This is a genomic window from Morganella psychrotolerans (assembly GCF_001676155.1).
In the GTDB taxonomy this organism is placed as follows: domain Bacteria; phylum Pseudomonadota; class Gammaproteobacteria; order Enterobacterales; family Enterobacteriaceae; genus Morganella; species Morganella psychrotolerans.
In genome coordinates, this window is record NZ_LZEW01000035.1 from 1 (window position 1) to 57,671 (window position 57,671).

A 57,671-nucleotide genomic window follows, 5' to 3' on the forward strand; every position below is an offset into this window, starting at 1 on the left:
AAAAAATGTAATACCACAAAAATCAGAACAATATTCATGCTTAAAATTTGATAATGGTGGCGTCTTATTTTTCGGGAATAACTATGATAAAGGTGCTCCTATATATCAAGAACATAGCTCTCGTTTTTTAAATGAAAAACCTAACGCAATTTTAAGTGTAGAGTTTAGAGATGAAGGGCAGGTAGTAAAGTTTAATAAAGAATGCAAATAATTAATATTGGATGGGGAAACCCCATCCAATATTAACCAGTCTTGAAAATTTTCACTTGCTGTTTTCAAGTCAATTTAACTATGCAATAATCCGTAGGTAGATACCTACTATCTATAATATGGAGATTGCAGTGGATAAACAACGGAAGTTAATTGCAGGTGCGGGCGGCGGAGGTGGCGGCGGAAGTCCTCGGACTCCTGTTGAAGCGCCGGATAACGTCGAATCGAAAACACTTGCCTCAATCCTTGATTTGTTGGGCGAGGGGGTAATAGGCGGGCTTAAAAACGGCGGTCAGTCAGTTTTTCTCGATGATGTGCCGCTGCTTAACCCTGACGGAAGTTCAAACTTCAACGGCGTAAAGATTTGGGAGCGCCGGGGCGAACAGAACCAAGATCCGATTGAGGGCTTTGATGACATTGAAACGCCCTACAACGTGGCTGTTGAGCTGAAAACAACCACGCCTAAAACTATCCAGATTGATAACGATGATACTGACCGTGTGCGGATCATCATGGAGTTCCCGCGCTTGTCTTCTACGGATAAGGAAAGCGGGGATATTAACGGGGCGAAAGTTGAGTTTCAGTTTCAGCTTGCAATTGGTGATGACAGTTTTAAACCCGTTATTCCGGTAAATCATAAATCTGACCGCGTGTTCGTTGAGAAAAAATCCAGCGGTAAATTCCTGCGTGAATACTTCATCGATCTGCCGAAGCCCGGCAAAAACTACCGTATTAAAATCATCCGTTTTACAGCAGACAGCACCAGCGATTTTCTGGCGAACAAAACAAACGTGTCTTCTTACGGTGAGATTGTGTTTGCCCGTCTGTCTTACCCGAATAGTGCTCTGGTCGGTGTCACCATTGATTCACGAGAGTTCGGCGGTAACATGCCGCGTCGGTCTTATCTGGTCGCCGGTCTTAAAATTCAGGTTCCGTCAAATTATCGTCCGTCTGATAACACCTATCAAGGGGATTGGGAGGGTGATTTTGATTATCAGGTATCTTCTAACCCGGCGTGGATTTTGTACGATATTCTGACCAATAGTCGTTACGGGCTGGGGGATTTTATCGATGAAAGCATGATCGACACCGGGATGCTTTATCAGATAGGTCGTTACTGTGACGAAGAAGTCTCTGACGGCTTCGGCGGTAAAGAGAAGCGGTTTGCTATTAACACCGTGATTGCTAACCGTCAGGAGGCGTACAAGGTCATTAATGACATTGCCTCTGTATTTCGTGGCATGGTGTTTTGGGCTGGTGGCATGGTAAATATGCAGCAGGACAGCCCGGCTGATCCGGTTATGATGTTTTCGTCCGCAAATATCATCGACAGAGTAACCCGCAAGGGGTCGGCACGTAAAGACCGCCCGACCGTGGCTGTGATCACCTACAACGATAAAGACGACCTGTACAAGCAGAACATCGAATACGTTGAGGACGAGGAAGGCAAGGCTATTTATGGCATCCGTAAAGCTGAATCACTGGCGTTCGGTTGTACCAGCAGAGGACAGGCTTACCGGACGGGTCTGTGGATGCTGTACACAAGCAAGATGGAACTGACGTTATCCTGTTTAAGAGCGGGATAGACAGCGCAATGCTCATGCCTGGCGATATCGTTAAACTGAATGATAAATATCGTTCAGGAAAGCGAAATTCAGGGCGCATCATTTCATACACCAAAAACAGTATCAAACTGGATCAGCCGATTACTCTCGATAAAGAGGGCGCATTTGTGTCGTTTATGACGGCAGACGGCAGGATGATTGACCGGAATGTGCTTGAGCCGGCCGGCACGTATTCTCTGGTGACATTCAAAGACGCAATCAGAACGGGTGACGAACCTGTTGAAATGGGCGTGTGGATGGTGACGGAACCGGATCTGGAACCTGAGTTAATCCGCGTCCTCAGTATTAAAGCCTCAGACGAACAGGGTGTGTTTGAAATCACCGGCGTTTCTCACAACCCGACGAAATTCGAGGCGATTGATAACGGGGCTACGCTTGTGCCGGCGAAAACCACCGTCAAAGACCCGACATTCTCGAAGCCATCCGGATTGTCGGTTCTGGAAACAACCTATCTTTCCTCCCCGGGCAACCTGTCTGTAAAACTGGTCGTGAGTTGGGACGGGCGGTCAACCCGTTACGTACTGCGTTACCGCCGCAGTGATGTTGTTGATAACTGGACGGTCGCAGAGCTGTCGGATAACCAGTACGAGATCCTGAATGTGGCAGATAACGCACGGTACGATATCGAGGTGTTTGCGATCTCCATCACCGGCAGGAAAACGGCTGCGGACTCTCTGGTATACAACACGCTCGGGACAATGACACCACCAGGCGCACCAACCGCACTGACTGCTGTCGGCGATTACCGGCAGATTATCTTGTCGTGGGTAAACCCTGACTCAATCGATCTGGAGACGATTTACGTTTATGGCTCAAAGACGAACAGCTTCGAGGCGGCGGCTGTACTGGCAAAAATCCCGTCAACGACCTTTACGCATTCCGGTCTGGACGACGACGAAACATGGTACTACTGGATCAGAGCAGTTAATAAACGAGGGATGCTGAGTCCGGTTAACTCCAATCTCGGTACAGTAGCCAGCACGAAAGATGTTCTGTCGTTCCTGAAAAATAAAATCACGCAGTCGGAGTTAGGGAAAGAGCTGCTTGAGGAAATTCAAAGCAAAGTATCAGCGGAGGATTTGGATGCACTGGAAGACCTGCTGAAAGAAACAGACGATAAAATCGGCGGCGCAGTTACTGATTTAGCCTCAGTGAAAGAGTCACAGGAAAACCTTGAATCAGCGGTAAAAAGCACGAAAGAAAATGCAGACAATGCTCTGAAACAGGCAGGAGAAGCAGCGAATAAGGTTGTTGAATTGTCAGAGTCCGTTGAGGAATCCGGCAAAGCAGTAACATCATCACTGAAAGCTATTCAGACGGTGGTTGATGATGCGACAACGACAATTACGGAAGAACAAAAAGCCCGCATTGAGGGAGACAAAAAGACGGCGGAAAAGGTCGATCTGATTGAAACTAAAGTGAGCGGGTACGATGCGGCTATCAAACGTGCGGAGACAGCCGCTGTGACTGCTGAGAAAGCAACTGCCGGCGTGTCTCAGTCTATTGAAGCGGTGGCTAAAGCTGCCATCGACGTTGCCATGAAAGGCGAGGAAGATGTCAGGACACAGGATGAAACCAACGCTAAGATTTTCACGGATCAGCGGGTGATTGCAGACGGACAACAGGCGTTGTCAGAAGAAATTAAAGTGCTATCCGCTGATTTTGACGGAAATATTAAGGCACGTCTGGCAGAGGAAAGCCGCGCCCGTGCGACCGCTGATGAGGCATTGGCAAATCAGGTTACGCAGTTACGAAGTGAGGTCGGTACAGATATCAAAGCGCAATTGGACGAGGAAAAGAAAACCCGTGCTACAGCAGACGAAGCGGTATCGACGAGCGTAGAACGTCTGAAAGTGCAAACTGGTAAGGATATTGAGGCGGCTGTTCTGACTGAGCGGACAGCCCGTACCAAAGCTGACGAATCAATGGCAACGCAGATTGAAGCGCTGAGTGCGAAAACCGGCGAAAACATCGCTGCGGCTGTGACTGCGGAAACAAAAGCACGGACGGAAGCAGATTCTGCGCTGGCGACTGATATCAGTAAGGTTCTCGCCAAGACTGAGAAAAATGAAGCGGCGGTGAAAACCGAGCAGTCTGCGCGAACGTCCGCAGACAATGCTCTTGGTAGCCGTATCGATAGTGTTCAGGCGAAAACTGGCGAGAACAGCGCTGCGGTGCAGCAGTCAGCTAAAGCGATTGCTGATTTGAACGGGAAGATCACCGCCTCCTGGAACGTGAAAATTGAAACAACCAGCGACGGTAAAAAGTATGCTGCCGGATTTGGGGTAGGTATCGAGGGCGGAACGTCTCAGTTTCTGGTTCAGGCAGACCGGTTTGGGCTTATTAACGTGGTTAACGGTCAGGTGACTACACCGTTTGTGGTTGAGAACGGTATTACCTATATGAACGGCGCTTTTATCAAGGATGGTACTATCAGCGGCGCGAAAGTCGGTACGCTAGAGTCTGTTAACTATAAACCGGGTCAGACAGGTTGGCGTTTTGACAAAAACGGTAAAATGGAAATGAATGGGCAAACTGCGGGTGCCGGTCGTCTGAGTCTTACAAACGAAAGGCTGGATGTGTACGATGAAAAGGGCGTTTTGAGGGTTCGCCTCGGTCTGCTGTAATATCTGTTTTAAATCAGTCATAAATGTATAAAATGCAATAGGTATACAAATACCTATTGCAATCCAAAGGAGACAGAGAATGTGGTACAGGGACGGTACATATTCTTTTGAAAAAGAGAGTACGAAAGTAACAGGCACAGGCACATCATGGGCTGATGCAAAATTCGGTGTATTGCCGGGTATGATCATGATTGACGCAGACGGTCGTATTCATGAAATTGACCGCGTTATCAGCAATAATGAGCTGTATATTTCAGAGCCGTATACCGGAGAGTCGGTCGCCGATATTCCGAGTCGTATCATCACCACGTATGAGGGTGATTTGTCACAGTTCAGCGCTCGGTTTTCTGCGCTGCTGAAATCAATATCAACCGACTCCCGCCAGATCAGTAAATTACTGACCTCACCGGTTCCGGTGACTATCACCCGTGACGACGGAACGACCTTTGTCTCAGACAGCCTTGAGACTATCGCTAAAAAATTCAGTGACAGCCAACAGTGGCTGGCCGAAAACAAAGACGCTGTTTCGGCTTCCGGCGATATGGCAAAACAGGCTGCTGAATCAGCCTCAGAAGCAAAGCAGTCTGAGAAAGCCACGGAACTACAGGTAGAAGCAGCTAGCGAGTCCGCTAAAAGCTCAGGTTACTCTGCCGAGGCAGCAAAAGCATCCGCAGAAGCGGCGGCACTTTCCTCTGAATCTGCCGGTAAACAGGCAGAGATTGCTGCATCTGTTGTCGGGGATGTTTCTCAGAGCGCATCACAGGCCGCTGCGTCGGCAACAAAAGCAGAGGACGCTGCGACCAACGCCGACGTTTCGCTGCAAGAGACAAAGAATTATGCCTACGCAGCCGGTGTGTCGTCAGACAACGCATTGCAAGCCTCGGTATCTGCCGGAGAATCTGCCGTAACCTCAGCAAAATCAGCCGGAGAATCAGCCACCAGCGCTACAGAGGCCGGTAATCACGCTGCCACTGCCGCGGCTGCCGTGAAAGACGCTGTATCAGAGGTCGTTCTTGCTGCATCAAAATCGGCCGAATCAGCCAAAGCGTCTGAAGCAGCGTCTAAAGCATCACAGGACGCTGCAAGCAGTCACGAGTCCTACGCCAAGGAGTCCGAGGGGAAAGCAGCTCAGTCAGCGGCTGACGCAGCGGAAACGTTGTCAAAAATGTCTAATGACGCAGCCACTGCGGAATCAGCGTCTGTTTCGGCAAAAGCATCCGAAGTATTTGCGGCAGAGTCGTTGAAAGCGGTTAAAGATATCGCAGAATTAGTCAGCGGATCTGCAAAGACAGTGGAGGACAATGTTGCCGAAGTCGGAATACTGGCTGAGTCGGTAAAAAAACAGTCAGAGAACGCGGCGCGGGCAGCGGCGGACATTAACGACAATATTGGCAATGCGGTGAAATCAGCAAAGGATGCGGCGGCGAGTGCTGAATTGGCTCAGAAAGTTGCGGCTGAGGCTGACGAAAAAGTTAATAACCCGGTATTTTCAAAGACGGTACAGGCGGCGTATACAGAATCCACAGTTCCTGCGGATCAGTTAAACACCAAAGCGGCGTTTTACAATGACATTGAAGCAGACGGAGAGTCTGAATATCACCCGATTGTTAAGCAGAGGGTAAAAATCAAAGGTGTTAGCCGGGCTGCGTCATTCGGCTGGATGATTTCTGATCTGCTGTTCAATCTGCAACTGATTAATGACAAAGGCGAGCGGAGAGATTTCGGGTTCGGTACGAACGGGGATCTGGTAATCGGCGGAAAGATTATTCCCGGTGATTACACAAACTTCAACGAACTGTATCTGCGTCGTTCATCTGACGTTGTTCAGACGGTAAACAGTGAAATTGAGTTTAAACAGCGTATGGATGTTTTCGGGAGCGATGGTTCCCGCGTCAGACTGTACTGCAACAAAGACGGTGATGCAGGGATCAGCTATCAGGACAAGGATGGCAACTGGCAAACAGGTCTGAAACTGCCTATCTCCGGCGGTGGTGATTTTGCCATGAAAGGCGATCACTACACAAAAATTGAATCAGATACAAAATATCAGCAGAAAGGTAATTACGCACAGGCAGGAATTTCATATACAAAATCTGAATCTGATTCAAAGTATCAGCAAAAGGGAAATTATGCGCCGTCAGACTCAGACGTGTCTTTTATTTCTGGTACGCATACGATCAAGACCACCAATGACTACGCTTCACTGATTTTACGCAGAGGTAACGGCACAGCAATATTTCTTGAGACTAATGTCGGGGCGGGGAATATCATTCACCGCGATGCCAAAGGCACGAACATTGCGGTTCTCGGCATCCCTGTTAAAAGTGGTGAGATTGCTGTTGCCGGCGAGCATTACACAAAACCTGAGTCTGACAGCAAATACAGGGCTAAAAATGATTTAAAATTTGACGGAAGTGGAGTTTTTGGCGGGATTGTCTCTGCCGTTAAAGACAATATTAAAATCGAGATTAAAGCCGAAAACGGTGTTCCTGAAATTACATCACTGCATGGTTCCGGTGACTGGAAAATTCATGCATTACAGCCGGTGTCAGGTACGCTAGCACATAAAGAGGATCACTACACCAAACTGGAATCCGACGGTAAATATCAGCAAAAACTTCTTAGGACAATTAAATTCGGAAGCAGCAATTCCGCATGGAGTACAGCACAGTTTATCGAGTGGCTGAAATCTCAGGGCGCATTTTCTTCCGGATATTGGGTGTCACGCGGAACCTGGGATTATGCCGGAAACCAGTTTATTAATGACACCGGTGTCGGGAATATTCACCTCGCAGGGTGCGTTGTTCAGGTGTTCGGGTATCACAAACAATGCACCATCACCATTATTACGCCGACAACCACTGCGAGCGGCACAACTCATCGTGAGTATATTTATGTCGATAATGATTCTAATTACAATCCGGGGTGGAGACGACTTTATAACACCAGTGCGCCGCCTACAGCGGCAGAAGTAGGTGCATATACCAAAGGTGAGTCTGATGGGAAGTACCAACCAAAAGGTGCATACGCAGGGGCGGCAGCGCATACTTTCACAGGTGAAGTCAGATCTCCTTCAATCATCACCGGCGGCGGAAATGATCTGAGCTTCTTTATGCAGCGGGACGGGGTATGGGCGTGGACTGTGCAACAGGCGGGAGCGTGGAAAGGTGAAGTCAAGCATCCCGGAAGAAGCGGCACCTTTGCACTTCAGGGTGACAGTTATACGAAAGGTGAATCAGACGGGAAATACCAGCCAAAAGGCAGCTATGCCGGTATCAACGGTAACGATGGTCAGGATTTCAGAGGCAAGAATGCCAACTTTCTTGACGTTTATATCCGCTCTGATATCCGGGTGAAATCGGAACTGCGCCGTATTGAACAGCCTCTGAGAAAAATTCAAATGATCAGTGGTTGTTCTTACAACCTGAAAGCCTCGGACGGAAATATTAAACCATCGGCCGGCCTTATCGCTCAGGAAGTCCGTGAGGTTATGCCAGAGGCGGTTACACAGGATGATAACGGGCTGCTACGTTTAAACTATAACAGTGTGATCGGTTTGTTAGTTGAAGCAGTCAAAGACCTTAAAAATCAGGTTGATTCACTTAAAAAAATAATAGGTACACACTTACCTAATATGTTTAAAAATGATATAAATCTCTCACACCAATTGCCTTAACATGGAGGTTTTAAATGGCTAATCGGGTGGGGGAAGTGACACCGGAGGTCATCGACCGCATCGCGAAGACGGCAGCACGAGAAATTGCTGCCGATCTTCGTGAGAGTTTGCAAGACAAGGTGGGTGAAGAAGTGGAACGCCACCTTAAAGCCTACTTTGGCGATATGACTGCGGCACAGCACAGCATTCAACACGCCAATTTGGAGAAACTGCTGGTTCGGCTGGATAACCTTTCCAGCGGATTTTATGGCGGCATTCTTTCAAAAATCGGGTCTATTGTCGTCGTCGCACTGATTTTCGGTCTGGCGGCGTGGGGTCTGAAAAACGGAATCGGAAACTAAGGAGAGTAACCCATGTCAGGTAAAGGATTACCGCGTGGTATTCGCAATAACAACCCGGGGAACCTGGAAATGGGATCGCCGTGGCAGGGGCTGACCAAAACCCCGCAAGACAGTCGGTTTTGCTCGTTTATCACACCTGCTTACGGCATCCGTGCATTGGCAGTAACGCTGATCACGTATCACGATAAACGTAAAGCGAAAAACGGCACCCGCATCGATACTGTTCGTGAAGTGATCGAGCGCTGGGCGCCGGCTGTAGAAAACCATACCGAAGCCTATATCGCGTTCGTTTGCAAAGTGGTCGGTGTAAAGCCGGATCAGAACATCAATCTGCATGACTACGAAACCATCCGGCCGATGGTTGAGGCGATTATCCGTCAGGAGAATGGTCAGGGTTCGCTTAAAAAATCGGTTAACACATGGTACAGCCGTGAGGTTATCGATGAGGGTCTGCGTCTCGCCGGTATCATTCAGAAGCGTAAAACAGTAGCGAATGTTCCGGTAAATAAAGAAACCGTCAGTGCAACAGTCACGGCTTCACTCGGTGTCGGTCAGATAGCGGAAGTTATGCCGCAAGTATCAGACGCACTGGTTAAGTCTGAGAGCCATTTATCCAGCGGATCAGTGGTTCGCGTCCTCTTTGGCGTTGCAACGATTGCCGTGGCGTGTGTGATTGCGTATTCGCAGATTAAACGTCACAAGCTGGGTATCTGATAACGGAGCAGCCCCCGGAAACAGGGGCTGTATTTTATGGCACTGAGCGGTATTCAAATTTTAAAGCCTGACGGCAAGCCTATTTTTCAGGCTTCCGACCGCGTTGCAAGAATCGCAGGCAAGCATGTCATCAAATATTCTGATGTAACCGACGGTGTTTATGAAAAATCGTTTAACCACGACGAACTAAGACCGTTCGGGGATATGTTCATTTTTATGAATACAGACTATTTCCTTGAGCTTATCGGAGCTGCTCATATAAGTCTGGATGGTTACACCATTAATCTGAAGTTTTGGGTTGACCGTCGTGACTGGCTGGAGAGTGACAGGGAAGATTATCTTGAAATTTATTATGGTGTCCGCTGAATGGCTATTGGTGCATTTATAAAAGGTGAATCGGGTGTTTTTCAGGTTGATGGTGAGAATCAGGCTATTAACTTGAAAAACGTTCAGAGAATCAAATTAAAAGGCGGAGATTTAAAAGCGGGGACATCGGGTAAACAGGGTTACTACACGGAGTTTCCGACAAAGGCTCATAAAGATACCAGCCTGATAGCGGTTGATTCGCCGACATGGGTTCGGGTAGGCGGGCTGTCCTCGTATAAAGAGAACCGAAACGGCCGATTATCACAGCCATTGTGGGTCGATGCCGGTGATTGTATTTGTTATGAGTTCGGCGGCGGTGGTTTTGACTGGCACAAATCCAAGTACGGTATGAGTATCCGCAATAAAGACGGGATTGAAGTCTTCAATACAAATTGGGAAATGATGAAAATTCTCGATCAGTTTTTTTTTATCTCCGGTTGAAAATTTTAACTATCAAATCCCTCCCGGGAAAAAGGTCGCCGCATTTATGGGCGGCGGGCTGCAAGGTCAGTGGGGAGACGGTGCTTTTTCCAGTTATAGCTGTTATTTCATGCGCAGAAACGGACAAACAATAGAGTTCAGATACAAAGACGCAACGATTCAATCCGGCCCGTGGGAGGGAAACGAGCTTCTGTACTATCCGCTGTTCATTATCATAATCGATGTTACTGATTACCCTGTCCCGTAAAAAATGAATTTACAGCCTAACTGTCTGTAGTGTAATAAGAACATCTTAAACACACAGGAATTAAAAAAAATGAAATTAGTTACTAAAATTGCTTTATCTGCTGCTGTTATTTTATTAGCCGGTTGTTCATCATCTGCGGTATACCCGGATGCGGAGAAGGTTAACTGTCGTGGTCAGTTGAACATTGGCGCAATCAGTAAACTTCAGGAGGTTCGTCTGGTGAAACGTGATCATGCCACAAACCGTTTTTACGCCATTGGCAACGCAAAGCTGGGTATTCATGGCTGGCAACCGGCTGACACGTTTGAGCGCATCGTTTGTGTGCCGTTGGATAAAGCTGACTGATGCTGTTAAAACTAAAATCAGCGATCTACACCATACTGGCTGTTGTCGCTGTCCTCTTTACCGCCTATCACATGGGCGGTAGAGCGGCGAAAAAATCGATGGAAATTAAGCGCCGCAGTGACGCGCTGGCGCGTATCAGAACAACGCTTGATACAAGGAATGATATTGAGCATGAAATACAGGCTAAGGACGGCACTGCTGTTGCTGATGAGCTTCGCAGCGACTGGTTGCGTAAATAGCTCACCGGCTACAGATCCGCTGTTTTGTGAAACGGCATCCCCTATCTATATCAGCGCTGATGATTCATTTACAGATCTGACAGCGCGACAAATCCTCACCCATAATCTCACCGGACACCGGCTTTGCGGCTGGATGAAAAGCGGCAAATAAGCCGCTTCATCATTATCTAAATAAGATAAATAAATAATCCAGATATTTTTTATATTGAAAATATTTACAGGTATTCTTTCAATTTAAAAATAATGCAGGTATCTTATATAAAATAATAAGGCGGTGTACAAAATAACTATACAAATAAGGCAAATCCATGAGTGCAAAAATCATACTGGTTGGTGGCAGTAAAGGTGGCCCGGGTAAAAGCACAATCGCACAGCAGATAGCCGGGCATCTGTTGATCAAAGAAAAGAAAAACGTCCACCTGCTCGATATCGACGTTCAGAGAACAACCTATCAGTGGTGTCAGGATCGGGAAGCAATGGCTTCCGGTGAAAATCTGGCAAAACTATCATATCACTACCGCGCCGACGGTGTTCTCGATTACCTGCGCGGCATTCAGGATCAGCATGACTATATCGTCGTTGATGCCGGAGGCTTTGACTCCGAGTCTCAGCGTGAGGCGATGCTGGTTGCCACACACCTGTTACTGCCTATCCGTCCTAAACGCCGCGATTTACGTTCGCTGGTGGCTCTGGATCAGGTTGTGGAAAAAGCACAAATTCTGAATGGAGCACTGAAAGTCAGAGTCGTTATGAATCAGTGCCCGTCACTGCCTAACCAGTTCTCGCGTATTCAGGGCGCAAAAGACGTATGCGAGACATTCGGCATGACTGCCTTAGATACCAATATTTATGCCCGTAACGTTTATGACGATGCGGAAGAAGCCGGCCGCACTATTTTTGAATTGCCAAAAGGCGAGCGTGACAAAAAGGCTGAGGCTGAAATTAAATTATTAGTGAAAGAATTTGTATTCGGGGAGAAAGTAGATGGCTAAGAATCCTATGGGCGGGCTGGGAAAACAGGCGCGTGAAGAAGCCGTTCAGGAATTTCTGAGCAATTCGAGTGTTAAAGACCGTGTGGTTAAACAGCGTGGTCGCCGCAAAAACAGTGATGAAGTTATCAAGAGCCGTACCGTCTCAATGGAAGATGAATATCACGAGCTGGTGGACTTACTGCGGATCGTCCCGAGACGTGCCAATTTAACGCGCTCAGACGTGTTTAGAGCAGCGTTAGCTACTTTGGCTGGGTTATCTATATCTGATATTAAAGCAGCGTTAGAATTGAGTCTGGAGACGAAGCCGGAGCAGATAAAAGATCTGATTCAGGAACTGGATAAAAAGATTCCATAATTATATTGGGGCAAATGCCCCATTTATTAATAGATTAAGTCATAACCTGACTGTGTTAAAAGAATACGATCATCATCGGTTAATTCAAAATAATTACTCTCAATAAGAGAGTTCATAGCATCATTGAGTTTATCACTAACATTAGGGTTTAAATTAGCCAGAGCAACATCAACGGCAAAAGCTCTTCCAAAAAAGGCATCACCAGTTCTTAAGTTTTTATTTCTAACAAAAGTGATAATAAATTCTTTAGCTTCATTTTCATATGACCCACCTACCGGTTTACCGTAAACTTCATGATCCCCTATTTCGGATAAAATATAGGAACCATTTTTGTAGGTAAAAAAACCGTCAGTAACTAACTTGTCTAAAACGATATCAATACAGTCATCAACCTTTGGACTTAATCTTGCTGCTGAACGCTTATAAACAAAAGGAGGGATAGGTAACGTGCTTCCTTGGCGAATACCAGTATTTTTTAAGAAATCCAAAATAAATTTTTTTGCTTCTTTTTCATAGACTGAGGAACTATTCATATATTCTCCAATAATCAACGCGGTTTTGTAGAGTTGTAAGGTGGTATTTTAAAATCACGGAAATTGTCCACTAACACATAAACTTTATTATCAACAATTGAAAATAATTTATTGTAGTTAACAAGGTTGTCACGCGCTCTTAATATGTCATAGGAAATGTATGACACAATGTAATCTTTTAACCTTGGGTCACAGTTTTTCTTTCTTTCAGCTAAATGTAAATGGTATATTTTTATCAAATGTCTCAGAGGTAAATAGTCACCTTGTTTTTTATTGAATTTCACAAACAAATCAATTATTTGCTTGCAATAATACTCAAGTGAATACTTTTTAGACAAATAGAACTGCCATGATGGGTCAAGGTTCATAAGACATCCTTTCACTAAAAATACCATTTACATAAGCATATTAATTGAAAACCATACCGATGAACAGGTAGTATTGAGATCCTTAATTTGTATTAGTTGGTTAGTTATTTAAGATCCTTTTATATCTTATGGGAGCACGGCTTAGACGTTGCTCCCATTTCTTTCAAAATCCTCAGCATTCAAAAGCCTACACAGCGGAATTGCTTTCCGTGTCTTTCGCTGTTATAAAACGTATCTGTTTGCATACATGTTAAAGGTAAAATGTATTCATGAACCTATCTATTGATAAATTCATCGCGGAAGAAGACGAACAGGGCTTCATGCTTTCGTGGTCTGGATTAGACAAAGATACGTGGGTTGCGGAAAACGTGGGTCTGTCGCGGGTCAAAGCCGAAGCGGAACTGTTTCATTCAAAATGGTTTGATTACCGGCATCTTCACCCTATGGACGCAACAATCCTGTTTGCTGAGGCATATAAGAAAGAATACGCGGCAATCATGGGTAGCCACGGGCGGGAAGATTACCGTAAAGCGCCGTTCAAAACCGGCCTTAAACGTGTGCCGTTTATCCGACTCTCAAAAACAAACATCACCTCTCTGTGGAAAGCCAGACAAAAGGCGGATGAGCTGGGCGTTGAGTATGGGTATTTCATTTCATCAATACTTTCAATCGCGGCTAAACGTGAATGGCGTGAATTACCGCGTCCTCAGCATCTGTGGCAGGACGATTTGCTGGAAATCTTCACGGACAAGCACAACAGACGCAAGGGAACCCGTCTGGATGGCTCTCTGATGGATTATTTCACAACGTCCATGTATTCGGGTGACGAAATCCAGAAAGCCCACCGCAAGTACATTCTGGCTCAAATTATGGATGCTTTGCCCAGGAAGCGTTATCTGATGATTTTCTCTGCGGCATTTCTGGCGAAGTACATCGATAAGCAGTTTTTTGAAATGCAGTTTCCGAACGACTACCGGAAAGCCTGCAAGCTGGTGTAGATCCCCTTTGTCTCAATGAGAAAATCAATCACCAATCATCGTTAAAGGAAAAAGAAAATGACCACGGAAACAGAGGAATACGGGATCATCAAGTCTCGATTATCGTTCCTCAAATTTAACAATCTGCCTTTGCAAATCATCACCGGAAGCGGTGACAAGGTGTCGGGGTTCGTTAAAAAATTCGACAGCCATTCTGTACTGATGGACGAGTCCGGCAACAACGACCGCAATACGTTTAAAGCGATCAACTATTCGTCTATTGAAAGCATTAAAAACATTCCGGCGTTATGTTGATAGGTTGCACACATGTCCACACATGAAATGGATTTAGAACACACAAGCGTTTCCCTTTCGTCGTCGTTTGACGAAACATTTCAAACGATGGTTGCTGCGTATTATTGCCGCGATTATCGCTTTGTCACACAGGCTCATGATCTGGTTGAGCCGAAACAGTTCGATAATATGGCCTTGTCTTTTCTTGTAGCGTCAGCCGGTCAGTTTTACCGTATGTACAAACAGCCGCCGTCAATGGCGACTCTGGTTACTATGATCAGCAGTGATGTGAAAAAAGGCACAATCCGCGCCGACTACGTGCCGGAAGTTAAAGAGGCGCTGACCAAAATTAACGCGGTCAAACTCACTGACTCGCAGTACATGGTGGATCAGGTGACTCTGTTTGCCCGGTCTGTGGCGTTTGATAATGCCATGATTAAAGCGGCCGAGTTTAAGGACAAGGGTGACTTTGAAAAAGCCATGCAGATTATGGATAAAGTCAGACACCTCGGAGGTAACGGAACAAGCGAGGTTTACGATTACTTCACGGAATCGGCCACACGTTATGAAGCCCGCTCATTGAAAGCAAGTGGCGAGGCTCCGCCACAGGGGATCACAACCGGCTACCGTGCTATTGATGCGCTGTTGTATCACAAAGGTTGGGGCCGTAAAGAAATGACCCTGTTTATGGGCTTTGCAAAATCAGGGAAGTCTACAGGGATGGGGGAGTTCGCTATCAATGCGGCTCTGGCTGGTTTTAATGTCCTGTACGTGTCTCTTGAAGTCCATAAAGAGATTATCGCAGACCGTTTTGATGCCCGACTGACTGAAACAGATATGGATGAGTTGGTAGACAGCCGCGACCGGATAGCCAAAACACTGAAAGAATTGGGTGCTGGAAAGACCGGTAAAATGTTTGTTATTCAGCGTCCGCCAGGCTCTGTATGCCCTAACGATATCGTTCGCATGGTTGAGGGGATTATCGCTACGGGTGTGACGCTGGATATGCTGGTTGTGGACTATGCCGACCTGATGAAGTCCAACTACCGTAGCGGCGATCCGCGTGAGGACACGAAAAACATCTACACCGATTTACGTGCTGTTTTTGACACCTACAATGTGGCCGGCATTACTGCTTCTCAGACCAACCGTGAGGGTGGTTCTTCTGAGGTTGCAACCATGAATCACGCAGCGGATAACATCGAAAAGGTGCGTATCGCTGACCTGATTATTACCATTAACAAAACCGAAGAAGAAAAAGCCAAAGGTGAAGCAAGATTATTTATCGCCGGTTCTCGTAACCAGAAAGGTGATGTGAGCATTCGCATTGAGCAGAACCTTGATCAGATGCGCTTTATCAAACGGATTATTGATATCGTCTGATAAAGATTGTGACTCCCGATCATAATTAACTAATCATTAAAACAATCTGCATTAACAACAGCGTTGTTATTAATCCGGTATGACTCTGCCTGTTAAAGCGATAAACGTGAGTACGCCATGAGCACCAACGCCGAAATCATTGAAAAATTAGCAGAGCTAGATATCGAGCAATATTTTGATATCGAGGGGATAACATACAAACGAACGACCGGTAAATCCGGGCTTGAGTTGAATGTTCGTGAATGCCCGATGTGTGGCAACTGTGACTGGAAAGTCTACGTCAATCCGAAAAATGGTTTAGGCAACTGTTTCGCCGGCAGTCACCCTGTTGAAAAGCAATTCAACAAGCTGAGATTCATCCAGCAGCATTCAGGTCTGTACGGTGCAACGCTGAACAAATACGTCGATAACCAGTTGCTTGAGCAGGGCTGGCGACCGAAAACAAAAGACGTAAAGCTGGAAAGTGCCGTAGATTTAAAGCAGGAAGTTGTATTACCTCCGCATTACATGCTGCCGCTGCCTGACGGACGGTTGCCGGATTATCTGGTTGAACGTAACGTATCGGCCGAACTGGTTAAATATTTTGATTTACGCTTTATCGTCAACGGAATACATGCCTACTTCGACTTTAACAAAAAAGTCGCTACGCAGGATTTTTCGATGCGGGTTCTGATTCCAATCTACAATCTCATCGGTGAGCTTTGTACTTTTCAGGGACGTGACGTAACCGGCACTGCCAGTAAAAAATACTTATTCCCGTCTTCCATGCCAGCTTCCGGACGTTATCTCTATAACGGCCACAACGCATTCGGGAAATCGACTGTGGTAGTTCTGGAGGGCGTTTTTGACGTGTTTGCTGTTAAGCGAGCCATGTTCTCAGATGAGGCATTAAGAGAGCATGTAGAGCCTATCGGCACGTTTGGGATGCACCTGTCTGGCGGTATGGGGGCGGAAACTCAGGATCAGATAGGTAGTTTTCTTGCGCTTAAATCGGCTGGTCTGCGAAACGTGATCCTGATGTGGGACTCTGAAAAAAAAGGCGATACACAACACGATAAAGTCGGCAAAAAAGCTACGCTCCATCGGACTGAACGTGAAGATCGCAGCATTTAAAAAAGAGGGTCAGGATGCCGGTGAGTCCAGTGATGAGGATATTTTGACAGCCTATTATCGGTCAAAACCATTCAACGATAAACTGGCGCTGGAAATGATGGTGCGAGGCCACAAAGCCATTTCTTTATGAAGATAGGTATTCACATACCTTTAAAATGTATAAGATAACCAAACAACGAGAGGTGAAAGGTAAAATGGATAAAGCGAAATTGATTAAAAAGGTTCATGAACTTTCAGGGTTCGGATCTTTGACACCGGAAGAAAAAGAGGACGTTGAGTCTTCGGCCATTTTGACGGCGGAGAACGAATTTAAGCGACTGACCAACGAAATGTTCCACTACACACCCGATGCCCCCTGTCTTGATGCAAGGATTTTCCGCATCGAGGATGATGGTATTCACGAGCTTATCTACTTTGCCGATCTGGTTAAGCCTGATTTCAGTGGAACGCTGTCAAAGCCTATCTGTTACATGATCGGCTATTCCGACATGATGTTTGTCGCAGCCGCCACCTCGGATGTTTTCAAAACACCGGCTGAAATGTTCGATATCTTCCTCAAATCCTACCAAAAGCAGAGCGACGACGAATTTATCGGCATTCCGGTTGTTGAGTTCATGGCCGTTATAAAAGCCGGTGAGGTGTCGGATCGGATTGACAGAAGCTGTTGCCGTGTAGTTATCGGAATGCCTGATTATCCGAGAATGGTCGGTAACTCCAGCGAAATTCAGAAGCAGATTAAAGACTCACAAGGCGCGGAAATGATGGTTTCTGGAATTGACACAGCCTGTCTGCAACGTGCTAATACATTCGCTGATAACGTTATCAATCGCTCCGCCTGGCTGATATCAAAATCCTATGCCGAAATGGGAATGATGGGTGAACAGGCTGTATCTCACGGCTACAACGCCGCATCCGCCAAAGTGACTCAAATTCAAATCAGCGGATCTGCTCTCGCGGGTATGGCGGGTATGTTCTGACCCTGATTCAAATCCTTTTTAGCCTATTCAGTTCAGATAATATGCGCTTATTCAATAAGTAAGCGCATAACTATCTAAAGGTAATAAATATGTACGTGTTAAATGTAAAAGAAAATGTAAAAGACCTGCCTTGTGACGTAACCAGCTCCCGCTGCGGTACGAACGGTTTTCGCATTAACTGCGACACAACCGGCATGAATCAGACTTACACCCTCTGCCAAAGTATCGTCAAAGCAAAGATGGGCGGTCGTCTCGATAAGTCAGTGGCGTACCAGCCCTGCTCCTGTGCGCTTGATAAGACGGAATGCCCTGCTATTCACATGATGCTTGCAGAAAAGAAAGCCGGTCGCATCCTGTTTTATGAGCATTACGATCCTAACGTGGAAAACTACCCGGCAAAGCCTATGGCTAAACAGAACGAAATCAAACGCTCATGGTTTAAGCCTGAAATGCTGATCGCAACTACCGAAGTCGCAGAGCATAAAGCAGATGCCAGTTCAGGTATTCAGACCATTAACCGGACAGAACAAAAGAAACAGGCCGCAGCAAAACCGCCTGTGAAAAGTAATGAACCTGTAATGTCGTCCAATATTTACGAGGCCGCAATGATGGACGCTTACAAAAACGAGGAATTAAACAACAACACACAGCAATAAAATCCAGTCTAAATAAAAAATAAGTAAACATTAAAAATAACCAACTGAACAGATTAAGATCATCATGAAAAATAATTTATCCCGTTTAAAATCGACGTTAGACCAGATGAAAGAAGTCGGGACAAACCAGAAAAAAGATATCATGTGCGGTTTCGATCCGGTGCTATGTGATTACATGGACTGCATTCTCAACCCGTTCAAGATGTTCGGCGTGAAGAAATACAACACCCCGGATCCGCTGGCAGAAACCGCTGTTACAGATGATGATGTGTTTTCGCTGCTGAACAACCTGTGCAACCGTAACGTGACCGGTTCTGCTGCCATCCTGGCGGTAGAATCACTTCTGTCAAAAATGACCGCTGACGAGCAGGAAGTGTTTCGCCGCATTCTTCTGAAAACCACGAAAGCGGGTATTGGTATTTCACTGTTTAACAAAGCGCAGCCTGACCGCCCTATCCCAAAATTTGAAGTTCAGCTTGCCACCAATTACCGCACGAAGGGCGATCTGAAACTGGACGTGGTAAACAAACATGCCAGATTCCCTATGATGGCTCAGAAGAAGCTGGACGGGATGCGAATTATCGCCAAAGTGGATGGTGACGATGTGGAGTTTTTATCCCGTACCGGCAATCCTGTTACCACGCTGGATCACCTCAAAGAGCAATTAATCTCTCTGCGTGAGGCATCCGGCTATCCCGCTATCTATTTCGACGGTGAGGGCGTTGTGGGTACGTTTAACGGCACAGTGTCGGCGCTGCGTAAGAAAGGTGTCAAAGCGGTTGGCGCGGAGCTGTGGCTGTTTGACTGGTTCTTACCTGATTGGCAGGAACAGAGTAAAAATAAGGACTATGCGAAGACCGGTGTTAAACTGCGTGATCGCGTGAAAAGTCTGATTAGCTGGTTTAAATACAGCAATAACCTGACTGACGTGAAGCTGCTGCCGTTCAATTTTGTTCACAGTCACGACGAGTACGTGACACAGTTCAAAGCGCGGCTGGATGCGAACGAAGAAGGTGAAATGGCAAAAGACCTCGATGCGCCCTACTATTTTAAGCGGACACGCGGTTGGTGGAAGCTGAAAGACGAGAACGAGGCAGACGGTGAAATTATTGGCTTTAAGCCGGGTGATCCGGACAGTGAATTTAAGGACACACTGGGTTCTGTCACGGTTCGTCTGGAAAGTGGTGTAATTGTTGACGCTCTCGGTATTAAGCATCAGTATCTTGATGAGATCTGGAATAATCAGGACAAATATGCCGGTCGCATTGTTAAAGTCAATTTCCACGAATTTACGCCGGACGGCAGTTTACGTCACCCTCGCCTGAAATGGCCGTCATGTCTTCGCGACGACGACGACCGGATCGGCGATAAAGAATAGTTGATAAAACAGGTGGATACATATCCACCTGTTCATAATGGAAAATAATCTAATTCACAGGTAAACTAGCACCATATATTAATGAAATCACTAGGTTTACTATGGCTTCCGGAAAGAAACTAAATTTAGGAAAACTTGGCGAAGATACGTTTTCATTGTGGTGCACAGAAGCTGAATTAGTGTCAAACCGCTCCCATGATGAAGATGCTACCGGCTGGGATCACTTAGTTGAGTTTCCATATATCGAATCAGATAAACCTAAAGATACCTGGGGTGCGCCAATTGAATGTAAAGTGCAGGTTAAATCAACACAACGAAAAGACCGGAGATTAAGTATTAAGTCTTCTGTACTAAAAAGGTTGATAGATTACAGTTATCCTGCATTTATTTTATTTCTAGAATTTGATAAACAAAATAAATTAGAAAATTCGTTTCTGGTTCACATAGATAAAGAAATAACTGAGAAGGTTTTAAAAGAAATACGTAAAAATTCAATCAGCCAAACACAAAAAGATCTGCATAAGCTAAAAATATCAATACCCTATGATGAGAGCAATGTATTAAATGAAAATAGCGGGGGTTGTTTAAAAAATACAATCTACAGCTTTATACCTAATTTGGATATAAATAAATACCAGAAAAATAAAAGAGAAATCATCAAAAATTCAGGGTATAGTGAATTTAACTTTCAGGTAAAATTTAGCGCCACGCCAAAAGACTTAAATAATTTAATTTTGCAGAATATTTTAAAAAAAAAGTGGCGAATTAAAAAGTCAATGATTTCACCGTATTTGAGAATAGATTTAATCTGCCTGATGGGGAGCAAATTTTACATAGCAGTCAACCCGGAAGTTTGCTTTTAACCCCTAACATTATTGATAGATGTAATTTATATATAAAATCATCAGAACATGCACCAGCAATAATTTTTAAAGCAGAAGTGTTTTCATTGCCAAACATAACTGTTCAAGGTGGCGGTTTTTTAATATTCAGGAGCCATACTTTTTCATTAATTATGGACTTATATGATGATAAAAATAACAACAATGACACATGCAAAATAAAATTAATTCAAGATCAATTTACAAGTGTATTGGATTTAGTTAAGACATTAAAATCATTACGACTATTGCACAATAATAAAGGTGTATTTTTAGGCGTGGATTTTAAAGGGTACTGGCAACTTACAATTAATTTCGTTAAATCCAATATTAATAGCCAGATATTCAATATCATTGAGCCACTTGAAAATATTATATATAAATTTGAACTTGGCTCAGAACATAAAACCACCTTCGATTATCTTGCAAGTGATTACAATACAATTATAGCCATATCCAAAATCATTACTAATGATACAACTGATATGGTATTCACCGATAATTCAATAACAGATAAAGATGTCACTCATCTAGAGATACCATATTTCAGGTATATCGAATTAAATAACATAATTGTTGGTGTGTCATGTTTTATACAAACAGAAAGAACCAGTGAAAGTAATTTCACTGTGACAGGTTTTACTGACGTAGATTGCTTTATGTTTTTAAATAAATCTGAACTTGATGGTTATATACAGGAATTGAACAATAACATCAAGAAAAATAGCAAAAAACATACCTGAGTGCGTCAGGTATGTTTTCATTAAATATATTCTAATTTAACATCATGCGGCCCACCTGATTTTAGCGCATTGATAAAACCGCTTGGCAAACTATTATTATTCCAACCTTGAATGGTGCCTTTAAAAACGTTGACTATAAATACTCCACTATGGCCAGCTAAAGTCACCTTAATATTTTGGTTTCTGGTTGGATTACCTAAATTTAAAAAGCCCTGATTTTGCGTCCACGTATCGTTAGTAACATGCAGCGCCGTTATCTCTTTCCCATCGAAGAATGCCGCACCAGTAAAGCTCCCAAAAGCGCCTTTTGCATACCCCCATCGTTCAGTGAAATATGCGCCCCAATCATCGTAGTCTGTCCATTCTGTATGACCCGGTTTTAGTTTGAACCCTGCCGATTTTCCGACAAAATGAGACATTTGAAAAACAGGCTTTAAACCTGCCTTTGCTCCCGCTGCCAGCATTGATCGCTCACCAAATTCAGCGACTACACTGCTACCAACATTACCTTTAACAACAGCCATGATTACCTCCTTGTAATAGAAATTATTATATATGTATCTGGTCAGATACAACAATGCTGCATCAACATATTGCAACAAATACCCTCAAAAAGAACAGCTGAAAATTCGACCAAAAAAAATGAGAATACCTGTATGAATGTGCTACTATATAAGTGAGACAAAGTTACACATGGGGGATTTATGACTACTACACGTTTGCGTCAACAAGGCGGCGCGGTCGTTCTGACAATACCAAGCGATATAGCTGCACGGTTAGGCTGGGTTGTCGGGAAAACACTGGATATCAGAGAAGCCGGCGATTCGATCAACATCAGCCCAAGCAAAAGAGCGGCAAGAGGCAGAAAATCCGTTTCATGGATTTTAGATGGCATAGATGAAAATGAGATTCAATCTTTTAACGAGGGGATGGCTGATGAAATGGCCTCTCAACCTGTTGGTAATGAGGTTATTTGATGGTACGCAGGAAAAGCACACCGGCAAAAGGTGATATTTGGCATGTTAATGGTGATCCGGCCAGTGGCAAAGAGTTTAAAGGCCCTCATTACTATTTGGTCATTTCCGATCAGGGAATTAATCAGGCATTAGGGGTCGCCATTTGTCTTCCGATCACAAGCGGTGGCGGACTTGCCCGTTCTCAGTCCGTCACCGTCAGCATTGATGGCAGCAGTACCGATAAGGGGTTAGTGACCGGTGTCGTATTGTGCTATCAGATCCGGACAATGGATTTAGCTGCACGCAAAGCCAGTTATCATTCAAAAGTCGCACCGGAAATAATGGATGAAGTGCTGGGAATCGTAGTTGATATCATCGATCCACAACCATAGTCATAACCGCATTACTTTCCTTTAAAACACGCCCTTATGACTCCAGACTTGATAGGTCTGGAGTCATAGCAAAAAGTGGTCTATATTTAGCCTTATAGAATAATAATCAGAATCCATCATAAGGCTCACCATGAAAAAGCAGGCTGCTTCCGAACCGTATGAGCTGACTGAGCACGTCAGTAAATTGACGGCGGAATATGTAACAAGCATACGTATTTCATCACTTACCACATTAGAGGAAAAGATATTTGCTGATAGGAATGTCAGGAATATTTTCAACCTCTGGTTACGTGTTTCCTTATTCTTAACCCGCCGGCGACCGGAAATAGCTGTGTCCTCAATGCTGAATCACTTTCTTCCGGTTGTAGGTGATCTTCCTGTTGAAAAATGCTCTAAAATTACCTTGAACCATGTATTCAACAAACTACTCTCGGATGGTCATGTAAATGAAGCCAAACGGGTCTTTGCATTGTCAAAACAGTTCCTGACGTGGTGTGAGCATCAGGGCTACATCGAGAGCAATCCGCTGGCTTCTATGACACGTAAAGATGTCGGCGGTAAAACCCCTGAGCCACGCGAACGTGCGCTGTCTGATGCTGAAATATGGTGTTTCTGGTATGGCCTGGATATGTGGGATTTCAGTGATCAAATCAGGTGGGGGTTACGGTTTTGTCTTCTTGCCGCACGTCGGCCAGATGAGGTATTCAGGGCAAGAAAACGTGAGTTTGATTTAGAGTCCGGTATCTGGCGGCAAGGAGACAGAAATAAATCTAGACGTGAGCACTCACTACCTCTAAGCCCCTTAATGAAAGAGTGTGTCCGTAATCTATTCAGCGCAACACCTGACAGCGAATGGCTATGTCCGGCCAGACTGAGCCATGATATCCCGATATCAAAAGGTGCTCCGGCCCAGGCAATTCGCCGAATGATCCGGGACTACGCTGGGTTTGGCCTAGATGAGTTTACTCCCCGCGATTTACGACGAACCGCGCGTACTAAACTGTCTGAGTTAGGTATGCAGAATGACGTTTCACGAAAGATAATGAATCATGCATTGGAGGGCATTGACCGTGTGTATGACAGGTACAGTTACTTCGATCACATGAGAGAGGCGTTAGATACGTATTCAAATGAAGTGAAAAGAATCATAGAAACTGATTCTTACCGGCAGTTAATGCATGATTTTGAGGTCGGTGGATTGAGACTACCACCGACCTCAAAAGTATATTGCACTGGTTAGTCTTGTGTCGCCTTTTTTATAAATTCATCGGCTCTGATCGCGGCGAGGTTTTTGTCATAATCATCGTCGCCTTTTTGCTTCCGGTAAGCCTCCAGAACCATTTTTTCATCTTCTGTAATTGGCTCTGCGTTCCGGGTATACATGGCGAAAATTTCAGGATACCGAACCTGCATAACAATACGGAATAAGGCCCCTTCATCAACATTCAACGCTTTAGCAAAATCAGGTATTTTAGCGACTGGAAAAAGCATTTTTCCGGATTTTAACATTGAAATATTATTATGCGCCGAATACCCGCATTCTTCCGCAATTTGACTTTGCGGCTTACCGCTGGCAAGAATAGCAGCGGTCAGAAAATCACCTATTCTGTTGTCTTTCATTCAATTAGCCTTATCTGTTATTGAGAGTAGTGTCAAGCATCACTATTTTTTTATGTACTCAACTATACACGTCCACCAGTATATAAGTAAACACTTAGCTTAGACTCCCGCAAAGTCTAGGGTTGCCTCCAAATTCAAACATAAATATTTGTGATAAGTAACACATTTCAAATCGTAATAAAAATTATTCACATATAAAAAAAACACAGGCTATAATCGGCTAACCAGATTTTCTATATAAAAAAAACAAGCTAATATATGTATTCGAATACATATTAATGAGGGTTACATGGCGTCTTTACTTATCTGTAATACTGAAATTAATGTAAATTGTTCTGTTTGCCTTACCGAAGACGAGACATGTGCAATCTTGACTGACACAACATTAGACACCTCAGAAATTTCAAATACTGGCAGCATCATTATCCACAGCATAAAAAACAAACAACGCCTGTACACGCTGACCGATACCGGAGCTGAAAGAGTGCTTTCACGCATTCTGTAGTTGTACCTAGTAAATTTACCCATCATTAAAGCGTAAGGATTGACTGCCTGTACGCTTTTTTTTATTGTTTCCACATCCCAAAATGCAGCAAAAAGGAAAATGAAAAATGGCAATAAAACCAGGTATCAGAGATGAGGTGCTGTCGTTCCGCGAGTCGGTTCAGACAGTCGTGAGTCTGTTATCCTCAAAGAAAATCCGTGTCGTGGATTACGGTACGAAAGCATACTGCGCGTACAATAAAAAGACTGGTGAGCTGGAGTACATCAACATCCCGTCCATTCCTGACACAGCCTCGGATGCTCTGCTGAATGCTATCCGTGGTTTCATCGATCATGAAGTCGCACACGTCCTTTTCACCGATCAGTCCATCGCCAAACTGCTCGACGGCAAAAAAGCATTTCACGTTTGGAACGTGATTGAAGACACGTTTATCGAGCGTAAAATGGCGCTCATGTTTCCGGGTAGCCGGAAAAATCTGATTAAAACTCAACAGCATATTATCAATAGCTTTTTCGGGAAAAATATAAAAGACCTGATAAACGCTTGCGGATCTGACACCCGTAAAATGTTCCTTGAAGTGTTCCTGATGCCGGTATCTCGCGCACTCTGCGGACATACGCCGTTTATCGATTTTATGGAGCCGTATTGGGACTGGTTTGAGTCGGAAATGGCGATACTGGACTCATTTAATTACCGCGTTCGCATCAACCGTATTACCAAATCAGAGGGTGCGGCGAAGCTGGCGGCGGATTTGATTAAAGCGTTCCGCGTAGCGGATGAAAAAGCGGCAGAAGAAAAGTCGAAAAAAGAGGACAAAGATAAACTACCTGACCCGTCTAAAAAGGCAAGCGAAGAAACGAAACCGGGTGATGAAGACGGTGAGTCGTCCGATAAGCCGGAACCTACTGATGAAAAGTCAGAGGATAAAGCTGAAAAAATAACTGAGGACGACAAAGCCTCATATAAAGAAAAGGACGAACACGATAAGGTTTCTGATGATACGTATGATACGTCTTCAGATACCGATGATAATCCAGATAATATAGAAGAAGATACGCCGGAAACAGATGAATTTAGCAGTGACGAGCCTGACGAAACTCCGGAGCCTGATGGTGACGGTTTGCCAGACTTAACACCAGATCGGGAGTCAGAAGAAAAACCCGAATCAAAATCTGACGAGTTAGGTGAAAGTTCTGATGAAAAATCCAAAGCTGGAACTGATGAATTAAGCGGAGGTTCTGGTGGAGCTGGTAGTGGTGATACAGGTGAAGAACCGTCCCACCTCGATATCGGCGGCGATGAGGATCATGACGACCCCGCCGAAACACCACTTTCTGACAGTAAGTCCGATCCTGACGGCGATGGCGAACCCGCTGATGATGGTGAATCCCTGTCTGAAAGTGACAAAAAAGAGCTTGAGTCCGACGACGCGCCGGAAACTCTGAGCACCGAAGACGCGGCAAACGATATGATTTCAGAAGAAATAAAGTCTGTCGGTGCGAGAACATACACGCCGCTCACACGATCTAATGACTTTATCGGGTTGTTAGAAAACGCTCATGCGTTTATCAAAAAAAACGCCTAAAGAACTTACAGACGGTGTTTTGTGGAATGTTGATTGCAAAGACTATGTTTTCAATGAGAAAAACGGATTGATGCTTTTCCGCCGTTATGTGGAGCCTCGCCTGTCCGCTAAATCTCAAACATTGTCAAAAGACCTCGAACGAGCCATTGCCAGTAAAAACCGTGTTCAGAAAGTAAATGGACTGAGACGCGGAAAAATTAACTCGTCCAGCCTTTGGAAAGTGGCTGTTCCGGCTATCAATGATGATCGCGTATTCTTTAAAAAGCATGATCACAAAGCGGTAAACGCAGCGGTACAGCTTGTTATCGACTTATCCGGCTCTATGGGTGGTTCCCGCATAGAAATTGCTGTAGCGGCGGCATACGTCCTGTCTGACGCGCTTGATAGAATCAAAATACCAAACATTATTACTGGATTCACAACTGCCGGTTGTATGGGTGTATCAAGCTCACGTTCAGCCAGTCGCATTGAACCTCTTTTTATGCCTACCCTGAAAAACTGGAATGAGAAAGCTAACTCAAGCACCTGCATGGCGCGTCTTGGATTATGCACCAATTCTATTCCACTGGCGAACAACGCTGACGGCGAGTCTATTCTGGCGCTGGCGCACCACCACAACGGAAGAACCGAGGATAAACAGATCATGCTGGTATTGTCTGACGGAGCGCCATGTGCCGCCGGTAGAGGATTCTCCGGGCATCTTGTGGATGTGGTCGATTTTATCACCAACAAAACCGCTATCGATATTCTGGCGGTCGGTATTCAGAGCAGCGCACCGGCTCATTACTACAAACATCATACCGAAGTCGATTCCGTGGATGATTTGCCTAAGACTGTTATCTCCGCGATCCGCAATCTGCTACTGACAGGAAAAGCCGGATTCTAGCCGCGATGTAGAAAATCTCTAAGCCGTGCTTCTATAGTATTTATATAGATCTCTTACTAGGAACAACTTTAAAATGGTATGTAGGTATTTGCTTACATACCTGATTTTTTATTGTAGTATTTCTATAAGTTTTAAACACACACACAATAATACAGATTAAGGTTAAAAAAAATGTCAGAGAAAGATGTTACATGTATCAACTGCGCTTTGTGCGGCAAGAAAGATGTGATGATGCAGTTGCACTTCACGCCTAAAGCAGACAGTGGTGAGCTGAAATGTAGCAGCCACCCGAGAAATGAAAATGGCGAGCCATTGAGTCCCAATGAAGCCCTTGCCAAATACAAAGCGTTATACCCGAACGCTCAGACAGTTTCCAAAGCGGCAATGGACGTTTTAATCAAAAAACAGGAACGAGAGGAAGAAGAACGGCGCGTTGCTATGGCGACAGCTTCGGCGGAATCAGCCTCTGAATCTTCTGAAACTGCGGCATCCGCAACTGTCACACCTATTCATGGCTATGTCGGCACCACTGAGTACAGAACTGAAAAAGCGGCCTTGAATGAAATTCTTGGTCTACCGCATCACGCTCTGACAAACGCATTGGGTAATCCGATTGTTACAGATGTATTCCTCAACCGTCCGTTTCCCGAGTTCGTGCCGGAAGTTAATAAATCATATATGTTCAGCGACACGGAATTAATCAAAGACGTTTTGATGTGCTTTACAACAGGAATGCCGGCTTATCTGTGGGGTCATGCTGGTACTGGTAAATCATCCATGCCAACGCAGTTAGCGGCACGGCTGAACCGTCCGATTATCCGGGCGCAGCACACAGCGTCAACCGAAGAATCGCACATCACCGGTCAGATTCTGGCTAAAGACGGGCGCACTTACTTCGAGCCTGGGCTTTTAACTATGGCTATGAAGCACGGAATCATCTACCTCGCGGATGAATATGATTTCGCTTACCCACAAATCCTGTCTCTGTACCAGCCGGTGCTTGAGAATGAGCCACTGATCCTGAAAGAAGCAACCCCTGAATGGCGCAGAACAACACCGCATAAGCATTTCGCGTTTGTGGCTACCGGCAACACTAACGGATCGGGTGATGAAACAGGATTGTATCAGGGCACCAATCAGCAAAACGCCGCAAACTTCTCTCGTTTCGCGCTGGTTACAAAGGTCGAGTACATGCCGGAAGAACAGGAAGTTGAGATCCTGAAATCTAACGGCATCCCGGAAGCCATGTCCAGACTGTATGTGAAATTCGCCACACGCTGCCGCGAAGCCTTTGAAGCACATGAAATCTCACAACCTATCGGCCCTCGTGAACTGATTCTGGCCGGCAAGATCGGCGTTATGCGTCAGAACCCTATGCTGGGTCTGATGAAAGCGTATATCAACAAACTGCCGTCTGCGTCTGCTCACGCAGTTACCGAATTTGCACAGCGTATCTTCGGCACAGCGGCATGATTGGCTGCTTCGGCTCAATATTAACAGCCTCTGAGAAATCGACACTCTGCGCGGTATGCCCGCACAGGGTGTCCTGTCATTCAGAAGCAAAAAAAACGTGTTATTCACATCTACGGATCGTATGAAAACTTTCCGCTGGATGCCGGTACGAAAAGAAAAAGAGGTAAAAAGAATGCAAGCCCTACTTGCCAGAACTGACTTCTCGTTAGGTGAGTCCACCATCAAGGCGGCTAACGCTGTCAGAATCGCAAAGGAGCGCGGCTACAAAGCGATTATTTCATCTGACACCATGAATATATCCGCAGTTATCCCGATGCAGCTTGAAGCGTCTGAGGGCTTTTCTGTGATACTCGGGACGCGACTCTGTATCGTTGATAACCCTTTCCTTGAATCAGAGAACAAAAAACGAAAAGAGGACGGACAGGAGCTGCTGCCCGTAAGTCGTGATTTTGGTTACTCGTTTATCGCTATGGCGAAGAACGAACAGGGCTTCTCTGATATGTGTTCTCTTATCAGCTATGGCTATGAGCGAGATCAGTATTACAAAACACCACGGCTGGACATTTCTCAGGTTGAAGACGCATTCAGCAAAGGGAATATCGTGTTAATGACTGCGGATTTTGACAGTGTATTCCGCCGCCGTGACTGCATGGATATCATGAGCCGTCTGGCTGAGATTAACCGTGACGATTTGTATGCCGCTGTTTACCCAATGACTTCGCCTTTCTTTGATCAGGTGAATATCAAAACGACCGCTGCTGCTGAGGCTTTATCTGTTAAAAAGGTGGCTTTCTATCCGGCGTATTACGAAAATACCGACGATGCGGATCTGAAAGATATCGCGTATCAGGTCTGTAATAACATCAAATCCGATCAGGGGTATCGAATCCGCACCCCGCATGTACGCGACAATGCGATAAATGACCGCATTTGCCTCCTGAAAAACCTGAAATCGTTCAGCGACCGCACCGGTTCAGCGGTGTCACCTGATATGGTGTCAGGCGCTCAGGATGAGATTATCGGAAAATGTAACTGGCGTTGGCACAAGATGGACGTTGCATTGCCGAAAATGGCAGAAGACGAAGCCGTAACCCTGCGAAAAATGGCTGCTGATGGACTAAAAGCCAAACTTACCGGCACATCATTCGGTCACACTCCACCAAAAGCGCTTTGGCCGGAGTATATCAACCGGCTCAAGTACGAACTTGATGTGCTGACGCGACTCGGATTCTGCGGCTATTTCCTAATGGTGTCCGACCTTATGCAACACTCACTGAAAGCGGGTATTCCTGTCGGTGCCGGTCGTGGTTCTGTTGGCGGTTCATTGGTTGCATGGTGCGTCAGTATCACTGACGTTGACCCTATCCGTCACGGCTTGCTGTTTGAGCGCTTCATTAACCCTGAACGTCTGGATTTACCCGATGCGGATCTGGACTTCTCGCAATCAAAACGTCACCTCGCTATCCAGTACCTGTATGACAAATACGGCGAAGATTTTGTTGCCGGAATAGTCAACTATTCCTATCTCAAGGCGGCATCTGCTATCCGTGATTCAGCGCGTATCTTTAATATCCCGGCGGAAGACCTGGCAGTATCTAAAGAGGTTGGCTGGGCTGCAAAAGACGACGATGTAACGCTTGAAGAACTGAGAGAGGAACTGGCGGCATTAGATAAATACGCTATTAAACACCCTCAAGCCTTTGAATCCGCCTGTAAACTGAAAAGCCTTATGCGTAGTTATGGCCGTCACGCAGCCGGTATGATTGTCTCTAGTGTGCCAATCCGTGAACGTGCCGTGATTGAGCGACGAGGGGATGAACGTGTTATCAATTGGGATAAACGTCACTGTGAGGATATGGGCTTAATTAAACTGGACGTGCTCGGGCTGGCAACGCTCGATCTGCTTCAACTGGCAGTAGATTACATCAGCGAACGTCACGGGCGCGGAGTGGTAAAACTCAATGAAGTATCATTAGATGATAAAAAGGTCATGGCAAACTTCGCTGACGGTCGGACAAAAGGGGTGTTCCAGTTGGAATCCGCGCCGATGCGTAAGTTGCTTAAAGATCTTGGCGGCGGCGTAGATCCGGTTTCGTTTGAAACCATCGTTGCCACAACCGCACTATTCCGTCCGGGGCCGATTCAGTCCGGCATGTTGGACACGTTCGTTGAGGTCGCCAAAGGATATTCAGAGCCGATCTCATTCCACCCGCGCCTTGACCAGCTAACCAAAGAAACGAACGGCGTTATTCTGTATCAGGAACAAACCATGAAGACGGTGCAGATCCTCGGCGGATTTACACTGGCGGAGGCAGATGGTGTCCGTAAAGCTATCGGTAAAAAAGATGCCGGTAAAATGGCTAAAATGGGTGAGCTTTTTAAAGCACAGGCTGGCGCTGGCTGGATTGACCTAACGCTGGAAAACGGGTCTGTGGTCACTGTACACCGCGCGGAACATTTCAAATGCGGCGACGATAAGCTGACAGCAGAAAACGCGCTTGAGAGCGGCAGAGAGCTTGTAATCGAGGGTAATCGAGTAACTGGTATTGTGACAGGATCAGAACAGCCCGGACTGACTGAGGAAAAGGCGAACGAAATTTGGGATGCGCTGGAAAAGAACGGTGCTTACCAGTTCAACAAATCGCACTCAGTTGCGTATACGCTGATCAGTTATCAGGCGATGTGGTTAAAAACCTACTACCCGGCGGAGTTCTTCGCGGCAGCTATCACCATTTTAGGCGAAGATAAACATCAGGATCTGGTTCTGGATGCTATGGACTATGGTATTACCGTGATGCCTCCTGACATTAATATTTCCAGTGAGCGGATGGAGATTTTCGATATCGACGGACGCCCTACCCTGTTCGCACCTTTCAGCGCAATCAAGGGTTGTTCCAGCAACGGCAGTAAAGCCATTGTGGAAGCCAGAGCCAAAGTAGGCGGCACTTTCCTGAATACTGAGCAGTTCGTTGAGGTCGTCAATAAACGATCCTGTAACTCCCGTGTTATTGAATCTCTCAAACGTGTCGGCGCACTGGCATCGATAACACCGGGTGAATTGCCGGCCAGTGATGAATCGCGGCGGAAAGACCAGGCGGAGCTGATGGGGGATCTGATTGTCGAGGCTGTTAAAACCTCCCGTGAATTTGTGATGGATGAAAAAACAAACGCAAACATCAATCTGCTTATGAACAATATTGCCAGAGATACCGGCTTGGGTAATGATTTGGTCAGACCTCGCACCGGTCGAAAGCCTAAGTTTATGATCATTCTGGACGGAGCCGGTAAAGGTGATGTGAAGGCCGGTACGTTTATGGAATCAGGGTATAACGAGTTTCGTTCCATCCTGACAAACGCCGGTTTCCTGATGGGGGATCTGTATATCACCGGTGTCGTGAAAAAAGCCAAAGCTGATGGGGAGAAGTCATATTCCAAAGAAGATCTGGCCGTGTTCTCCGAATACATTAAGTCTGAAATCGAGCTGGCTAAACCAACCTATATCATGACATGCGGCAGTCTCGCATCATCATTGTTCAACAACAAATCCAAGCCGTCTGATTTGGTCGGCAGAAAGGAATACTTCGCTGATATGGATGCCACCGTGTTTTACGCATTCAACCCGAACATCCTATATTTCAGACCGGAAGAAGATGAAAAGTTAATTAAGATAGTGTCGGAAGTCGCCGCCGCTGTAGGCATGGATTAACCACCTTCAAAGCCGTTCAGTTGTGGCATGATCACCTGATTGAATGGCTTACTATTTCGTTACACACAACGCAAGAGACACGCAAAATGGAAATGACAACAGTATCACCGTTAATTACTGACAAAGTGCGCGAAAAAGCGAAACTGGCAGTTATGTCCTCACGATTCGGCGCGTTTATTATCGCCGCGACAAACCTCGAAATCGCTCGTCACATGGCGTTACTGGATGGAGAACGTGTTAACCGTCGTCTGCGTTCTGTAGCCAAAGGCATGATGGAAAAATGTGGTCTGGATGAATTAAACAGATTGCTGCGTGAACTTGCCACCAGCAGCAACACCGATAAAGCCTACAGCGCTATCCTGTCATATCGTGATTCATTTCTGACATCAGCGGAGACTCGTATCGCGGAAATGAACGTATACTGCGGCGGGGATCTGGATGAATTAATCGAACAAGGCGCAGACGTTGAGGCTTTGACAAGCAAAGTTGCAGAGTTTAGAAAGCTGTACGCGCAAAGAGCGGCGTAACAACCGCTTTATCAAAAAATATTTGCAAGTAATAATAGGTATTTTAATACCTATATCAATCTAACAAAGGCGGCATAGTGTCAGAAATAGCAAAAACTAAACGGGATATCGTCGTTGATCAGATACTGAGTGATTTAAAGACAGATCTGAACAACCTCGATTCTGTCTGGACGACACAACCGGAGTTAATCGTCAAATACACGGCAAAATTAGCGGAGGCGGAGCGCGTCTGTTCGGATGAAAAAGACCGTGTTGATTCACTGAATGCGGCTATCTATAACATCGTGCGTTCAGCGCGAAGCATGAACGGCACAAAGAGTTCAGAGTCGGCTATCGAGGCAATGGTCAAACAGATAGAGCGCCATTTTTCGGGGCTTGATCCTGATTTGAATCTGAATATTACTTTCATTCAGGAGCTGCCGGAAAAGACCGAAATTATCGCCCGGACATTATCCGCAGCACGGCAAAAACTCATTCAGTCACGCGAAATGGCTGATCTGTACAAAGGAGCATTAGAGGGTCTGCGTCACCGCCGTGACATGGTGGTTCAGGCATCAAAAAAAGCCATTCTTGATTATGAAATTTTAGGCGCGGGTACATTTTCTGGTAAAAAATAACACCCGAAAAAAATAGCTTTCATGTATGTATTTACTGATCTATTATTTGTTCCGCAATGATGTAGTGACAGGCAAAGTGGTTAATGCTTCTTTGCCAAACAAACGTAACAAACAAACCAAACGTAAAAAAAAACCTAACAAAACAAATTAAGGAACCTTGTATGTCAAACTTATTAGCTCTCATTCGCGGCAAGCGTAAAGAAATGGCAGAGAAACGCGCCAGTCGTGGCGTTGACATTGCCAAAATGCAAAACGGCGTACAGTATCTTCGCATCTTCCCTAACTTTGATGATGCTGAAGGAGTTTTCTTCCATCCGTTCGGTATGCACTATGCAAAAACCAAAGAAGACGGGAAAGAAAAAGTTGTCGCGTCAATCTGCCGCAGCGTAGCGTTTGGTGAACCATGTGAGTTGTGTAACACGCTGATGGAAGCAAAAGCGGTACACAAAGGCAACAAAGTGATGGAAGAAATCATTCAGGATTCACGGTCAAGTTTCCGCTATCTAGTGAACGGCGCACTGACCGCAACACCTGATATCAGAACTGCTGAAAAAGGTCAGCTTATCGAACTGCCTCAGACCGTCTTTGAAGACATTCTGAAACTTATCGACGAAGACATGACCGATGTTATCGGCAACCCACTGAGCGCGACTGATGGCTACTGTTACATGATCAACCGTACCGGTGCTGGTCGTGAAACTCGTTACTCTGTTTCACCATCCCGCCGTGAGGGTAAGGCTGCTATTCCGGAAGAACTGAAAACCGGCGTTCTGAACCTCGAAAGTTTTGTTAAGTCACAGGATGATGTAAACAAATACGCGCTGACCGGCAAAATTATTGCTGCGTCAACGGGTATCGCATTCTCCGCAAGCTCAACGCTTTCGCTGCCAGCAACCGGCACAACCGGTGTTGGTGAATTGCCGGGCTTTTCTTCTTCAAAACCGGCTGATGATGTTCCGTTTGACACAGGTGCTGCTGACGCAGCCAAGTCTGCTGCTGCGGAAGCCAGCGCAGTTGAGTTTACCGGCGCTGCTGATGCCACCGCATCCGCTGCTGCTGTTACTCCTGCTGCTCCGGTTGCTTCTCCGTCCAATGATTCCCTGGCAGAACAGGATCTGGCGGACATGATGAAAGCACTGGAAGGCGTTTAATTGTCAGAGTGAAATAAACGGGGGCGCATTCGTGCGCCCCTTGTTATTGGAGAAGAAAAATGAACCTGTTATTAGTTGACGCACACAGTCAGGGTTATTACCACCAGCAATCGGCGGCAGTCCTGAAAGCCGGCGATATGGAAACTCAGGCTATCTTCAATACGCTGCGATCTATCAAACGTTTTGCCTCAATACAGAAAGCCCGTGTGATTATGCTTTGGGACGGTAAGCCTGTTAAGCGCAACGCTATCTTTCCGGGTTACAAAACCCGTGCTCCTAACGCTGATATGGAGGCGATGAAAGAGAAATTTAAATTGCAACGCCCGTATATCCAGAAAGCACTGTCTCACTTAGGCGTTGAGCAATATATCGCGGAAGACGGTGAAGCGGATGATCTGGCTGGCTTGTTTGTCAAAACCCATAAAGACAAATTTGACCACATCTACCTGCTGTCTGGTGACGGCGATTACAAACAACTGGTGGATGAAAAGGTTTCTTTCATCAATCAGCGGGACGATTCAATCCTGCGTATCGAAAACTTTTTCGACGACACCGGCTATCACACCCCACTTTCATTCATTCAGGGTAAAGCGTTGCACGGCGATACCTCAGACACGATTCCGGGCGTTGGTGGTATCGGAGAAAAAGGCGCTAAAGACTTTTTAGCTGAGTACGGATCTGTTGCTGCTATCCGCAATCTTGTCATTGCCGGTGATGAGCTGATGAAGAACCGGGCGCGTAATGCGTTTATCAAGCTGGCTAAAAATGAATTTAACGAAGCACAGGGTATGGGAATGCTGGATATCTTCAAGCGGAACCTCACGCTTATGATGCTGCGTAGCTGTCCGCTTAAACCAGACACCATCACATCAATCCCTCGTGACTACAGTCCTGAAAAGTTGCGTTTGCTGCTGCTTGAACTGAATTTCCAGACCATTTTAGAAGACCTCGACGTGTTTTATACACCGTTCGACCGATACGGATTAAAAGGTGAACCAGCATGATCACATCCCTGATTAATAAAGGCGTTAAGACAACGCCTACAGATCTGGCAAAAGAAATTATCGCTCTGCATGGGCGTGACGGTTTAGCCAATGTCCGCCGCGTTCTGAAACAGTCCGATGTAGCTGTAACGGAGCGTGAGCTGGAAACAGTTTACGGTCACTGCATCAACATTCACAACCGCGTATTGAAAAACTTCAAGCTGGATGAAATTCACCCTGAAATCCTCAAGACCTTATATCCGTTAGAAAGAGCGTAATCATGGCAAAAGATACTGAAAAAGACAAAAAAGCTAAAATGGGTAGCTTTTTCAAAAAACACGTTAAGAAAAACGCAGAGCAGCAGCATGTTACCGTGTGGCTTGATACCGGTTTGCCTCATCTGAACAAAGCAGTTTCCGGCAGCTACAGCGGCGGTTTTCCGTGTGGTCGCGTGTCAGAGGTGTTTGGCTGGGAATCAAGCGGTAAAACTTACATCGCCACACAAGCCATGATTTCCTGTCAGAAAGTCGGTGGTATCGCTATTTTCATGGATCATGAGAAAAGTTTCGACTCTAAGCTGGCCGAGAAATGCGGTCTGGATGTGGGTGAAAACGGTAACTGGATTTATCAGCATCCTAAAAACTTTGAGGAATCCATCGCATACGCCGGGAATATCTGCCGGACTATCCGCGAAGAAAAAATTATCGATCCGGAAACGCCTATCACGCTGGTGTTCGATTCGCTTGCGTTCATGATCCCTAAGCAAATTCAGGAGAAAATGACCAACAAAGCCAACGGCAAAGAGTCGAAGAAAGACGACCTCAATATGAACGACAACACGGCACTGGCGCGTTGTACAGCTGCTTACTTCCCGACTATTGCCTCGTGGGCGAGTGACTATAACGTCTGCGTTCTGTTCCTGAATCAGTGTCGTCAGGATCTGAGCGTTACGTTCGGTGACAACACGAAAGCAGCGGGCGGAAAAACCCCTGCGTTTACATGCTCTGTTCGTGTTCAGTTATCCAAAGCTCAGATTAAGGATAAAACGACCCATGAGCGTATAGGTGACGTTGTAACCGCGAAAGTAATCAAGAACAAGGTTGCCCCGCCGTTCAAAACCGCCTCGTGGAATTTCTACTACGACACGGATATCGGTATTGATTCTACGGAGTCACTGGTAGATCACATGCTTCTGATCGGCTATCTGCAAAAAAACTCGTCCGGTCGCATCATGCTTGGTGACAAAGCCTATTCCCGGTCAGATGTTATTGCCAGCTTCAAGAAAATGCCTAACGATAAAATCGTCAGTCTGCTGGAACGTTGGTACAAAGATAACGCCGAAGCCGCCGACTCTGCTACTGAAATGAACGATGCTGATAAGCCGGTTGATGATACAGAATACGGCGATGTTGATGTGACTGTCTGACCCTCAACTACTAAAAGGATGCGAGAGCATCCTTTTTTTGTACCTGCAATTCTTATAGATATTTCTTGCGTACCGATTCCATAACGTTAATATACGCTCTCATAAGTAACCAGATACGTACTTTATAAATGTTAGAGATAACCATGTACAGGCAGTCAGTGAAAGCAAATCTCGCTTTCCTGATAGGTCTGCCGAAAGGCAAATGTTTCCACAAAGAACGACTGTTTTACATCCGCAGTGCGGCTGTGGCAAAGCGTTCATTAATTAAGTTACAAGCAAAGGAAAAATGAAATGGTAAGACAAGCCGCTACAATGCCGGATGTTCGCACTGATGAGTGTGGTGATGTTGTCAGTCAGCACCCGTCGTTCGGTATCATCACTATGAACGTTACCAACACCACCGGTTGTCAGCTATTTGGCTCTGACATTAATCACAGTGCATACATGCACTTTACCCTCCAGCTCGGACAGGAGCAAAAAAGCTCTGAGGCTGATGTGTACTACGGCAAAGCCCGTGGAAATAACGTTAAACCTCTTATTGCTGATTTCTCCATGTCGATGCACCAGTTCGCCACCATGATCACAACGCCAAATACAAGCAGCGGCATTCCCTGCACACTCAGCCATTACCGCACCGGTGATATTTACTCTCCGCCACCGGCAATTAAGCCTGCACCTTTTCATGAACGCTTGTCAGTGGACGTTGACACAGCGGCGGCGCGTGAGCTTAAAAAGCTACGTGAATCCGTTGCCGTGCTCGGTGCGATGGTTGCGAAAGGAAAGGCAGGAAAGAAAGAGCTGGTAGAGCTGTACAGCGATTTATCGTCACAGGTCGGCAATCTCCCGGCAAATCTCAGTTTCGCCGTCAACCTGGCTAAGGAAGCTGTCGATGAAACTGTTGCCCGTGGAAAAGCTGAAATCGAAGCCACCATGACCGCTGTAGTGATGAAATTAGGCATGGATCGTATCACAGAAATCGGTCTGGAGAGTCACAACGACCTGAACATTCCGCCTGTCACCAGCTCCATAAAATAATTGAAACAACAACTGAGGTATTTATGGTCGCAATCCTGTTTCTGATGATCGGATATTCAGTGCTGGCGTGTTTTACAACATTGATTGCCGCTGATACACGGATAAAAGGCAACATCAGAAAAATCATTATCGGTGTTTTATGGCCAGTCTGGTTTGTCATTGTTATGTGCCGCTATAACAAGCAAAAGGTAAAAAAATAAATGAACGTTGAAGTCAACAATTCACTCCGACTGACCGTCACTGACGTTGCACGTCACGACCCTATTCTGGTTAATCTCGATGATTACGGCAGCGGCAGAGGGCGCGTGACAGTCACTGAGTTCAGTGATTCATGGACGGCATCATGGGGAGCTATGGGCGGCTCTCTGGTGGATTTTCTCACCCGTGTCGATAACGACTACCTGATCGGCTGTCTCGCCCCAGGTCTGCATCCGGTTGTCGATGATACCAGTAGCGAAGCGGCGCTGCGTTTTGTGAAAAACGAGATCCTGACTCGCCGCCGTGAGGGTGTACTTAGCGGCGCACTAGCCCGACAAATGCGTACTGATGCTGAACGGTCGAGTGACCTAAGATCAGATTGCTGTGATTACTGGAGCGGCAGCTGTCTGAGTCAATTGTTTTGTGACGCGCCCCATGCGGTTGACTGGCCGGTAGTTACTAACCCTCTATACTCTCGAATGGAATCCCGTCTCAACGCTGTACGTAAAGCATTAGAGTCCATTCCTACTGAACTACTCACCCCTCTCGTTAAAACGTCTCCTGATGCGGTACGCAACGAATTTGAAAGCGAATACGCAATAGAGGCTGGTCTTGTTGTGGCTCATATCGGTTATCGCTATGAAAGCATTGAGACAGAAAAAGCATTTAAGGCTTGGTGCCACGCAAAAAAAATACTGTCACCACTTACCAAAATAAATAGATAACTAAACAATTAACATTTCCAATTTATAAAAATTACATAAGGATATTATTTATGTCATACAGCGAAAAAAAAAGCTGGGGCTAAAGCTGTTATTGATGCTTACAACATTCCTACCCCGCAACCGGCGTTCTCAGAACGAAAGCCGTTTGTTATCACCAGCGGCGCCATGCGTCTGACAGACCCTTGCTACTCAATGGATGTGTGGTGCGCCGGCACTCTGAACAATGTGAAAAACGGAATATGGAATACCGGTATTTATGGTGAAGTGTCTGACTTTGATTTTATTATTTATTTGTCAGACCTGAAAAAACGGCTTGATAGAGACAAAAATTTCAAGAAATCCTGTAACGACCTGCTGTCACTGCTCAATGGCTTAGGGTTTACCAACGCCAAACATGAAGTTGACACACTTCGTTACGGTGATTTTTACCAACTGACAACGCTTAAAATTAAAATTAAAAGAGCATTTCCAGACAACGGTAGTGAACAGCTATCAAAAGCAATATCGTTAATAACGGAAATGCACACCGCCGCGATTATCGAAACCGAAGAAACCCGTTGTTTCGACGAGGAAATAAATAATCTGAAAGCCGGCTCTTTTCACCGAAGAACGTCAGTCCTGTTCTCCGTTCACTCTGACTATGACGCAGATCCACGATTCAGTAATGAAAATATAATTGAAACCTTTAAAGCTGCGGCTGTTGCAAAAGACATAGCTGTCGGCGTGGATAGTGGTCAGGCTGGTATGTTCGACCTTTCTGTGTTTGAGACAGTTGCCAGTCCCGAATCCGGCTGTTCTCCCGAACATAAGATATTTTACAGCCTGTGCTGTGATTGGGATTTGGGTGAATTAGATCTAACCACAAATACCATCACTCTGCCCGGCTCAAATCAGGCTATGGGTGTTAACAGTTCATCAGGATTCGGAGACGGCGGGTACAACGCTCATATCATCGCTGATGAAAACGGGGAAATAATCGCCGTTGCCTTTAATTACATGGGGGCGCTTGGTGATGGTGAAGATGATGAATAAGTGTATAGCTATAACAACGACGCAGATATGACATTTTTAATATTAGGTATTTACTTACTGATGTTAATGTATAAGAATCACCTCAATAACAAAGTGAGGTAATATGAAAATTTATTTTCTGATTGTATGTACGGCATTGCTGAACATTTTTCTGCTCTGCTTTCTCACCCCGACCCTGTTTTCGGCAAAAAGCGACTTTGGTGTTCTTGGCGCGTTGATTGTGGTCTTTTTTATCGTCCCTGTTGTGACGATTGACTGTTTTAAACAAATCAAAAAATGGAGTGTCCGTTAATGAATATTCGTAAAGGTCTGATGGTGGCTATGCTTGCTGTCGTTTCTGTAGTTGGTCTTTCAGGTTGTGAACGCGCCAAAGTTCCGGCTGGCAACGTTGGTATCAAAGTCGATCTGTACGGCGGCGACAAAGGCGTGCAAAACGAAAAACTCGGCACCGGAAAATACTGGCTGACATGGAATGAAGAAGTTTACCTCTTTCCTCTGTTTAAGCAGATGCACCAATACGAACAACCTTTCGTATTCCAAACCTCTGACAGCATGAGTATTACCGCATCGGTGGGTATTGAGTATCGCGTGGTTGAAGACAAAGTGATTGAAGTGTTCAAAACCTACCGCAAAGGCGTTCAGGAAATTACGGATAACAACATTCGCCAGTTAATCGCAGACTCTCTGATTAACCACGGTTCCAGAATGAATATCGACAAACTGGCGGACGGCGGCAAAACGGCTCTGCTGGAATCGGTCACAGAGGATTTACGCAAGCAATTGGCACCGGTCGGTATTGATATCCAGAAAGTGAGCTGGTTAGGCAAAATGGAGTACCCGCCGGAAGTTGTTGACGCTATCAACAAAAAGAACCGTGCCGTTCAGGAAACGCAGATGCGCCAGAACGAAATTGAAAAATCAAAAGCTGAGGCTGACAAAGCGATTGAGGAAGCCCGTGGTATTGCTGAATCAACCCGGCTGAAAGCACATGCAGACGCAGAAGCAATTACCCTGCGCGGTGATGCGCTGCGTAAGAATCCGGAAGTTATTCAGCTCGAAGCAGTGAATAAATGGAATGGCATGATGCCTAAGTTTATCGGCGGAGCAGCCCCGATGCCATTTATCGACGTTGGCAGCGAAACAGCACAATAACTCTGACCATTTAAAAGGCGCTGATTAAGCGCCTTTTTATTTAGCCATAATAGAATCTCAAGTCTTTACACACAATAAACTCACTCACGACGTAGGTATTAATTTACCTACTTGGTAAATTAATGACACTAATTATTATCATCTTTCTGCTTCATATCGGGTTTTCCGGTCTGATGTTTAATACATTGCTTAACCGCCATGAGTCCGCTCCGTTCTTAAAATGCTGGCTCTGGATGTTCCTGTGCGCCCCTCACGTAAGCGCGGAGATAAAAAGACTGCGGGGTGTTTCATGAGAAAATTTATCGCTCCTGTGTTCATCCTGCTTTGGATCATGGCTGCTGCTGTTGCGTACTGTCTCCCCGCTGCTGCGAGTGTTTCGACCACACCACACGCAACATTGATTAAAAAGGTTCTGAGCTGCAAGACCACTGTAGAGGGTAAAGATTCACTCTTTATAGTGGTCGATACCGGTCGGCGCTTCTCGGTAAAAATAAACGGTACGGTCTATGTATCGCCAGAACTAACCACTAAAACTGGCAACGAAACAATGGGTTACATTGGAAATGACCACTATAGAAAGGACAGTGATAGTTACACCGTCACTACCGATAAAATAGACGTTACGTTGTCACATTGCGAATTTATTGCATAAAAAGACCGCTATAGAGGGCGTTACTCTCTATAGCGGTCTGTTTGAAAATGTTCTCTATAGCGGTCTTTGCACGGTTACTTCTTTGATTTCCTGAGTTTTTCTAACAATTCTAGTTCTTCTCTTGTCAGTTCTGCTAAAACCGTATCGTCACTCCCTACAGTGGTCTTTCTCCCTTTAGTGGTCGTTACTTTTTTTGACCGTCTTAACAACCTTATTTTTCTTGAGCTTAGGGGTGCGTTCGTGGATCTGAAAATAGACCGCATTGCCTTTTTTTAACCTCAGTGCAGTCCAGATAGCCAATTTCTTTTAGCTGTTCTAATGCCCGTCGGACAGTGGCGTTCTGAGTGTTAACCCTTGATTTGAGGTTCAAACGCGCTCTGAGTCGCGCCAGCGACACCGGGATAGGATTTGATGGCAGACTCTCAATAAACGTGTAGAGCGCCTGTGCGCTCTCTTTACGAGATAATTCATTGATTGCCCGCAACTGGAGTAAAACCTTATGGTCGAACTGATACAGCTCGAATATCTTCGGATCAGCCTGTATCGTTACGGTATCTTTGTCCATGTCATAAAAGGCAGATTGGACAAGGTGGGTATGATAAGCCTTTGAATCATTTGTGAATGACAGTGTGGTTGATACGATGCGCCGCAGTGATTCATCCAGTCGTTCTCTGAGCCGCTTTGAAGATCGCGCGGACGGGATGCCGCAGAGCTTTACGAAATCGACAAATTTCAGGGTGACTTTGTCACCAATGACTTTGTGCTTTGCAAACGAATGGATGATCCCGACCCACGTTTTAAAGTCGTTATCCATATCAAGCCGTTCACCGGTTATCTTGATATTGTTATATCCCTCTGATTTAGCGAGTGAAAGCTGTTTTAATTCCTCGGTGGCATCCATTGAGGACATGAGGTTTCGCTTGCTGCGGGCAGTAGATTTTAGTGTCGGTACAAACAACCCGAGCCGCATAAGCGCGACCGGCTGAACGGTGTTATTCGTATTTGGTGTCAGCGTGATCAACTCACCTGTTTCTTTGTTTACTTCCGTAAAAGCAGAAGCCAATTCACTGTTAGGTATTGATATCTCAGCCACTATTTATCCCCGCGATTAATCTCGCACACTCCCCGCAGTGGTCTATTATTCCTATCTACAGTGGTCGTGTCACTGTTTATAGCGGTTTAATTACTCTCTACAGTGGTCGCATTGCTGTTTATAGTGGTCATGAAATGTTTAAACCTATTGATATCATTACGTAATCTGGCACGGGGATCTATTGGTTCTTCTGGAACTATTTGGATCTATTATTGGATCTATCCTGTTGATAACGTGAATATCCGCCCTGTGGATAGAAAATGCCATCTGCTCTCTACAGCGGTCTATTTTACTGATTTCAGCCGTCAATCTTCTCTCTATAGCAGTCATTCCTCTCTTTACAGTGGTTAAGCCGCTCCCTACAGTGGTCACTGATACGCTCTCAGGCCAAGTGCCGCAGCGTCTGCGGAGATTGGGGATCTCTTTTGATCTTTTATTTGATCTCTATGGAACTTATTTATTGGATCTATCCTGTTGATAATGTGGATAACAGCCTTGCCATGCAACTTTATCGCCTTATTCGTTTGTCCATAATCAGCACATAAACAAAACCAACGGAGTAGATTTTATGGAAGTCGGACAGCAGATTGTTGTAAGTACAGGCGTCACAATGCACGATGGGGTTAAGTACCTGTCTATTCTCGGTATCGGTGAATATCTTGGGGAAATGATGCCGGAAGGCAAACACCCGCTGCATCCGAAAGAACGTCACGAACAGCCGCGATTCCCGCAGCCAATGGTTAAAATCGGGGAAGAAACCATAACAAACTGGCAGGGAACGTTTTTCACTCTTGATCAGTTTGAGGTGATTGTCGGAAACAATCTTCACATGCCAGTGAAGCAGTTCCCGATCACCATAACTGCGGAGGTTGAATAATTACAGGCATATCGGCACAACGCCTTATTTTTCGGATATATTTGTCTTATACCAATAAAACAAATAAGGCATTTCATGTCCGAGCTTAAAAATAAATACAAAAGGGTGAGGCGTCTTGAAACAGGCGTCTACACCATTGAACCGGAGTCGGTCAGGAAACGTAACGATCATCTTTGTCAGATATGTTCAATAGCCGGCAACTGCCCTGTTCAAACAGCGCTTAAACTCACTGAGGGACATGCTGAGGCAATTATCAGAACATGTGCGAGGTTTGTTCCGTCTATACCATTCAGAAAGCCCTACGTTGGCTTACACTTCCCGTTGTTCAATACGCTCCGCGCCGGGACGACATGGCGGGATCGGCTTGTGGTCGGAAAGGTTGTCGCACTGACAGACTCCGCGACTGGTGAAATACTTCGGTTTGGCAGAGTTCAGAGTGTTATTTCCGGTGGCGTTGACCGTATGCTTGAAATCCACTCACAGTTTAATCACATTGCGATGGCAAACCGGAATGTCGCAGAGGTTGAAAAAGTGATCAGAAAATCATACGGCCATTTCCTCAAACCGGATTCGCAATTGACGGCGATTTATATCGAGGGCGTTACCAATAAAATTATTGACGATATCGATAACAAGCTGGGTACGCCGCCAGCCAGACTGACCGACAATGTGATCAACATGTTCAGGCATAAATAATATCATCACAGACACATTTGATTTATGGACATTGGCTGATAAAGGGATTAATGTGCAGGAATTAATTAATCTTACTTAAATTCACTATGAAAAAGATATTATTTATTACATCGGCATTGTTTTTAAATTCTTTTAATGCTCAGGCAGACGTTGATTGTAAGCGGCCGTTGAGTGATTACGGATATGCTATGGCCGAAATGTATCCGTTATATAAAGCCTATCAAGATGATTTTACTGAAGTTTTAACTGACTTTTGTGAGGCGGGTAAACAATTTTCATCACAAAATATGAGCAGCGGTGCGGCTGATGCTCGTATACGGTTAGAATCACGTAAATGGGTCAAAGATAAATTCGGTGACGGGAATATGCCCGAAAATATCCAGTATGGACTATCTGCGCTTATATACATGGGAGGATGGTCTGGATATTCAGGTATTAACTATCCAGTGCCGCTCAATAAGAAAAACAATCAAAAAGTAGCTAAAGAAAAGAGTATAGTCCGCGAAGAAAAGAAAGTAATACCTGTCGATGAAAATTTAAAAATCGCATACGAAAGAGTGTTAGAAGCTCATATTTCTAAAGTTGTTCGTTCAGTTGAGGTTAAACCAACAGGGGAAACATGCTGGTTAGTTGTTAACCATCGTTCTGATGGCACCATTACAGGGACTAGGCCGGATGGTGGAAAGTCACCAGGAGGGAGAGGACCGGATGCCGATGGATATTGTTTAGCTATTGAGGCAGCTGTAAAGGAAACAAGATTACCACCTTTTCTTAAAGGGCTTGATTTTGGATACAATGAGATTAGTGTTACGTATGCAATTACAGACAATGAACATGTTAAAGTTTTATAATAGTTAATGCAAAAATGTGATTTCAATTCAAGTGATTTATTAATCAAAGAAAAATACAGAAATTTATTTTGTAAATTATAAAGTTAAAGGTAACGTTATTACGCGTTATCTTTTATTTTTACTGCCTTTATCATTCTGATATCATCAGCTATCACATAAGTAGTTAAGTACGTATTACAAGGCAGATTAAAATGAAGATAAAAAAAAGCGTTATACGGCTTGATTTCAGACACGCACTATCACGTCTGGGATGCCTTTGCTAAAACCTCACATGACGGAATGAACTCACGTCTCAAAATTCAGTTAGATGCTACCCGTGAGGCGGCTAAAGCAGCGAAAGCTGCTGGGGCAAAAGCGTTATTTCATGGTGGCGACGTGTTCCATGTGCGCGGTTCTATCGCGCCTACAGTCCTGCACTACACGTCTGAGCTGTACGACTGGATTATCAACGAACTCGGTCTGGACGTGTATATCCTCGCGGGGAACCACGATCTTGAGACAAACGATTCAGTGTTCTCTGCCAACGCCTCTGCTTCATTTTCTAAAATCGGCGCTCATATCGTGTGCTCAAAATCGCCTCATACGTTCGATATTGACGGCGTAAAGGTTCACATGATCAGTTGGTACAACGATCACAAGTCTCTGCTGCATACGGTGAAAGAGCTGGCTAAAACGCTGGATTCATCCGTACCGAATGACCTGATTATTCACACGTCCATCAACAAAGCGATACCGGGTATGCCGGACGTTGGTATGGAGGCTGAGGAATTTGAGGGGCTGGGTTTCCGTTATGTTTTATCTGGGCATTACCACAACCACAAAGAAGTTATCCCGGGTGTCATTTCCATCGGCGCACTGACTCACCAGAATTGGGGCGATATCGGCACTACAGCGGGTTACATGCTGATTAACGAAGACGGCTCATATTCCCAGCACTCAACCAGTGCGCCGGTTTTCATTGAGCTTGAAGGTGATATGGATGAATCGCTGATCAAAGGTAACTACGTCCGCATCCGCGCTGTCATTAAGGACGACGAAGCTGGGAAATACCTTGAAGAAGTGGCCGTGCTGATGGGTGCAGCCGGTGTGACTCGAAACTTCACAAAAGAATCGGCACTGGCTGGGGCTGGCGAGGCAACAGCGGCAACAGCCCGGATTGACAGCCTGAAAGAGTCGGTCGGCAGTTACTGTGTTCTTTTGGGTAAAAGTGATTCAGATATTGATGTGACGAAACTGACGGCGTTGTGTGAAGACGTGTTGTCCCAGGCGGAGGGTAAAGAATAATGAAATTCCTGAAAATGACTGTTGAAAACTTCATGCGGATCGCGGAAGCGGAAGTGGAGCTGAACGACCGTGGCTTGATTCTGATTCAGGGCAAAAATACCGATGATACGTCAGCCAACAGCAACGGATCGGGGAAATCGACTCTGATGAACGCCTTATGCTGGGGCATCTACGGTGAGACAGCTAACGGACTTAAAGCTGACGATGTGCTGAGTACCGGACATGAAAAGAACTGCCGCGTTTCTGTCACCATTGAGGACGAGGGAAAGCGTTATGCAATCATGCGCCACCGCGCTCACGCTACCAACAAAAACCGCCTGTTGGTGTCCTGTGAAGACGGTGATCTGACCAAAGGCACTGATAAGCTGACTCAGGAATTTATTGAAAAGCTAATCGGCGCATCAAAAGAGGTGTTTCTGGCATCAATTTACGCAAGTCAGGAAAACATGCCTGATTTGCCTGGCATGACAGATAAAAACCTGAAAGCTATTGTGGAAGAAGCGGCGGGTGTAGATCGTCTGACCCATTCTTACGATATTGCCCGTGACCGCCACAATGCAAAACTGGCAGAACGTGACGGTGTGGCAGGTAAAATCACAGTTGCGGATCGTGCGTTTATCAGTGCGCTTGAAACATCCGAAGAAACTGTAATGTCCGCCGATGAGTGGGAACGGGCGCGTAAAGCGCGTATTGACGATGCTAAAAAGGCAGTGAACGAAGCAGAGGTATCTCTGACTGAGATTGAGTTTGCCAATGCGGATTGCCCGTCACTTGAAAGTATCGACGCTAAAATCGCTGGCATCCGCACAAGCATTTCCGGCGTGACTGAGCATGATAAAAAAATCAGTGACATGACGACGGCGATTGCCAAAGCCAGGGCGGGGCACGGCGTTAAACGAAGCGAGATTGACCGCCTCAAATTACAGGCTAAGAACGCAATGGAACAGGCGGCTGGTGTCTCTGAGAAAGTCGGGTCGCCGTGTACCGAGTGTGGTAAGCCGTATTGTGAAGCAGATCTGGCGACTGTCAAAAAAGGTCATACGGATAAAGCCCGCGCTGACATGGTGAAAATCACGGAAACCCTGTTGCCGGAAATTACAGTCATTGATGAGCAACTGACCAAAGCAGAGGCGGTACTTGAGTCACTGAAAGCGGCCCGCCCGAACGTTGACGCGGAAATGGATAAGGTTGCCACGCTGCAACGCCAGCGTATGTTTCTGGAAAAGTCACTGACGGCAGAAGATACAGCAAGAACGGCACTGACCAAAGCGCGTGAGCTGCTGACTGCCATTGAGTCAGAGAAAAATCCGTTTACCTCTCTGATTGAGAAGACCAAAGCGGAAGCCGCGCTTCTGAAAGATGATTTAAAGACTTTAAGAGTAACGAAAGAAAAATTAGACGGTGAATCTGATTTACTGGAACAGGCGCGGAAAGTGTTTTCTCCGGCCGGTGTCCGCAGTCATATCCTGTCAAACGTAACGCCGTATCTGAATGCCAAAACAGCGGAGTATCTCAATACACTGTCTGATGGTTCGATCACAGCGGTATGGTCAACGATGGAACTGACCAAAAAAGGCGAAGCGAAAGATAAATTCAATATCGCTGTCAGCAAAGAGGGAGCGAGTAAGTCATTCGCGGGTCTGTCCGGTGGTGAAAAACGTAAAGTGCGTATCGCAACCGCACTGGCATTGCAGGATCTGGTTGCAAGCCGGGCGACGAAAAACATTCAGTTGTTTATCGGGGATGAAATCGATGATGCGCTGGACGTTGCGGGGCTGGAACGTCTCATGGCTATTCTGGAAGTGAAAGCGCGTGAGCGCGGTACTGTCATGATTATCTCTCACAAAGAAATGAAATCATGGTTCAGAGAAACTATCACCGTTGAATCAAAAGGCGGTCGCTCCTATGTCTGCTGAATTTACAAAGGCCGATTTTGTTAAATCGGTACTGGCAATGGTAGATCTGCATAATTTGTCTGTAATGTACCCGTTTGTCGAAGCCGGGCATGACCTTGAAACCAAAAGTGAATCAGATGTATCAATCGCTATTGCACTTAAAAGCTGTTTTCAGGATTTTATCGACACTGATAAATCCGGATCTCATGTTTTGACGGCAGACGACTGGCATTCAGAGAAAGCTGCGCTGACTAAGCTGATTGGTTCTGAAACGACAGAAAAAGTTGATACCTGGCTTTCGATGAAAATGCTTGAGGGCAGTACGGATTTACAGATTGCTTTTTCCCGGATCAATACAGTGCTTGATGGTGAAAGTGATTACACGGTGGCTGTTTACGATCATGCGGCGATTATGGATTTGAAAGGTGAGTGGGAAAGCAACCGCAAGCTGTTTCTATGCAAAATCCGGCATAGCGATTTCAATGCGTTGTTTAATCTCAATACCAGCTTTCACGCAGCTATGCAGAAAGTCGCTCAGACGTTCACAGGGCGACTGTCTTTGTTAGATAGTGAGGAAGCATCAAGTGAAATAAGAAAATGCTGTCACGTCGATCCTACTAACAGATACAGCATTTCTGAGAAAGGGATGAAGTTCAAATTGCGCATTGATGCAACATTCCCTGAAATTAACAGGGACTACAGCACTGCGGCTTTGGCATCAGGTGGGTTCTCTGCTTCATCGAGCGACCTGACTGTTCAAAAGGCAGAAAAGCGGGTTGTCAAACAAGAGCAGAAAATCAAAAAACCGGAGAAAGTGGTCAGTGCCGCTGAATCGTCGGAAGTCGTTATTAACGGCAAAAGTTTTCTGATGGGATCATTTTAACAGTCACACACACAGGTAACACAATGGGTAAAATTGTAAAAATCGCGGGACTTGACCCGTCTATGTCTAACTTTGGTGTGGTATTCGGGGATCTGGATATCACAACCGGTCAGGTGGTCAGAATTGAGCGGATGGAGCTTATCCAGACGGAATCCGGCGACAAAAAATCAGTGCGCGTAAACAGCGACGATTTGCGCCGCGCCTCTGAAATCTGGAAACGCGCCAAGCCGATTATCGATAAGGCTCAACTGGTGTTTTGTGAATTGCCAGTCGGCAGTCAGTCAAGCCGGGCACAAACCTCTTATGGCATCTGCATTGGTGTTCTGGCATGTGTCGATAAACCGCTGATTCAGGTCACGCCGATTGAGATTAAGCAGTTTGTCGCCGGTAAGAAGACGACAACGAAAGAGGAAATTATTACATGGGCGACTCAAAAGCATCCGGAAGCCCCGTGGATCAAGCGCAAAGAAAAAGGTGTTGAGAAGTACATGAATAAAAACGAACACCTTGCTGACGCAGTTGCAGCGATTTATACCGGCATCCAGACAGACCAGTATCGACAAATCTCCACAGTTATTTCCTCCCTGATTTAAAACCATATATTAATCACTTAAAAATCAACCACACAAGATATTGAATTTGTGTGGTTGATAATAGGTATTTGTTTACCTATCATGTTTTAACTTTTTCCACTTGGACTAAACAAAATGACTTCACTTGTTACGAAGCGTGACGGATCACAAGAGCCGTTTGATACTGAGAAATTTAACCGCGTTGCTATGTACGGCACAGCAGGTATCAGCGGTGTGAGCGCTTCCGCTATTGCTATGAAAGTTCATATCAGCGCAAAGGATGGTATCAGAACAACTGATATTCATTCACTGATGGTCAAAGCCGCAGCTGATTTGATTTCAGCCGAGTCACCTAATTACAGCCAGGTCGCCGCCCGTCTGAATATTGGTCTGATCCGTAAAGAGGCGTTGGGTCAGTACGGTTATCCGGCGCTGCTGGGTCACATTCAGAAAAACGTATTCCGTAAGGTGTATGACAAGGATCTGCTGAAATACTATTCCGTAGATGAAATTAACGAGCTGGGCGAATACATGAAACCGGAACGTGATGAGTTGTTCGGCTATGCCGCAACCGTTCAGTTGCGTGGTAAGTATCTGGCTCAGAACCGTGTCACTGGTGAATTGCATGAAGCGCCGCAGCATGTGTACATGCTGGCATCGATGTGTTTCTTCCAGCATTGGGAAAAACCGTCCCGTATGCAGATGGTGAAAGAGTTTTATGACGCTGTATCTATGTTCAAGCTGTCTCTGCCGACTCCTATCATGTCCGGTCTGCGTACTCAGACACGTCAGTTCAGTAGCTGCGTTGTGATGGAAGCCGGCGACTCCCTGCCGTCCATTAACGCAACCGCAAACGCCATTGTGAATTACGTTTCACAACGCGCTGGTATCGGTCTTGGCTTTGGCGCTATCCGCGCTCTCGGCAGTGAAATCCGTGGTGGTGAAGCCAATCACACCGGTACAATCCCGTTCCTGAAATATTTCCAGGCGGCTGTTAAGTCCTGTTCTCAGGGCGGTGTTCGTGGCGGTGCTGCAACAGCGTTTTACCCGTTATGGCATCGTGAAGCTGAAAGTCTGCTGGTGCTGAAAAATAACCGGGGTGTGGAAGAAAACCGCGTCCGTCACATGGACTACGGCGTGATGATCAACGGTCTGCTGTACAAACGTCTGATCGGCGGCGGTAAAATTTCTCTGTTCAGCCCTAATGATGTGCCGAGTATGTATGACGCATTCTTTGCTGATCAGGATGAGTTTGCCCGTCTGTATGAAGCTGCCGAAGCTGATGAATCTATCGAGCGCATTACCGTACCGGCTGTGGAACTGTTCTCCGCCATGATGCAGGAACGCGCATCTACCGGTCGTATTTACATTGCTAACGTGGATCACATGAACACGCATGGCGCATTCCGTCCGGAAGTCGCGCCGGTTCGTCAGTCTAATTTGTGCATGGAAATTGCCCTGCCGACAAAACCGCTGGAGTTTGCGGATGATCCGGACGGTGAAATCTCTCTGTGTACTCTGTCGGCAATTAACTTTGGTGCGATTGAAAGTCTTGATGAACTGGAACATCTGTCTCACCTGATTGTTGCTGCACTTGATTCTCTGCTGGATTACCAGAATTACCCGATGAAAGCAGCGGAACGCTCTACCCGCAGCCGCCGCAGTCTCGGTGTCGGCGCTACCAACCTCGCCTACTATCTGGCAAAAAACGGTTACAAATATTCTGATACCGCCGGTGATCAGTTTATCCATGACACGTTTGAAGCGATGCAGTATTACCTGCTGAAAGCGTCAAACCATCTGGCTAAGTGTTTCGGGGCATGTCCGGCTTTCGGTGAAACCCGTTATGCCTCTGGTGAGCTGCCAATCGACCACTACAGAAAGCAACTTGATACTGCTGCTACCGGTGTCACTGAACCTCTGAAAATGGATTGGGAGGCGTTACGCGCTGATATCCGCCGTTACGGGTTGCGTAACTCAACCGTCTCCGCGTTGATGCCGTGTGAAACGTCCAGTCAGATCACCAACAGCACAAACGGTATCGAGCCACCTCGCGGCGCTGTGACTGTGAAAATGAGCAAAGAGGGCGCAGTCCGGATGGTTGTGCCGGAGTATGAGCGCCTGAAAGATCAGTACGAATATCTGTGGGAAATGGGCGGCAACAAAGGTTATCTGACCAAAATCGCTATCATGCAGAAATTTGTGGATCAGGCGATTTCAGCCAATACGAATTACGACCCGGAGATTTACCCGAACGGCCGTGTCCCGATGGAAGAATTGCTTCGTGACCTGCTACTGGCCTACTCGATGGGTGTGAAAACTCTGTACTACCACAATACCCGCGACCGTTCCGGCGAGGAAGATGAACGCGAGACACCAACAGCACCAGCTGGTGATGATTGCGGCGACTCCTGCAAAATTTAAGCGACAAACACTCTGAAAAGGTGGGCTTTGGCTCGCCTTTTTATTTCTCTTTAATGCCTGTCTGACTGATTCAGAATTGGCACAAACCAAACGTAAACGTAAAAGGAAATGTATGTCAGGCTATTCAGTATTTCGTCAGGAAAAGAATGATGCGACCAAAGAGCCGATGTTTTTCGGTCTGAGCGTAAATGTCGCCCGTTACGATCAGCAAAAGCACCGCATCTTTGAAAAAGCGATTGAACGGCAACTGAGCTTTTTCTGGCGCCCGGAAGAAGTGGATGTGAGCAAAGACCGCATCGATTACCAGAATATGCCGGAGCATGAGCGTCACATCTTTATTTCAAACCTGAAATACCAGACGCTGCTTGATTCTGTTCAGGGTCGTGCCCCTAATATCGCCCTGCTGCCTATTTGTTCACTGCCGGAGCTGGAAACGTGGATTGAAACGTGGTCTTTCTCCGAAACCATTCACAGCCGTAGCTACACCCATATTATCCGCAATCTTGTCACTGACCCGGACACTATTTTTGACGGCATTGTGGAAGATGAAATGATCCTCGCCCGTGCCGCGTCTGTATCGGAAGAATATGACCGTCTGATTAAAATGTTCGTCGCTCGTGAATATCTCGGTGTAGAGAAATTTGAGCGCGAATTCGGCGATGAAGCTATTCAGGAACAATTATTTAAAACGCTGGTGGCCGTCAACACCCTTGAGGCTATCCGCTTCTATGTCAGTTTCGCCTGTACTTTCGCGTTCGGTGAGCGTGGTGTGATGGAAGCGAACGCCAAGATCATGAAGTTTATTGCCCGTGATGAAGCGTTACATTGTCACGTTACGCAGGAAATGATTAAACTGATGTACAACGGGCGCGAGGGTGAAATGTGGAAACGCATTGCAGAGCGCAATCGTGACTTTGTTATTGAAACGATGGAATCCGTTGCCGAACAGGAAATGGCGTGGGCTGATTATCTGTTTAAAGACGGATCAATGATTGGCCTGAATGCAGAAATGCTGAAAGAGTACGTGAAACACCGCTCAAACGTGGCTATGAAGCGCATCGGGTTCGAGGCTGTGTTTCCGGAAGTAAAACACGATCCGTTGCCGTGGATGAACAACTGGTTGCTGTCTGACAACGTTCAGGTCGCTCCGCAGGAAGCGGAAAAAGCCGATTACCTCACCGGGCAGATTGACTCCGAAGTGAAAGCCGGTTCACTGGCTGGCTTTGAAATCTGATACACCTGCTGAAAAAGAGTGACTGCCGTAGTCACTCTTTCAATATTTATATCGTTAAATAAACAAGATAAATAATTAATTTATGGAAATTACCAATGGCTAAAAACATCACACTGAGCTTTAAACCTACCAGTCAGCCACAATCAGAGGGTGCTAAGATTGTCGGTGAAATGTACAACATGGTTCGTGAGTTTCATGAAGTGTTTTCTCACCCTATCAACAGCAACGAAATCACCGCTGATATGCTTCGTTTACGCGCCAATCTGATCCGTGAGGAAGCGAAAGAAGGTGTTGCTGCTCTGGAAAACGCTGATGGTCTTGAAATTCTGGATGCTGCCGGTGACACTATTTACGTTCTTGCCGGTACGCTGGTGATGATCAACGGCGCACTGAGTCACGCGCTGGCATTTGACCCGTTCGGTATGTCAATGACTGCAAAGGTGATGTTCTCGTTTGAGTCTGATTTCGGCGGTGACATGAAAAAGGCATTTGATCACTCACTGTATATCGCCTCAGAAATCGATGATATTGCTGCGATGATGGATAAAGGCAAAGGAGAGCTGGCTGCTCGTGATTTTGAAATGATTCCGGCCGCGATATCAGACGCTATCTGTTTGCTCAGTTCTGTTCTGAAATCCACCGGTGTTGATGTAAAGGAAATGGTCGCCGCTATCCACGAATCCAATATGACTAAGTTGTGGTCTGGTGATGCGCTAACTCGCCAGGCTCAGGTAGCCAAGTGCAAATACAACCCGAAAGATCTCGCGTTCCGAACCTGTTTGTCCCGTCAGGGGATGATCGGGTATCGAATCTCAGACGGCAAAATCCTCAAATGCCCGGATTACACTTCGGTCAACCTTGACTCATTTTTGACCGCTTGTACGGAATTATCTTAATATATATTGATAAGTAAACAAATACATAATATATTTGCTCCGCCTTATTTGGAGTAATTATTGATTAATTAACAGAAAATCTTTGTTTTTTATGTGGTGCATCTTTCAGATGCACCATTTTTTTTTGTTTACTGCCTACCAATCTTATATAAAATGTAAGTACGTAAATACATACAGAGGGCATTATGGAAAATGATATCAAAAACCACCTTGCACTGAGCAACGACGATTCATTCCGACAGGTTATTGAAGCTGTCTACAACGAGGGTGAATTATCAAATAACAACCGTACAGGTGTTCCGACTCGCGGATTGAGCTTTATTCCAAGTTTTTATCATCTTACCGGTGGTCTTGTTCCGATGCTGTCAGGTAAAGCCGTTAACGAAAAACCGCTTCTGGTTGAACTTGAATGGTATCTGCGCGGTGAGGGTAATATCCGCTTTATGAGCGAAAACGGCGTGAAAATCTGGAATCAATGGGCGGATGAAAACGGCGATCTCGGGCCGGTGTATGGCAAGCAATGGCGTAAGTGGCGCGATACCCGGGTTGTGACTGTCTCAGAGTTTGAAGAAATCAAGCACAGGGGCTATGTGGTGGATGGGGAGCTGACGGATGGTCGTCTGGCTGTTACCCGCGAAATCGACCAGTTACAGCGCATCGTGGATAATCTGCGTAACGACCCTGAGAACCGCCGTAACATCATGTCAGCGTGGAACGTTGGTGAGCTGGAGGATATGCAGCTTCCGCCGTGTCACTTCGCGTTCGGGACGTGGAGTCGTGAAGTCAGTCCGGATCAGCGTTTTTATATTGCAGTGGAAACCGGTGCGAATCATTTTGCTCACGGTATTGTGTCGAAATACTCAGCCATGATCAGTGATCTTGTTGATGAAAACGGCGCATTGCCGGATCTCGATACTCTGGCGGAAACGGTCACTCATGAATGGCTTGATGCCCGAGGCATTCCGCGCCGTGTACTGAACACCGGCATGGTGCAGCGCAGCGTTGATACCTTTGTCGGTATGCCTTTCAACATCGCTGGCTACGGCATTCTGACGCACTATCTGGCGCATATCACCGATCACATGGCGGACAATTTTACCCACTTCGGGTTTGACGTTCACCTGTATAGCAATCACGAAGACGGATTCAAAGAATACACCGGTCGTCGTGAAATCGAGGAAAGCTACCCTGTGGTGGTATTCCCTGAGTCGTGGAAAGAGTTGTCAGATTTCAACTGGCAGGAAATTCAGATCCTCGGTTATCAGTCTCACGACTGGATCAAAGTGCCTGTTGCGAAGTAAGGAAGCCTCAATGCAACCTCTGGTTATTTGTACCATTGACGGTGTGCTGTCGGATAACAGCACCCGTCTTCATCTGCTCAGAGACGGTGGTGTCTCTGAGTATCACGAGCGCCATGACCGGGATGATACGGTGATTGCGTCAGTCCGTATGTTAAAGGGCTTTCAGCGTACCGGCTGCGATATTTTGATTGTGGACGACCGCCCTGCCGAATACATGCAGCAGACGGAAAACTGGCTGAAAGAGAACGGTGTATTTTTTGACTATCTGTATCTGCCGAAAGTTAAAGAAGCGGGTCGCGCTTTCAAGATGAAAGCTGTGCGTAATCATATTCGTGAGAATGGCGGTCAGATTATCGCTGTGATGTGCTCTGAGCGCCACGACGAGACTGATTTCCGAAACCACCAGCACCGGCCGACTGTTTACACCGTAACGCGGGGGGTATCTTGATTTCACTGATTGCAGCGGTCGGAAGAAATAACGGCATCGGCGTGAATAACGCCCTGCCCTGGCGTTGCTCCCGGGATCTGAAACTGTTCCGCAAAAAGACGCTTGGCGAGATTGTTGTTATGGGTCGTAAGACGGCGGAAAGTCTCGGGAAGCCGCTGAAAGACAGATTCAATTTTGTTCTGACACGTAACCCTGAAAAAGTACCGCCCGGCTTTGCAATCATCCGCAATATCGACGATGTGGTGGCGCTGGGCGACCTGCACACCGTTTACGTTATCGGTGGCGCGGAGATTTACCGGCAGTTCATCGGATTGGCACAACGCGCTTTCGTTTCCCATATTGAAACGGATGCGGCTGATGCTGATACCTTTTTCCCGATGGACGAGCTGCGGGCTGAGTTTAACCGAAAAATGACTCTTAACTTTTACGATGAAACAGACACCGAACCGGCGTTTGATCACGTCATGTACTGGAAGCAGTAATATGAAATCAGCATTTAAAATCGGGATTTGTGGCGCTCAGGGGGCTGGAAAAACCACGCTTGCCAAAGCCTTTTCCGAAGCGTCAGGTATTCCGTATTTCGACGCTGACGTGCGGGGCATTCTGAAACGACACGGCTTTGACTGCCGGGCAGATATGTCTCCGGTGGAATACTTCACAATGCAGTTTACGGTTTGTTGTGAACTTTACAGCAGTTATCCGGATGGAAATTTTATCACGGACAGAACACCGCTCGATGTGATGGGTTACACACTGGCGTATGTCCCGCCAAATATCAGCAGTGACAACGCGGCGGGTAAAGAAATTGAGCATTCCTTTATCGATATCCTGTCCGAATCACGGGTGGCTATAGCGGACAATTTCACCAATATCATGATGATCAGCGGCTACTTCTCTGGCAATGATGATACGGCGCGGACTGACCGTGCATCCGTTCATCTTGGCTACCGTACGAAAATTGAAAGCCTGATCCGGGGTGAGCTGCACCGGTTTGTCGATTTCGACTGCACCGGCCATGTGAAGTTTCACACGCTGGCCCGGGAAATCAAGGATCTTGATAAGCGGGTCGAAACGCTGTTTAGCCTCTTTGAAATCCACATTGATAACTACGGCTA

General features: G+C 46.0%; 60 protein-coding genes and 1 pseudogene (1 of these 61 running past the window's edge). 57 read left to right on the forward strand and 4 right to left on the reverse strand.

Annotated elements, in window-relative coordinates; all coding sequences use genetic code 11:
* From AYY16_RS20510 to AYY16_RS18935, 12 genes are all read left to right on the forward strand, one after another.
* Nucleotides 1-211 (forward strand): hypothetical protein (locus tag AYY16_RS20510; RefSeq protein WP_162271077.1); only part of this gene is annotated, 211 nt, incomplete at its 5' end.
* 130 nt (nucleotides 212-341) lie between these two features.
* Nucleotides 342-1,796 (forward strand): TipJ family phage tail tip protein, encoded by a 1,455-nt coding sequence (locus tag AYY16_RS21295; RefSeq protein ID WP_235846352.1) that lies wholly within the window; start codon nucleotides 342-344, stop codon nucleotides 1,794-1,796.
* Nucleotides 1,797-1,810: 14 nt separating this feature from the next.
* A complete protein-coding gene (locus AYY16_RS21300) occupies nucleotides 1,811-4,462 on the forward strand; it encodes a phage tail tip fiber protein (protein ID WP_235846353.1) in 2,652 nt (883 codons plus the stop codon).
* A 79-nt stretch (nucleotides 4,463-4,541) separates the two neighbouring features.
* Nucleotides 4,542-8,138, forward strand: a complete 3,597-nt coding sequence (locus AYY16_RS18890) for a tail fiber domain-containing protein (RefSeq protein WP_067370379.1) — start codon at nucleotides 4,542-4,544, stop codon at nucleotides 8,136-8,138.
* A 14-nt stretch (nucleotides 8,139-8,152) separates the two neighbouring features.
* Complete coding sequence (locus tag AYY16_RS18895; RefSeq protein ID WP_067370382.1) at nucleotides 8,153-8,479, forward strand: hypothetical protein; 327 nt, start codon at nucleotides 8,153-8,155, stop codon at nucleotides 8,477-8,479.
* Between the two features lie 12 nt (nucleotides 8,480-8,491).
* Complete coding sequence (locus AYY16_RS18900; RefSeq protein WP_067370385.1) at nucleotides 8,492-9,193, forward strand: hypothetical protein; 702 nt, start codon at nucleotides 8,492-8,494, stop codon at nucleotides 9,191-9,193.
* A 36-nt stretch (nucleotides 9,194-9,229) separates the two neighbouring features.
* A complete protein-coding gene (locus tag AYY16_RS18905) occupies nucleotides 9,230-9,559 on the forward strand; it encodes a hypothetical protein (RefSeq protein WP_067370388.1) in 330 nt (109 codons plus the stop codon).
* Complete coding sequence (locus AYY16_RS18910; RefSeq protein WP_067370393.1) at nucleotides 9,560-10,000, forward strand: hypothetical protein; 441 nt, start codon at nucleotides 9,560-9,562, stop codon at nucleotides 9,998-10,000.
* Between the two features lie 316 nt (nucleotides 10,001-10,316).
* Nucleotides 10,317-10,592, forward strand: a complete 276-nt coding sequence (locus tag AYY16_RS18920) for a YgdI/YgdR family lipoprotein (protein WP_067370399.1) — start codon at nucleotides 10,317-10,319, stop codon at nucleotides 10,590-10,592.
* Nucleotides 10,592-10,831 (forward strand): hypothetical protein, encoded by a 240-nt coding sequence (locus AYY16_RS18925; RefSeq protein WP_067370402.1) that lies wholly within the window; start codon nucleotides 10,592-10,594, stop codon nucleotides 10,829-10,831. The genes AYY16_RS18920 and AYY16_RS18925 overlap by 1 nt, the downstream gene beginning before the upstream one ends.
* A 308-nt stretch (nucleotides 10,832-11,139) precedes the next feature.
* Nucleotides 11,140-11,823, forward strand: a complete 684-nt coding sequence (locus tag AYY16_RS18930; RefSeq protein ID WP_067370405.1) for a division plane positioning ATPase MipZ — start codon at nucleotides 11,140-11,142, stop codon at nucleotides 11,821-11,823.
* Nucleotides 11,816-12,178: a hypothetical protein gene (locus AYY16_RS18935; RefSeq protein WP_067370408.1), complete on the forward strand. Its 363-nt coding sequence runs from the start codon at nucleotides 11,816-11,818 to the stop codon at nucleotides 12,176-12,178. The genes AYY16_RS18930 and AYY16_RS18935 overlap by 8 nt, the downstream gene beginning before the upstream one ends.
* Nucleotides 12,179-12,204: 26 nt before the next feature.
* Here AYY16_RS18935 and AYY16_RS18940 read toward each other — a convergent pair whose 3' ends face one another.
* The gene (locus AYY16_RS18940) at nucleotides 12,205-12,711 is read right to left on the reverse strand and encodes a hypothetical protein (RefSeq protein WP_067370411.1); all 507 of its coding nucleotides are present in this window, start codon (nucleotides 12,709-12,711) and stop codon (nucleotides 12,205-12,207) included.
* 637 nt (nucleotides 12,712-13,348) lie between these two features.
* Here AYY16_RS18940 and AYY16_RS18950 point away from each other — a divergent pair.
* The 10 genes from AYY16_RS18950 to AYY16_RS18990 all read left to right on the forward strand — a co-directional run bounded on the left by AYY16_RS18950 (nucleotide 13,349) and on the right by AYY16_RS18990 (nucleotide 21,481).
* Complete coding sequence (locus AYY16_RS18950) at nucleotides 13,349-14,077, forward strand: hypothetical protein (protein WP_067370419.1); 729 nt, start codon at nucleotides 13,349-13,351, stop codon at nucleotides 14,075-14,077.
* Between the two features lie 57 nt (nucleotides 14,078-14,134).
* The gene (locus AYY16_RS18955) at nucleotides 14,135-14,371 is read left to right on the forward strand and encodes an RNA chaperone Hfq (protein ID WP_067370423.1); all 237 of its coding nucleotides are present in this window, start codon (nucleotides 14,135-14,137) and stop codon (nucleotides 14,369-14,371) included.
* Nucleotides 14,372-14,383: 12 nt separating this feature from the next.
* Nucleotides 14,384-15,733: a DnaB-like helicase C-terminal domain-containing protein gene (locus AYY16_RS18960; protein ID WP_067370426.1), complete on the forward strand. Its 1,350-nt coding sequence runs from the start codon at nucleotides 14,384-14,386 to the stop codon at nucleotides 15,731-15,733.
* A 117-nt stretch (nucleotides 15,734-15,850) separates the two neighbouring features.
* Entirely contained in the window at nucleotides 15,851-16,846 is a 996-nt protein-coding gene (locus AYY16_RS18965; protein ID WP_328585689.1) for a DNA primase, read from the forward strand.
* Complete coding sequence (locus AYY16_RS21590) at nucleotides 16,827-16,976, forward strand: hypothetical protein (protein ID WP_328585690.1); 150 nt, start codon at nucleotides 16,827-16,829, stop codon at nucleotides 16,974-16,976. The genes AYY16_RS18965 and AYY16_RS21590 overlap by 20 nt, the downstream gene beginning before the upstream one ends.
* Before the next feature lie 64 nt (nucleotides 16,977-17,040).
* A complete protein-coding gene (locus AYY16_RS18970) occupies nucleotides 17,041-17,823 on the forward strand; it encodes a hypothetical protein (RefSeq protein ID WP_067370429.1) in 783 nt (260 codons plus the stop codon).
* Nucleotides 17,824-17,912: 89 nt separating this feature from the next.
* A complete protein-coding gene (locus AYY16_RS18975) occupies nucleotides 17,913-18,479 on the forward strand; it encodes a hypothetical protein (RefSeq protein ID WP_067370433.1) in 567 nt (188 codons plus the stop codon).
* A gap of 64 nt (nucleotides 18,480-18,543) precedes the next feature.
* On the forward strand, nucleotides 18,544-19,857 hold the full coding sequence (locus tag AYY16_RS18980) for an ATP-dependent DNA ligase (protein ID WP_082970819.1): 1,314 nt from the start codon (nucleotides 18,544-18,546) through the stop codon (nucleotides 19,855-19,857).
* 101 nt (nucleotides 19,858-19,958) lie between these two features.
* A complete protein-coding gene (locus AYY16_RS18985; RefSeq protein ID WP_067370437.1) occupies nucleotides 19,959-20,720 on the forward strand; it encodes a DUF4365 domain-containing protein in 762 nt (253 codons plus the stop codon).
* Nucleotides 20,711-21,481 (forward strand): hypothetical protein, encoded by a 771-nt coding sequence (locus AYY16_RS18990; RefSeq protein WP_156665033.1) that lies wholly within the window; start codon nucleotides 20,711-20,713, stop codon nucleotides 21,479-21,481. Before AYY16_RS18985 ends, AYY16_RS18990 begins: the two co-directional genes overlap by 10 nt.
* 20 nt (nucleotides 21,482-21,501) lie before the next feature.
* Here the strand turns inward: AYY16_RS18990 and AYY16_RS18995 are convergent, their stop codons facing one another.
* Nucleotides 21,502-22,005 carry a hypothetical protein gene (locus AYY16_RS18995; RefSeq protein ID WP_067370444.1) on the reverse strand — a complete coding sequence of 168 codons (504 nt, stop codon included), beginning with the start codon at nucleotides 22,003-22,005 and terminating at the stop codon, nucleotides 21,502-21,504.
* Nucleotides 22,006-22,185: 180 nt separating this feature from the next.
* On the opposite strand from AYY16_RS18995, the gene AYY16_RS19000 reads away from it, so the two are divergent.
* From AYY16_RS19000 to AYY16_RS19010, 3 genes are all read left to right on the forward strand, one after another.
* Nucleotides 22,186-22,458, forward strand: a complete 273-nt coding sequence (locus tag AYY16_RS19000; protein ID WP_067370449.1) for an AbrB/MazE/SpoVT family DNA-binding domain-containing protein — start codon at nucleotides 22,186-22,188, stop codon at nucleotides 22,456-22,458.
* Nucleotides 22,458-22,829, forward strand: coding sequence for a type II toxin-antitoxin system PemK/MazF family toxin (locus AYY16_RS19005; RefSeq protein WP_067370454.1), 372 nt, complete (start codon nucleotides 22,458-22,460; stop codon nucleotides 22,827-22,829). Before AYY16_RS19000 ends, AYY16_RS19005 begins: the two co-directional genes overlap by 1 nt.
* 130 nt (nucleotides 22,830-22,959) lie before the next feature.
* Complete coding sequence (locus tag AYY16_RS19010) at nucleotides 22,960-24,069, forward strand: tyrosine-type recombinase/integrase (RefSeq protein ID WP_067370459.1); 1,110 nt, start codon at nucleotides 22,960-22,962, stop codon at nucleotides 24,067-24,069.
* On the opposite strand, the gene AYY16_RS19015 is transcribed toward AYY16_RS19010, so the two are convergent.
* Complete coding sequence (locus AYY16_RS19015; RefSeq protein ID WP_067370464.1) at nucleotides 24,066-24,449, reverse strand: helix-turn-helix domain-containing protein; 384 nt, start codon at nucleotides 24,447-24,449, stop codon at nucleotides 24,066-24,068. The genes AYY16_RS19010 and AYY16_RS19015 overlap by 4 nt on opposite strands.
* Nucleotides 24,450-25,060: 611 nt before the next feature.
* On the opposite strand from AYY16_RS19015, the gene AYY16_RS20040 reads away from it, so the two are divergent.
* From AYY16_RS20040 to AYY16_RS19090, 18 genes are all read left to right on the forward strand, one after another.
* Nucleotides 25,061-26,539 carry a hypothetical protein gene (locus AYY16_RS20040; protein ID WP_082970820.1) on the forward strand — a complete coding sequence of 493 codons (1,479 nt, stop codon included), beginning with the start codon at nucleotides 25,061-25,063 and terminating at the stop codon, nucleotides 26,537-26,539.
* Nucleotides 26,514-27,425 carry a cobaltochelatase CobT-related protein gene (locus tag AYY16_RS20045; protein WP_082970821.1) on the forward strand — a complete coding sequence of 304 codons (912 nt, stop codon included), beginning with the start codon at nucleotides 26,514-26,516 and terminating at the stop codon, nucleotides 27,423-27,425. Before AYY16_RS20040 ends, AYY16_RS20045 begins: the two co-directional genes overlap by 26 nt.
* A 171-nt stretch (nucleotides 27,426-27,596) precedes the next feature.
* Nucleotides 27,597-28,898 (forward strand): AAA family ATPase, encoded by a 1,302-nt coding sequence (locus tag AYY16_RS19025; RefSeq protein WP_162271078.1) that lies wholly within the window; start codon nucleotides 27,597-27,599, stop codon nucleotides 28,896-28,898.
* Nucleotides 28,899-29,070: 172 nt separating this feature from the next.
* Nucleotides 29,071-32,604 (forward strand): DNA polymerase III subunit alpha, encoded by a 3,534-nt coding sequence (dnaE, locus tag AYY16_RS19030; protein WP_067370721.1) that lies wholly within the window; start codon nucleotides 29,071-29,073, stop codon nucleotides 32,602-32,604.
* 86 nt (nucleotides 32,605-32,690) lie between these two features.
* Nucleotides 32,691-33,131, forward strand: a complete 441-nt coding sequence (locus AYY16_RS19035) for a hypothetical protein (protein ID WP_150385168.1) — start codon at nucleotides 32,691-32,693, stop codon at nucleotides 33,129-33,131.
* Between the two features lie 77 nt (nucleotides 33,132-33,208).
* Nucleotides 33,209-33,748 carry a hypothetical protein gene (locus tag AYY16_RS19040; protein WP_082970822.1) on the forward strand — a complete coding sequence of 180 codons (540 nt, stop codon included), beginning with the start codon at nucleotides 33,209-33,211 and terminating at the stop codon, nucleotides 33,746-33,748.
* Nucleotides 33,749-33,909: 161 nt separating this feature from the next.
* The gene (locus AYY16_RS19045; protein WP_067370470.1) at nucleotides 33,910-34,899 is read left to right on the forward strand and encodes a hypothetical protein; all 990 of its coding nucleotides are present in this window, start codon (nucleotides 33,910-33,912) and stop codon (nucleotides 34,897-34,899) included.
* A gap of 59 nt (nucleotides 34,900-34,958) precedes the next feature.
* Complete coding sequence (locus AYY16_RS20375; protein WP_067370473.1) at nucleotides 34,959-35,903, forward strand: 5'-3' exonuclease H3TH domain-containing protein; 945 nt, start codon at nucleotides 34,959-34,961, stop codon at nucleotides 35,901-35,903.
* Nucleotides 35,900-36,160: a hypothetical protein gene (locus AYY16_RS19055; protein ID WP_067370476.1), complete on the forward strand. Its 261-nt coding sequence runs from the start codon at nucleotides 35,900-35,902 to the stop codon at nucleotides 36,158-36,160. Before AYY16_RS20375 ends, AYY16_RS19055 begins: the two co-directional genes overlap by 4 nt.
* 2 nt (nucleotides 36,161-36,162) lie before the next feature.
* Nucleotides 36,163-37,308: a RecA family protein gene (locus tag AYY16_RS19060; RefSeq protein WP_067370479.1), complete on the forward strand. Its 1,146-nt coding sequence runs from the start codon at nucleotides 36,163-36,165 to the stop codon at nucleotides 37,306-37,308.
* A 158-nt stretch (nucleotides 37,309-37,466) separates the two neighbouring features.
* Nucleotides 37,467-37,598: a hypothetical protein gene (locus AYY16_RS21485; protein WP_263317271.1), complete on the forward strand. Its 132-nt coding sequence runs from the start codon at nucleotides 37,467-37,469 to the stop codon at nucleotides 37,596-37,598.
* Nucleotide 37,599: 1 nt separating this feature from the next.
* A complete protein-coding gene (locus AYY16_RS19065; RefSeq protein ID WP_067370482.1) occupies nucleotides 37,600-38,343 on the forward strand; it encodes a hypothetical protein in 744 nt (247 codons plus the stop codon).
* A 23-nt stretch (nucleotides 38,344-38,366) separates the two neighbouring features.
* Nucleotides 38,367-38,543, forward strand: coding sequence for a hypothetical protein (locus AYY16_RS20380; protein WP_156665034.1), 177 nt, complete (start codon nucleotides 38,367-38,369; stop codon nucleotides 38,541-38,543).
* Nucleotides 38,544-39,266: a hypothetical protein gene (locus AYY16_RS19070; protein ID WP_067370486.1), complete on the forward strand. Its 723-nt coding sequence runs from the start codon at nucleotides 38,544-38,546 to the stop codon at nucleotides 39,264-39,266. It begins immediately after the preceding gene.
* A gap of 264 nt (nucleotides 39,267-39,530) precedes the next feature.
* Nucleotides 39,531-40,298 (forward strand): DUF4241 domain-containing protein, encoded by a 768-nt coding sequence (locus AYY16_RS19075; protein WP_162271079.1) that lies wholly within the window; start codon nucleotides 39,531-39,533, stop codon nucleotides 40,296-40,298.
* A gap of 103 nt (nucleotides 40,299-40,401) precedes the next feature.
* A complete protein-coding gene (locus AYY16_RS19080; RefSeq protein WP_067370492.1) occupies nucleotides 40,402-40,590 on the forward strand; it encodes a hypothetical protein in 189 nt (62 codons plus the stop codon).
* Nucleotides 40,591-40,610: 20 nt separating this feature from the next.
* Entirely contained in the window at nucleotides 40,611-41,450 is an 840-nt protein-coding gene (locus tag AYY16_RS19085) for an SPFH domain-containing protein (protein WP_208020750.1), read from the forward strand.
* A gap of 289 nt (nucleotides 41,451-41,739) precedes the next feature.
* Nucleotides 41,740-42,102 carry a hypothetical protein gene (locus AYY16_RS19090; RefSeq protein WP_067370495.1) on the forward strand — a complete coding sequence of 121 codons (363 nt, stop codon included), beginning with the start codon at nucleotides 41,740-41,742 and terminating at the stop codon, nucleotides 42,100-42,102.
* Between the two features lie 219 nt (nucleotides 42,103-42,321).
* Here the strand turns inward: AYY16_RS19090 and AYY16_RS19095 are convergent.
* A pseudogene (locus tag AYY16_RS19095) lies at nucleotides 42,322-43,195 on the reverse strand (RepB family plasmid replication initiator protein); the annotation flags it as partial.
* Nucleotides 43,196-43,763: 568 nt separating this feature from the next.
* Here AYY16_RS19095 and AYY16_RS19100 point away from each other — a divergent pair.
* From AYY16_RS19100 to AYY16_RS19165, 14 genes are all read left to right on the forward strand, one after another.
* Nucleotides 43,764-44,072: a hypothetical protein gene (locus tag AYY16_RS19100; protein WP_067370499.1), complete on the forward strand. Its 309-nt coding sequence runs from the start codon at nucleotides 43,764-43,766 to the stop codon at nucleotides 44,070-44,072.
* A gap of 366 nt (nucleotides 44,073-44,438) precedes the next feature.
* The gene (locus tag AYY16_RS19105) at nucleotides 44,439-44,768 is read left to right on the forward strand and encodes a cullin (protein ID WP_150385164.1); all 330 of its coding nucleotides are present in this window, start codon (nucleotides 44,439-44,441) and stop codon (nucleotides 44,766-44,768) included.
* Between the two features lie 86 nt (nucleotides 44,769-44,854).
* Nucleotides 44,855-45,619, forward strand: a complete 765-nt coding sequence (locus tag AYY16_RS19110) for a hypothetical protein (protein WP_067370508.1) — start codon at nucleotides 44,855-44,857, stop codon at nucleotides 45,617-45,619.
* A 219-nt stretch (nucleotides 45,620-45,838) separates the two neighbouring features.
* Nucleotides 45,839-46,903 (forward strand): metallophosphoesterase family protein, encoded by a 1,065-nt coding sequence (locus AYY16_RS19115; RefSeq protein ID WP_067370511.1) that lies wholly within the window; start codon nucleotides 45,839-45,841, stop codon nucleotides 46,901-46,903.
* The gene (locus AYY16_RS19120) at nucleotides 46,903-48,819 is read left to right on the forward strand and encodes an AAA family ATPase (protein ID WP_067370514.1); all 1,917 of its coding nucleotides are present in this window, start codon (nucleotides 46,903-46,905) and stop codon (nucleotides 48,817-48,819) included. The genes AYY16_RS19115 and AYY16_RS19120 overlap by 1 nt, the downstream gene beginning before the upstream one ends.
* A complete protein-coding gene (locus AYY16_RS19125; RefSeq protein WP_067370516.1) occupies nucleotides 48,809-49,681 on the forward strand; it encodes a hypothetical protein in 873 nt (290 codons plus the stop codon). Before AYY16_RS19120 ends, AYY16_RS19125 begins: the two co-directional genes overlap by 11 nt.
* Nucleotides 49,682-49,704: 23 nt before the next feature.
* The gene (locus AYY16_RS19130; protein WP_067370520.1) at nucleotides 49,705-50,274 is read left to right on the forward strand and encodes a RuvC family protein; all 570 of its coding nucleotides are present in this window, start codon (nucleotides 49,705-49,707) and stop codon (nucleotides 50,272-50,274) included.
* A 114-nt stretch (nucleotides 50,275-50,388) separates the two neighbouring features.
* Nucleotides 50,389-52,677, forward strand: coding sequence for a class 1a ribonucleoside-diphosphate reductase subunit alpha (gene nrdA / locus AYY16_RS19135; RefSeq protein ID WP_067370522.1), 2,289 nt, complete (start codon nucleotides 50,389-50,391; stop codon nucleotides 52,675-52,677).
* Nucleotides 52,678-52,789: 112 nt separating this feature from the next.
* Entirely contained in the window at nucleotides 52,790-53,911 is a 1,122-nt protein-coding gene (gene nrdB, locus AYY16_RS19140) for a class Ia ribonucleoside-diphosphate reductase subunit beta (protein WP_067370525.1), read from the forward strand.
* Nucleotides 53,912-54,006: 95 nt separating this feature from the next.
* A complete protein-coding gene (locus AYY16_RS19145; RefSeq protein WP_067370528.1) occupies nucleotides 54,007-54,807 on the forward strand; it encodes a nucleoside triphosphate pyrophosphohydrolase family protein in 801 nt (266 codons plus the stop codon).
* Nucleotides 54,808-54,992: 185 nt separating this feature from the next.
* Nucleotides 54,993-56,108, forward strand: coding sequence for a thymidylate synthase (locus tag AYY16_RS19150; protein WP_067370531.1), 1,116 nt, complete (start codon nucleotides 54,993-54,995; stop codon nucleotides 56,106-56,108).
* 10 nt (nucleotides 56,109-56,118) lie between these two features.
* A complete protein-coding gene (locus AYY16_RS19155) occupies nucleotides 56,119-56,556 on the forward strand; it encodes an HAD family hydrolase (protein WP_067370536.1) in 438 nt (145 codons plus the stop codon).
* Nucleotides 56,553-57,038 (forward strand): dihydrofolate reductase, encoded by a 486-nt coding sequence (locus tag AYY16_RS19160; RefSeq protein WP_162271080.1) that lies wholly within the window; start codon nucleotides 56,553-56,555, stop codon nucleotides 57,036-57,038. Before AYY16_RS19155 ends, AYY16_RS19160 begins: the two co-directional genes overlap by 4 nt.
* A gap of 1 nt (nucleotide 57,039) precedes the next feature.
* Nucleotides 57,040-57,671 carry the 5' portion of an AAA family ATPase gene (locus AYY16_RS19165; protein WP_067370539.1) on the forward strand. It continues 22 nt past the right edge of the window, so only the first 632 of its 654 coding nucleotides appear in the window; its start codon is at nucleotides 57,040-57,042; its stop codon lies beyond the right edge, outside the window.

Coding starts and splice junctions, on each gene's coding strand:
- AYY16_RS21300 (WP_235846353.1), top strand. CDS start 1,811: ATGCCTGGCGATATCGTTAAACTGAATGATAAATATCGTTCAGGAAAG.
- AYY16_RS18890 (WP_067370379.1), top strand. CDS start 4,542: ATGTGGTACAGGGACGGTACATATTCTTTTGAAAAAGAGAGTACGAAA.
- AYY16_RS18895 (WP_067370382.1), top strand. CDS start 8,153: ATGGCTAATCGGGTGGGGGAAGTGACACCGGAGGTCATCGACCGCATC.
- AYY16_RS18900 (WP_067370385.1), top strand. CDS start 8,492: ATGTCAGGTAAAGGATTACCGCGTGGTATTCGCAATAACAACCCGGGG.
- AYY16_RS18905 (WP_067370388.1), top strand. CDS start 9,230: ATGGCACTGAGCGGTATTCAAATTTTAAAGCCTGACGGCAAGCCTATT.
- AYY16_RS18910 (WP_067370393.1), top strand. CDS start 9,560: ATGGCTATTGGTGCATTTATAAAAGGTGAATCGGGTGTTTTTCAGGTT.
- AYY16_RS18920 (WP_067370399.1), top strand. CDS start 10,317: ATGAAATTAGTTACTAAAATTGCTTTATCTGCTGCTGTTATTTTATTA.
- AYY16_RS18925 (WP_067370402.1), top strand. CDS start 10,592: ATGCTGTTAAAACTAAAATCAGCGATCTACACCATACTGGCTGTTGTC.
- AYY16_RS18930 (WP_067370405.1), top strand. CDS start 11,140: ATGAGTGCAAAAATCATACTGGTTGGTGGCAGTAAAGGTGGCCCGGGT.
- AYY16_RS18935 (WP_067370408.1), top strand. CDS start 11,816: ATGGCTAAGAATCCTATGGGCGGGCTGGGAAAACAGGCGCGTGAAGAA.
- AYY16_RS18940 (WP_067370411.1), bottom strand. CDS start 12,711: ATGAATAGTTCCTCAGTCTATGAAAAAGAAGCAAAAAAATTTATTTTG.
- AYY16_RS18950 (WP_067370419.1), top strand. CDS start 13,349: ATGAACCTATCTATTGATAAATTCATCGCGGAAGAAGACGAACAGGGC.
- AYY16_RS18955 (WP_067370423.1), top strand. CDS start 14,135: ATGACCACGGAAACAGAGGAATACGGGATCATCAAGTCTCGATTATCG.
- AYY16_RS18960 (WP_067370426.1), top strand. CDS start 14,384: ATGTCCACACATGAAATGGATTTAGAACACACAAGCGTTTCCCTTTCG.
- AYY16_RS18965 (WP_328585689.1), top strand. CDS start 15,851: ATGAGCACCAACGCCGAAATCATTGAAAAATTAGCAGAGCTAGATATC.
- AYY16_RS18970 (WP_067370429.1), top strand. CDS start 17,041: ATGGATAAAGCGAAATTGATTAAAAAGGTTCATGAACTTTCAGGGTTC.
- AYY16_RS18975 (WP_067370433.1), top strand. CDS start 17,913: ATGTACGTGTTAAATGTAAAAGAAAATGTAAAAGACCTGCCTTGTGAC.
- AYY16_RS18980 (WP_082970819.1), top strand. CDS start 18,544: ATGAAAAATAATTTATCCCGTTTAAAATCGACGTTAGACCAGATGAAA.
- AYY16_RS18985 (WP_067370437.1), top strand. CDS start 19,959: ATGGCTTCCGGAAAGAAACTAAATTTAGGAAAACTTGGCGAAGATACG.
- AYY16_RS18995 (WP_067370444.1), bottom strand. CDS start 22,005: ATGGCTGTTGTTAAAGGTAATGTTGGTAGCAGTGTAGTCGCTGAATTT.
- AYY16_RS19000 (WP_067370449.1), top strand. CDS start 22,186: ATGACTACTACACGTTTGCGTCAACAAGGCGGCGCGGTCGTTCTGACA.
- AYY16_RS19005 (WP_067370454.1), top strand. CDS start 22,458: ATGGTACGCAGGAAAAGCACACCGGCAAAAGGTGATATTTGGCATGTT.
- AYY16_RS19010 (WP_067370459.1), top strand. CDS start 22,960: ATGAAAAAGCAGGCTGCTTCCGAACCGTATGAGCTGACTGAGCACGTC.
- AYY16_RS19015 (WP_067370464.1), bottom strand. CDS start 24,449: ATGAAAGACAACAGAATAGGTGATTTTCTGACCGCTGCTATTCTTGCC.
- AYY16_RS20040 (WP_082970820.1), top strand. CDS start 25,061: ATGGCAATAAAACCAGGTATCAGAGATGAGGTGCTGTCGTTCCGCGAG.
- AYY16_RS20045 (WP_082970821.1), top strand. CDS start 26,514: ATGCGTTTATCAAAAAAAACGCCTAAAGAACTTACAGACGGTGTTTTG.
- AYY16_RS19025 (WP_162271078.1), top strand. CDS start 27,597: ATGTCAGAGAAAGATGTTACATGTATCAACTGCGCTTTGTGCGGCAAG.
- dnaE (WP_067370721.1), top strand. CDS start 29,071: ATGCAAGCCCTACTTGCCAGAACTGACTTCTCGTTAGGTGAGTCCACC.
- AYY16_RS19035 (WP_150385168.1), top strand. CDS start 32,691: ATGGAAATGACAACAGTATCACCGTTAATTACTGACAAAGTGCGCGAA.
- AYY16_RS19045 (WP_067370470.1), top strand. CDS start 33,910: ATGTCAAACTTATTAGCTCTCATTCGCGGCAAGCGTAAAGAAATGGCA.
- AYY16_RS20375 (WP_067370473.1), top strand. CDS start 34,959: ATGAACCTGTTATTAGTTGACGCACACAGTCAGGGTTATTACCACCAG.
- AYY16_RS19055 (WP_067370476.1), top strand. CDS start 35,900: ATGATCACATCCCTGATTAATAAAGGCGTTAAGACAACGCCTACAGAT.
- AYY16_RS19060 (WP_067370479.1), top strand. CDS start 36,163: ATGGCAAAAGATACTGAAAAAGACAAAAAAGCTAAAATGGGTAGCTTT.
- AYY16_RS19065 (WP_067370482.1), top strand. CDS start 37,600: ATGGTAAGACAAGCCGCTACAATGCCGGATGTTCGCACTGATGAGTGT.
- AYY16_RS20380 (WP_156665034.1), top strand. CDS start 38,367: ATGGTCGCAATCCTGTTTCTGATGATCGGATATTCAGTGCTGGCGTGT.
- AYY16_RS19070 (WP_067370486.1), top strand. CDS start 38,544: ATGAACGTTGAAGTCAACAATTCACTCCGACTGACCGTCACTGACGTT.
- AYY16_RS19080 (WP_067370492.1), top strand. CDS start 40,402: ATGAAAATTTATTTTCTGATTGTATGTACGGCATTGCTGAACATTTTT.
- AYY16_RS19085 (WP_208020750.1), top strand. CDS start 40,611: ATGGTGGCTATGCTTGCTGTCGTTTCTGTAGTTGGTCTTTCAGGTTGT.
- AYY16_RS19090 (WP_067370495.1), top strand. CDS start 41,740: ATGAGAAAATTTATCGCTCCTGTGTTCATCCTGCTTTGGATCATGGCT.
- AYY16_RS19100 (WP_067370499.1), top strand. CDS start 43,764: ATGGAAGTCGGACAGCAGATTGTTGTAAGTACAGGCGTCACAATGCAC.
- AYY16_RS19110 (WP_067370508.1), top strand. CDS start 44,855: ATGAAAAAGATATTATTTATTACATCGGCATTGTTTTTAAATTCTTTT.
- AYY16_RS19120 (WP_067370514.1), top strand. CDS start 46,903: ATGAAATTCCTGAAAATGACTGTTGAAAACTTCATGCGGATCGCGGAA.
- AYY16_RS19125 (WP_067370516.1), top strand. CDS start 48,809: ATGTCTGCTGAATTTACAAAGGCCGATTTTGTTAAATCGGTACTGGCA.
- AYY16_RS19130 (WP_067370520.1), top strand. CDS start 49,705: ATGGGTAAAATTGTAAAAATCGCGGGACTTGACCCGTCTATGTCTAAC.
- nrdA (WP_067370522.1), top strand. CDS start 50,389: ATGACTTCACTTGTTACGAAGCGTGACGGATCACAAGAGCCGTTTGAT.
- nrdB (WP_067370525.1), top strand. CDS start 52,790: ATGTCAGGCTATTCAGTATTTCGTCAGGAAAAGAATGATGCGACCAAA.
- AYY16_RS19145 (WP_067370528.1), top strand. CDS start 54,007: ATGGCTAAAAACATCACACTGAGCTTTAAACCTACCAGTCAGCCACAA.
- AYY16_RS19150 (WP_067370531.1), top strand. CDS start 54,993: ATGGAAAATGATATCAAAAACCACCTTGCACTGAGCAACGACGATTCA.
- AYY16_RS19155 (WP_067370536.1), top strand. CDS start 56,119: ATGCAACCTCTGGTTATTTGTACCATTGACGGTGTGCTGTCGGATAAC.